General features: G+C 64.1%; 56 protein-coding genes (1 of these 56 running past the window's edge). 17 read left to right on the top strand and 39 right to left on the bottom strand.

The features are described from left to right. From CK215_RS15535 to hutI, 6 genes are all read right to left on the bottom strand, one after another. A protein-coding gene (locus CK215_RS15535) for a glucoamylase family protein (RefSeq protein WP_095831429.1) crosses the window boundary here: on the bottom strand, positions 1–1395 show its start. The gene continues 7185 nt to the left of window position 1, outside the view; the window shows 1395 of its 8580 coding nt (coding positions 1–1395); it begins with the start codon at positions 1393–1395; its stop codon lies off the left edge, out of view. A gap of 266 nt (positions 1396–1661) precedes the next feature. Beyond that, positions 1662–2249: a HutD family protein gene (locus CK215_RS15530; protein WP_095831428.1), complete on the bottom strand. Its 588-nt coding sequence runs from the start codon at positions 2247–2249 to the stop codon at positions 1662–1664. 4 nt (positions 2250–2253) lie between these two features. Further along, entirely contained in the window at positions 2254–3924 is a 1671-nt protein-coding gene (gene hutU / locus CK215_RS15525) for a urocanate hydratase (protein WP_095783202.1), read from the bottom strand. A 37-nt stretch (positions 3925–3961) separates the two neighbouring features. Beyond that, on the bottom strand, positions 3962–4777 hold the full coding sequence (gene hutG, locus CK215_RS15520; protein WP_095783201.1) for an N-formylglutamate deformylase: 816 nt from the start codon (positions 4775–4777) through the stop codon (positions 3962–3964). A gap of 220 nt (positions 4778–4997) precedes the next feature. Next, on the bottom strand, positions 4998–6533 hold the full coding sequence (gene hutH / locus CK215_RS15510) for a histidine ammonia-lyase (protein ID WP_095831427.1): 1536 nt from the start codon (positions 6531–6533) through the stop codon (positions 4998–5000). Beyond that, complete coding sequence (gene hutI, locus CK215_RS15505) at positions 6530–7759, bottom strand: imidazolonepropionase (protein WP_170950313.1); 1230 nt, start codon at positions 7757–7759, stop codon at positions 6530–6532. The genes hutH and hutI overlap by 4 nt, the downstream gene beginning before the upstream one ends. 98 nt (positions 7760–7857) lie before the next feature. Here hutI and CK215_RS15500 point away from each other — a divergent pair, with 98 nt between their 5' ends. After that, positions 7858–9213 carry a formimidoylglutamate deiminase gene (locus tag CK215_RS15500; protein WP_095831512.1) on the top strand — a complete coding sequence of 452 codons (1356 nt, stop codon included), beginning with the start codon at positions 7858–7860 and terminating at the stop codon, positions 9211–9213. 5 nt (positions 9214–9218) lie between these two features. Next, positions 9219–9962 (top strand): histidine utilization repressor, encoded by a 744-nt coding sequence (gene hutC, locus CK215_RS15495; protein WP_095831426.1) that lies wholly within the window; start codon positions 9219–9221, stop codon positions 9960–9962. Positions 9963–10013: 51 nt separating this feature from the next. Here the strand turns inward: hutC and CK215_RS15490 are convergent, their stop codons facing one another. Further along, positions 10014–10358: a RidA family protein gene (locus CK215_RS15490; RefSeq protein ID WP_095778583.1), complete on the bottom strand. Its 345-nt coding sequence runs from the start codon at positions 10356–10358 to the stop codon at positions 10014–10016. 230 nt (positions 10359–10588) lie between these two features. Between CK215_RS15490 and aztA the strand changes: the two genes are divergently transcribed. From aztA to CK215_RS15470, 4 genes are all read left to right on the top strand, one after another. Continuing rightward, complete coding sequence (aztA, locus tag CK215_RS15485; protein ID WP_095831425.1) at positions 10589–11407, top strand: zinc ABC transporter ATP-binding protein AztA; 819 nt, start codon at positions 10589–10591, stop codon at positions 11405–11407. Next, positions 11407–12282, top strand: a complete 876-nt coding sequence (aztB, locus tag CK215_RS15480) for a zinc ABC transporter permease AztB (protein ID WP_067000522.1) — start codon at positions 11407–11409, stop codon at positions 12280–12282. Before aztA ends, aztB begins: the two co-directional genes overlap by 1 nt. A 25-nt stretch (positions 12283–12307) precedes the next feature. Beyond that, positions 12308–13249: a zinc ABC transporter substrate-binding protein AztC gene (gene aztC / locus CK215_RS15475; protein ID WP_067000519.1), complete on the top strand. Its 942-nt coding sequence runs from the start codon at positions 12308–12310 to the stop codon at positions 13247–13249. A gap of 144 nt (positions 13250–13393) precedes the next feature. Beyond that, positions 13394–13732, top strand: a complete 339-nt coding sequence (locus tag CK215_RS15470) for a TIGR01244 family sulfur transferase (protein ID WP_067000965.1) — start codon at positions 13394–13396, stop codon at positions 13730–13732. Positions 13733–13809: 77 nt separating this feature from the next. Here the strand turns inward: CK215_RS15470 and CK215_RS15465 are convergent, their stop codons facing one another. Continuing rightward, complete coding sequence (locus tag CK215_RS15465) at positions 13810–14277, bottom strand: Lrp/AsnC family transcriptional regulator (protein WP_059187534.1); 468 nt, start codon at positions 14275–14277, stop codon at positions 13810–13812. A 138-nt stretch (positions 14278–14415) separates the two neighbouring features. On the opposite strand from CK215_RS15465, the gene hppD reads away from it, so the two are divergent. Next, positions 14416–15531, top strand: a complete 1116-nt coding sequence (hppD, locus tag CK215_RS15460; protein WP_067000517.1) for a 4-hydroxyphenylpyruvate dioxygenase — start codon at positions 14416–14418, stop codon at positions 15529–15531. Between the two features lie 29 nt (positions 15532–15560). On the opposite strand, the gene CK215_RS15455 is transcribed toward hppD, so the two are convergent. The 5 genes from CK215_RS15455 to hmgA all read right to left on the bottom strand — a co-directional run bounded on the left by CK215_RS15455 (position 15561) and on the right by hmgA (position 19187). Further along, positions 15561–15878: a BrnA antitoxin family protein gene (locus CK215_RS15455; protein WP_067000515.1), complete on the bottom strand. Its 318-nt coding sequence runs from the start codon at positions 15876–15878 to the stop codon at positions 15561–15563. Next, positions 15865–16125 (bottom strand): BrnT family toxin, encoded by a 261-nt coding sequence (locus CK215_RS15450; RefSeq protein WP_095783194.1) that lies wholly within the window; start codon positions 16123–16125, stop codon positions 15865–15867. The genes CK215_RS15455 and CK215_RS15450 overlap by 14 nt, the downstream gene beginning before the upstream one ends. A gap of 75 nt (positions 16126–16200) precedes the next feature. Further along, a complete protein-coding gene (locus CK215_RS15445; protein WP_067000509.1) occupies positions 16201–16737 on the bottom strand; it encodes a DinB family protein in 537 nt (178 codons plus the stop codon). A 4-nt stretch (positions 16738–16741) separates the two neighbouring features. Further along, positions 16742–17767: a fumarylacetoacetate hydrolase family protein gene (locus tag CK215_RS15440; protein ID WP_095831424.1), complete on the bottom strand. Its 1026-nt coding sequence runs from the start codon at positions 17765–17767 to the stop codon at positions 16742–16744. A 106-nt stretch (positions 17768–17873) separates the two neighbouring features. Beyond that, positions 17874–19187: a homogentisate 1,2-dioxygenase gene (gene hmgA / locus CK215_RS15435; RefSeq protein ID WP_095831511.1), complete on the bottom strand. Its 1314-nt coding sequence runs from the start codon at positions 19185–19187 to the stop codon at positions 17874–17876. 134 nt (positions 19188–19321) lie between these two features. Here hmgA and CK215_RS15430 point away from each other — a divergent pair, with 134 nt between their 5' ends. Beyond that, positions 19322–19765 carry a MarR family transcriptional regulator gene (locus CK215_RS15430; RefSeq protein ID WP_067330172.1) on the top strand — a complete coding sequence of 148 codons (444 nt, stop codon included), beginning with the start codon at positions 19322–19324 and terminating at the stop codon, positions 19763–19765. A gap of 82 nt (positions 19766–19847) precedes the next feature. On the opposite strand, the gene tdh is transcribed toward CK215_RS15430, so the two are convergent. The 3 genes from tdh to CK215_RS15415 are packed head-to-tail and all read right to left on the bottom strand — an operon-like array spanning position 19848 to position 22581. Then, a complete protein-coding gene (tdh, locus tag CK215_RS15425; protein ID WP_095831423.1) occupies positions 19848–20882 on the bottom strand; it encodes an L-threonine 3-dehydrogenase in 1035 nt (344 codons plus the stop codon). 40 nt (positions 20883–20922) lie between these two features. After that, entirely contained in the window at positions 20923–21366 is a 444-nt protein-coding gene (locus CK215_RS15420) for an SRPBCC family protein (RefSeq protein WP_095831422.1), read from the bottom strand. 27 nt (positions 21367–21393) lie between these two features. Beyond that, positions 21394–22581, bottom strand: a complete 1188-nt coding sequence (locus tag CK215_RS15415) for a glycine C-acetyltransferase (protein WP_095831421.1) — start codon at positions 22579–22581, stop codon at positions 21394–21396. A 299-nt stretch (positions 22582–22880) separates the two neighbouring features. Here CK215_RS15415 and CK215_RS15410 point away from each other — a divergent pair, with 299 nt between their 5' ends. Then, positions 22881–24950 (top strand): EAL domain-containing protein, encoded by a 2070-nt coding sequence (locus CK215_RS15410; RefSeq protein ID WP_095831420.1) that lies wholly within the window; start codon positions 22881–22883, stop codon positions 24948–24950. Here CK215_RS15410 and CK215_RS15405 read toward each other — a convergent pair. Continuing rightward, on the bottom strand, positions 24947–25375 hold the full coding sequence (locus CK215_RS15405) for a MarR family winged helix-turn-helix transcriptional regulator (protein WP_095783187.1): 429 nt from the start codon (positions 25373–25375) through the stop codon (positions 24947–24949). The genes CK215_RS15410 and CK215_RS15405 overlap by 4 nt on opposite strands. Before the next feature lie 169 nt (positions 25376–25544). On the opposite strand from CK215_RS15405, the gene CK215_RS15400 reads away from it, so the two are divergent. Continuing rightward, positions 25545–25952 (top strand): hypothetical protein, encoded by a 408-nt coding sequence (locus CK215_RS15400; RefSeq protein WP_095778570.1) that lies wholly within the window; start codon positions 25545–25547, stop codon positions 25950–25952. A gap of 124 nt (positions 25953–26076) precedes the next feature. On the opposite strand, the gene CK215_RS15395 is transcribed toward CK215_RS15400, so the two are convergent. Then, positions 26077–26361 carry a hypothetical protein gene (locus CK215_RS15395; RefSeq protein ID WP_095831419.1) on the bottom strand — a complete coding sequence of 95 codons (285 nt, stop codon included), beginning with the start codon at positions 26359–26361 and terminating at the stop codon, positions 26077–26079. Further along, on the bottom strand, positions 26330–28375 hold the full coding sequence (locus CK215_RS15390; protein ID WP_067000479.1) for an NADH:flavin oxidoreductase: 2046 nt from the start codon (positions 28373–28375) through the stop codon (positions 26330–26332). Before CK215_RS15390 ends, CK215_RS15395 begins: the two co-directional genes overlap by 32 nt. A gap of 199 nt (positions 28376–28574) precedes the next feature. Here CK215_RS15390 and queF point away from each other — a divergent pair, with 199 nt between their 5' ends. Beyond that, entirely contained in the window at positions 28575–29036 is a 462-nt protein-coding gene (gene queF / locus CK215_RS15385; protein WP_067330169.1) for a preQ(1) synthase, read from the top strand. Positions 29037–29052: 16 nt separating this feature from the next. On the opposite strand, the gene CK215_RS15380 is transcribed toward queF, so the two are convergent. The 5 genes from CK215_RS15380 to CK215_RS15360 form a co-directional block, all read right to left on the bottom strand. Further along, the gene (locus CK215_RS15380; RefSeq protein ID WP_170950312.1) at positions 29053–29817 is read right to left on the bottom strand and encodes an alpha/beta fold hydrolase; all 765 of its coding nucleotides are present in this window, start codon (positions 29815–29817) and stop codon (positions 29053–29055) included. Between the two features lie 124 nt (positions 29818–29941). Beyond that, positions 29942–30529: a hypothetical protein gene (locus CK215_RS15375; protein WP_095831417.1), complete on the bottom strand. Its 588-nt coding sequence runs from the start codon at positions 30527–30529 to the stop codon at positions 29942–29944. Positions 30530–30533: 4 nt separating this feature from the next. Further along, a complete protein-coding gene (locus CK215_RS15370) occupies positions 30534–31004 on the bottom strand; it encodes a DUF3828 domain-containing protein (protein WP_095831416.1) in 471 nt (156 codons plus the stop codon). Positions 31005–31103: 99 nt separating this feature from the next. Further along, on the bottom strand, positions 31104–32753 hold the full coding sequence (locus CK215_RS15365; RefSeq protein ID WP_095831415.1) for an ABC transporter substrate-binding protein: 1650 nt from the start codon (positions 32751–32753) through the stop codon (positions 31104–31106). Positions 32754–32971: 218 nt separating this feature from the next. Further along, positions 32972–34012 carry a proline racemase family protein gene (locus tag CK215_RS15360; protein ID WP_095831414.1) on the bottom strand — a complete coding sequence of 347 codons (1041 nt, stop codon included), beginning with the start codon at positions 34010–34012 and terminating at the stop codon, positions 32972–32974. A gap of 247 nt (positions 34013–34259) precedes the next feature. On the opposite strand from CK215_RS15360, the gene CK215_RS15355 reads away from it, so the two are divergent. Continuing rightward, entirely contained in the window at positions 34260–34943 is a 684-nt protein-coding gene (locus CK215_RS15355) for a GntR family transcriptional regulator (protein ID WP_095831510.1), read from the top strand. A 52-nt stretch (positions 34944–34995) separates the two neighbouring features. Here CK215_RS15355 and CK215_RS15350 read toward each other — a convergent pair whose 3' ends face one another. Beyond that, on the bottom strand, positions 34996–36546 hold the full coding sequence (locus CK215_RS15350) for a trimethylamine methyltransferase family protein (protein ID WP_095831509.1): 1551 nt from the start codon (positions 36544–36546) through the stop codon (positions 34996–34998). A gap of 90 nt (positions 36547–36636) precedes the next feature. Between CK215_RS15350 and CK215_RS15345 the strand changes: the two genes are divergently transcribed. Next, entirely contained in the window at positions 36637–37539 is a 903-nt protein-coding gene (locus CK215_RS15345) for a LysR substrate-binding domain-containing protein (protein WP_095778563.1), read from the top strand. A gap of 45 nt (positions 37540–37584) precedes the next feature. Next, on the top strand, positions 37585–39462 hold the full coding sequence (gene mutL, locus CK215_RS15340) for a DNA mismatch repair endonuclease MutL (RefSeq protein WP_095831413.1): 1878 nt from the start codon (positions 37585–37587) through the stop codon (positions 39460–39462). Positions 39463–39647: 185 nt separating this feature from the next. On the opposite strand, the gene CK215_RS15335 is transcribed toward mutL, so the two are convergent. Continuing rightward, a complete protein-coding gene (locus CK215_RS15335) occupies positions 39648–40541 on the bottom strand; it encodes a DMT family transporter (protein ID WP_095831412.1) in 894 nt (297 codons plus the stop codon). A 90-nt stretch (positions 40542–40631) separates the two neighbouring features. Between CK215_RS15335 and CK215_RS15330 the strand changes: the two genes are divergently transcribed. Next, complete coding sequence (locus tag CK215_RS15330; protein WP_095831411.1) at positions 40632–41558, top strand: LysR family transcriptional regulator; 927 nt, start codon at positions 40632–40634, stop codon at positions 41556–41558. Between the two features lie 10 nt (positions 41559–41568). Here the strand turns inward: CK215_RS15330 and CK215_RS15325 are convergent, their stop codons facing one another. Beyond that, positions 41569–42153 carry a hypothetical protein gene (locus CK215_RS15325; RefSeq protein WP_095831410.1) on the bottom strand — a complete coding sequence of 195 codons (585 nt, stop codon included), beginning with the start codon at positions 42151–42153 and terminating at the stop codon, positions 41569–41571. A 113-nt stretch (positions 42154–42266) separates the two neighbouring features. Between CK215_RS15325 and CK215_RS15320 the strand changes: the two genes are divergently transcribed. After that, positions 42267–42500, top strand: a complete 234-nt coding sequence (locus tag CK215_RS15320; protein ID WP_067000947.1) for a DUF2093 domain-containing protein — start codon at positions 42267–42269, stop codon at positions 42498–42500. A gap of 187 nt (positions 42501–42687) precedes the next feature. On the opposite strand, the gene lpxK is transcribed toward CK215_RS15320, so the two are convergent. The 7 genes from lpxK to epmA form a co-directional block, all read right to left on the bottom strand. Further along, on the bottom strand, positions 42688–43725 hold the full coding sequence (gene lpxK / locus CK215_RS15315; protein ID WP_095831409.1) for a tetraacyldisaccharide 4'-kinase: 1038 nt from the start codon (positions 43723–43725) through the stop codon (positions 42688–42690). Positions 43726–43787: 62 nt separating this feature from the next. Then, entirely contained in the window at positions 43788–45104 is a 1317-nt protein-coding gene (waaA, locus tag CK215_RS15310; RefSeq protein ID WP_095824794.1) for a lipid IV(A) 3-deoxy-D-manno-octulosonic acid transferase, read from the bottom strand. Then, complete coding sequence (locus tag CK215_RS15305; protein ID WP_095831408.1) at positions 45101–45877, bottom strand: lysophospholipid acyltransferase family protein; 777 nt, start codon at positions 45875–45877, stop codon at positions 45101–45103. Before CK215_RS15305 ends, waaA begins: the two co-directional genes overlap by 4 nt. A gap of 5 nt (positions 45878–45882) precedes the next feature. After that, positions 45883–46128, bottom strand: a complete 246-nt coding sequence (locus tag CK215_RS15300; RefSeq protein WP_040973997.1) for a DUF4170 domain-containing protein — start codon at positions 46126–46128, stop codon at positions 45883–45885. Between the two features lie 75 nt (positions 46129–46203). Beyond that, positions 46204–46998 carry a 3'(2'),5'-bisphosphate nucleotidase CysQ gene (locus CK215_RS15295; RefSeq protein ID WP_095831407.1) on the bottom strand — a complete coding sequence of 265 codons (795 nt, stop codon included), beginning with the start codon at positions 46996–46998 and terminating at the stop codon, positions 46204–46206. Between the two features lies 1 nt (position 46999). After that, complete coding sequence (locus CK215_RS15290; protein WP_095831406.1) at positions 47000–48343, bottom strand: TldD/PmbA family protein; 1344 nt, start codon at positions 48341–48343, stop codon at positions 47000–47002. A 220-nt stretch (positions 48344–48563) separates the two neighbouring features. Further along, a complete protein-coding gene (epmA, locus tag CK215_RS15285) occupies positions 48564–49607 on the bottom strand; it encodes an EF-P lysine aminoacylase EpmA (RefSeq protein WP_095831405.1) in 1044 nt (347 codons plus the stop codon). 129 nt (positions 49608–49736) lie between these two features. Between epmA and efp the strand changes: the two genes are divergently transcribed. Continuing rightward, complete coding sequence (efp, locus tag CK215_RS15280; protein ID WP_067000944.1) at positions 49737–50306, top strand: elongation factor P; 570 nt, start codon at positions 49737–49739, stop codon at positions 50304–50306. A 196-nt stretch (positions 50307–50502) separates the two neighbouring features. Here efp and CK215_RS15275 read toward each other — a convergent pair whose 3' ends face one another. Genes CK215_RS15275 through CK215_RS15255 form a run of 5 tightly spaced genes read right to left on the bottom strand, consistent with a single transcriptional unit; the run spans position 50503 to position 56235 of the window. After that, on the bottom strand, positions 50503–51747 hold the full coding sequence (locus CK215_RS15275) for a response regulator (protein ID WP_245418691.1): 1245 nt from the start codon (positions 51745–51747) through the stop codon (positions 50503–50505). Further along, complete coding sequence (locus tag CK215_RS15270) at positions 51665–52030, bottom strand: response regulator (protein ID WP_067000427.1); 366 nt, start codon at positions 52028–52030, stop codon at positions 51665–51667. The genes CK215_RS15275 and CK215_RS15270 overlap by 83 nt, the downstream gene beginning before the upstream one ends. Next, positions 52027–54681, bottom strand: a complete 2655-nt coding sequence (locus CK215_RS15265; protein ID WP_170950311.1) for a GAF domain-containing protein — start codon at positions 54679–54681, stop codon at positions 52027–52029. The genes CK215_RS15270 and CK215_RS15265 overlap by 4 nt, the downstream gene beginning before the upstream one ends. Next, positions 54647–55207, bottom strand: a complete 561-nt coding sequence (locus CK215_RS15260) for an SCO family protein (protein WP_141245482.1) — start codon at positions 55205–55207, stop codon at positions 54647–54649. Before CK215_RS15260 ends, CK215_RS15265 begins: the two co-directional genes overlap by 35 nt. A gap of 20 nt (positions 55208–55227) precedes the next feature. Continuing rightward, on the bottom strand, positions 55228–56235 hold the full coding sequence (locus tag CK215_RS15255; RefSeq protein WP_095831402.1) for an ABC transporter substrate-binding protein: 1008 nt from the start codon (positions 56233–56235) through the stop codon (positions 55228–55230). Positions 56236–56243 lie beyond the last annotated feature (8 nt).

Raw genomic sequence — 56243 nt, 5'->3', positions numbered from 1 at the left:
CAACGCGCCTTCGCTCGCCGGCACCGCGAACAAAGCCAGCATCAGCGTGATCGCCCCCGCCGAGAGGCCGAGATTGGCAAGCGCGTTGCCGGACAGCACAAGCAGGAGCACCGTCAGCAGGAAGACCGGCACGACGATGCCGAGCCAGCCGGTGGCGGCAAAGGCGCGCTTGGAAGTCACATAGAAGGGAGCCCGGTAGCCGATCGCCTGTTCCAGCTCCGGCCGACGCGGTCCGACCAGGAAGAAGCCGACATCGGTATGCACGGAGGGGTCGGCAGTTTCCGGCACGCCGGACGCATCGGTGACCCCAGGCATGTGGCCTGCAAGCTCGATCGCCGTTTCGGCGACGCGGAATTCGGAAAGGTCGGAGCGGCGCGCAAGCTGCTCGATCGCGGTGCGATACTGATCGCGCGAGAAGAAATCGAGCGCGGCGAAATCGGTCTTCTCGCGCAGGAGCGTGTCGATGCGGCTGACGCCCTCGAACCAGACCGTCCAGTCGACGTCGTTGATGAGGCGCAGGCCGCGGATGATGTTGCCGGTGGTGACGTTGCCGCTGGACAGCGTCTGATGCTCGGAGATGATGATCTCCTCGGCGTCGGAGCCGGTCTTCTCGAGCTCGCCCTCCAGCCATTCCAGCGCGCGGCCGGCGTTCTGCGAACCGTCACGGAGGCGATAAAGGAGCTGGGTGGCGAAAGTGGTATCCTGCGCATGCGCGGCGTAGCTCGACAGGATCCTGGTCCGGTCGGCATTGTCGTCGGTCGCCAGCACCCGGTCGGCGACCTCGTTGGCGATCTGGCGCATCTCTCTGGTGCGGTTGACGCGCACTGCGATGCGTCGGAGGTTTTCGATCAGCACGAACCGCAGCAGCGACGGCAGCGCCCAGAGCTCGCCGATCTTCAGCGGTTCGACCGATTGAAAGCCCTCGACGATGGCCTTGAACATGGTCGCCGAGACCGCGCTGTCGGAATGCTCGACATAGCTCCAGGCGACGACGAAGGCGCGCGGCAACGCCGTGCCGCCCGCAAGCTTGAGTGTCGGCAACTGGCGGTAGAAACGGCGCGGCAGATCGCGCTTGACCTGAAATATGGTCTCTTCGACCAGGTAGTTGTTGTCGAGCAGCCATTGCGCCGCGGGCGTGATCGTCTCGCCCTTGGCCTGGGCGGCGTTGGTCGAACGGTAGACTTCGAGAATCTTCTTGGCGCTATCACGGATGCGGGCCTGGAATTCGAACGGCGAAAGCCCGAACAGGTCCCTGACATCGCCCTTGGCGAGTGCCGCGCCCAGCGCGCGCAGCCGGTCTTCCGGCAGGAAATTGGAGCGTATCGGCGCTTCCGTGACGGTCGGGAAGCCGGCACTAGTTTGTTCAATCTTGGCGGGATTCGTCTGGATGTTCATTGATTATTCCGTAAGGCGGGGCGCGATGCGGCGTCACCGCCACGGCAATGGCCCTAAAACCGGTTCAAATGCAATCTGTTGCATGGCAGGTTCGGCCGAAAGTTTGTTTGCGCTCCATGACAGGGGCGTCCCCTTTCGACAACTCAAGGGCGAACGCCCCTCGCTTCCCGGGGTCCGATCAGGGAAAGGATTCAGGCTTTTTCGTGATACATGCAAGGGGCCAGGCGATATTTCGCCCGCGCCGCGATCATGTTTGGCAACAGCCGTTAACCATTGGCGGCGGTGACGCGCAGGCGGATCACAAAAATCAGCTCATGCCCTTCAGGCTGGAGGCGCAGTTTCTGGCTCTGCTGATCGAGGACGAGCGCATCAAGCGGTCCGAGGCTGGCAGCGGTGTCCGTGAGGACTGTGACGCCACCGCCAACCGGCAAGATAATCGTCGTGCCGTCGGTCGACCTTATCTCGACTTCACCCGAAACAGGCAAGCGCTCGACCGTATGGCTGATGCAGCCGCGGCGGCTCATGACGTTGAGATCGGTGATCGGGCCGCCCATCAACGTGGCGCGGGTCGGCACGTCGCTGGGAAAAGGAAGCGGCGCCGAGGCTGGCGTCAGCCGCGCCGGCGGTCGAGCGGCGATGTCGAGCATAATGCCGTCGCCTTCCAGCACCGACAGCGTGCGGTCGATGCCGGCGAAGCTGGAGAATGGCCCGCTGGTCTCGACGCGCGCCATGGAGATGCGCCAGTCGAAATCCTCGAGCCCGGCGCCATCAGGCGAGACGGCGATCTCGGTGGTCGTGCCGCCGCCGTTCTTCCACGGCATGACGCGATAGCCGGCGGCACGAAGGATGCGCATCGCCTCAACCCAGTATGCCCGGCAGGTTGAGCTGGTGCTCCTTCGCGCACTCGATGGCGATGTCGTAACCGGCATCGGCGTGACGCATGACGCCGGTCGCCGGGTCGTTCCACAGCACGCGCTCCAGGCGCCTGGCCGCGTCAGGCGTTCCGTCGGCGACGATCACCATGCCGGCATGCTGCGAGAAGCCCATGCCGACGCCGCCGCCGTGATGCAGCGAGACCCAGGTGGCACCGGACGCGGTGTTGAGCAGCGCGTTGAGCAGCGGCCAGTCGGAAATGGCGTCGGAGCCATCCTTCATCGCCTCGGTCTCGCGGTTCGGCGAGGCGACCGAGCCGGAATCGAGATGGTCGCGGCCAATGACGACCGGCGCCTTGAGCTCGCCCTTGGCCACCATTTCGTTGAAGGCGAGCCCCAATCGATGGCGGTCGCCAAGCCCGACCCAGCAGATGCGCGCCGGCAGGCCCTGGAAGGAGATGCGCTCGCGCGCCATGTCGAGCCAATTGTGCAGATGCGTGTTGCCGGGGGTGAGTTCGCGCACCTTGGCGTCGGTCTTGTAGATATCTTCCGGATCGCCCGAGAGCGCAGCCCAGCGGAACGGGCCGATGCCGCGGCAGAACAGCGGACGGATGTAAGCCGGCACGAAGCCGGGGAAGGCGAAGGCATTTTCGAAACCCTCGTCCTTGGCGACCTGGCGAATGTTGTTACCGTAGTCGAGCGTCGGCACGCCGGCGTTCCAGAACGCCACCATCGCCTCGACATGCTCGCGCATCGACGCGCGCGCCGCCTTCTCCACCGCCTTCGGATCACTGACGCGCTTCTCGCGCCATTCGGCCATGGTCCAGCCCTTGGGCAGATAGCCGTTGATCGGGTCATGCGCCGAGGTCTGGTCGGTGAGGATATCGGGGCGGATCCCACGCCTGAACATCTCCGGCACGATCTCGGCGGCATTGCCGAGCAGGCCGACGGACTTCGCCTCGCCGGCCTTGGTCCAGCGCTCGATCATTTCCATCGCCTCGTCGAGCGTTTCGGCCTTCTCATCGAGGTAGCGAGTGCGCAAGCGGAAGTCGATCGAGTCCGGATTGCATTCGATGGCGAGGCAGGAGGCGCCGGCCATGACAGCGGCCAGAGGCTGGGCGCCGCCCATGCCGCCGAGGCCGGCGGTCAGGATCCACTTGCCCTTGAGATTGCCGCCATAGTGCTGGCGGCCGGCCTCGACGAAGGTCTCGTAGGTGCCCTGAACGATGCCTTGCGTGCCGATATAGATCCAGGAACCGGCCGTCATCTGGCCGTACATCATCAGGCCCTTCCTATCGAGGTCGTTGAATTTTTCCCAGGTCGCCCAGTGCGGCACGATGTTGGAATTGGCGATCAAGACGCGCGGCGCGTCCTTGTGGGTGCGGAAGACGCCGACCGGCTTGCCCGACTGCACCAAGAGCGTCTCGTCCTCGCCGAGCGTCTTCAGTGACGCGGCGATGCGGTCGAAATCGTTCCAGGTGCGCGCCGCCCGGCCGATGCCGCCATAGACCACGAGCTCGTTCGGGTTCTCGGCGACCTCCGGATCGAGATTGTTCATCAGCATGCGCAGCGGCGCCTCGGTCGTCCAATAGCGGGCGTTGAGCTTATCGCCGCGCGGCGCGCGGACTTCACGGATGTTGTGGCGAGGGTCGGTCATGTCGGCAGTTCCCTTTCGATCAGGTGCGGCGGGAGCGTCAGCGCGCGGCCCAGGCAATCGCGGTTTCGAGAATGGTTTTCAGCGTGGCGCGGATCGGCGCCGCGTAGGTTGGGTCGTAAGGCACCGGCCAGTTGTCCGGCGCGCCCTTTTCCGACGGCTCGCGCATATAGCCGCGGTTCGAGAGCTCCATCTGCAGCGCATGGACGCCGCTCTGCGGCCGGCCGAAACTTCTGGTGATCCAGCCGCCCTTGAAGCGCCCATTGACTACCCAGGACTGGCTGCTCGCCGCGAGGATGGCGGCTACCTTTTCCTGCAGCGATGGTTCGGTGCTCTTGCCGTCATTGGTGCCGAGATTGAACACCGGCAGCGTGCCTTCGAACAGGCGCGGCAGCACCGAGCGGATCGAATGGCAATCATACAGCACGATCTTCTCATGCATGCCGCGCAGCCGGTCGATCTCAGCCTGCAGTGCGGCATGGTAAGGCGCGAAGTAAGTCTCGCGGCGCCGGTCGATCTCGGACGGCGTCGGCTCCTCGCCCATGCGGTAGAGCGGATCGCCATCAAACGTGTCGGTGGGGCAGAGCGTGGTCGTCGCCTGTCCAGGATAAAGCGAGACGCCGGAGGGGTCGCGGTTGACGTCGATGACGGTGCGCGAGATGGCGGTGTGGACGACCGTCGCGCCAAGATCGTTCGCGAAGTCGTACAGCTTGTCGATCCACCAGTCGCAGTCGCGGCGGCCGAGCCACGGCGAGACCAACCGGCTGTCGAGGCCCGCAAGATCTATGCCGGTGTGCGGGATCGAGACCAGCAGCGGCGCCGTACCGCGTGTGATGGTGAGCCAGGGCGTGGTCATTGGAGCTCTCCACGGGTTGGAGCTCTACGGCGCCCCCCTCTGTCCTGCCGGACATCTCCCCCACGAGGGGGGAGATCAGATATCACGCCGGCTTTCGCCAATCGTCCACGTTGCAAGAAGGAGCGGGGCGCCAAAGTTGCCAATCTCCCCCCTTGTGGGGGAGATGTCCGGCAGGACAGAGAGGGGCGTGAAGGATCGCGACCTATCAGAGCATTCAATCTCATGACGCAATCCCCGGCAGCGCCACCGCAGCCGCCGCCTTAACCGCGGCGCCGCTGCGGACCAGGGCGATCGCCTTTTCCATGTCGGGGTGGAAATGCCGGTCGTTGTCGAGATGCGGCACCTCGGCTCGGACCAGCTTGCGCACCGTTTCCAGCACTTCGCTCGAAGCGAGCGGGGCATGGAAATCGCAGCCCTGCGCGGCTGCCAACAGCTCGATGCCGATCACGGCCGTTGCATTCTCGATCATGCCGAGCAGCCGGCGCGCGCCGTGGGCAGCCATCGAGACATGGTCTTCCTGGTTGGCCGAGGTCGGGATGGAATCGACGCTCGCCGGATAGGCTTTCTGCTTGTTTTCTGAAACGAGCGCCGCCGCCGTCACCTGGGGGATCATGAAACCGGAATTGAGGCCAGGCTTCGGCGTCAGGAAAGCCGGCATGCCGGAGAGCGCCGGATCGACCAGCATGGCGATGCGCCGCTCCGACAGCGAGCCGATCTCGCAGACCGCAAGCGCGATCATGTCGGCGGCAAAGGCCACCGGCTCGGCGTGAAAATTGCCGCCCGAGAGCGCGGTGTCGTCTTCGGCGAAGATCAGCGGGTTGTCGGTGACGCCGTTGGCTTCAGTCTCGAGCGTGTCGGCCGCCTTGCGCAGGACGTCGAGCGCGGCGCCCATCACCTGCGGCTGGCAGCGCAGGCAGTATGGATCCTGCACGCGCTCGTCGCCAACGCGGTGCGATTCACGGATGGCGCTGCCGGCCATCAGATTGCGCAACGCTTCCGCGGTCTCGATCTGGCCGCGATGCTTGCGCAACAGATGAATGCGCGGGTCGAAAGGCGCGTCGGAGCCGCGGGCAGCATCGGTCGACAGGGCGCCGGCGACCAGCGCCGACTGGTAGAGCGTCTCGGCTTCGAACAGGCCGGCGAGCGCGAAGGCGGTCGAGAACTGGGTGCCGTTGAGCAGCGCCAGGCCCTCCTTGGCGCCGAGCGTGACCGGTTCCAGCCCATGCGAGACGAAGGCGACCTTGGCCGGGAAACGACCATGCGGGGTAAAACATTCACCGACGCCGATCATGACGGCCGTCATGTGCGCGAGCGGCGCGAGGTCACCCGAGGCGCCGACCGAGCCTTGCGCCGGCACGACCGGAATGACGTCGTTGGCGAGCATCCCCTGGAGCAGGTCGATGGTCTCGGCGCGCACGCCGGAAGCGCCCTGGGCGAGGCTCGCCAGCTTCAACGCCATCATCAGCCGCACCACGGGGGCCGGCATCGGTTCGCCGACGCCCGCGGCGTGGGAAAGCACGATGTTGCGTTGCAGCGTTTCAAGATCGTTTGCCGGAATGCGAACGCTGGCGAGCTTACCGAAGCCGGTGTTGATGCCGTAGACCGGCTCGCCTTTGGCGATGATGCGGGCAACGGCTTCGGCGCTGGCCTTGATCTTCGGCTGGCAGGCATCGTCGAGCTTCGGCACGGCGCCGCGATAGATGGCGCGCCAGTCGGCAAGCGTCGCGCTGCCGGACTTCAAGATCAGTTCGGTCATTGTCCTCTCCAGATGCGGGCATGGAGCGGGTTGAAGCCCATGCGGTAGACAAGTTCGGCCGGACGCTCGATATTCCAGACGGCAAGGTCGACCGATTTGCCGGCTTCCAGCGTGCCGATCCTGTCGAGAAGCCCCAGCGCACGCGCGGCCTCGCGGGTGACGCCGGCGAGGCATTCGTCGACGGTCAGGCCAAAGAGCGTCGCGGCCATGTTCATGGTGAGCAGCAGCGAGGTTAGCGGCGAGGTGCCGGGATTGGAGTCGGTGGCGACCGCCATCGTCACGCCATGCCGGCGGAACAGCTCGACCGGCGGCCTCTTGGTCTCGCGGATGAAATAGTAGGCGCCGGGCAGGATGGTCGCGACGGTGCCGGACCCGGCCATCGCCGCGGCGCCCTCCTCATCGGTGTATTCCAGGTGATCAGCCGACAGCGCGCCGTAGCGCGCGGCAAGCGCGGCGCCATGCAGGTTGGACAACTGGTCGGCGTGAAGCTTCACCGGCAGGCCAAGCGCTTTCGCCTTATCGAAGACGCGCGCGATCTGTTCCGGTGAGAAGGCAATGCCCTCGCAAAAACCGTCGACGGCGTGCGCGAGCTTTTCGGCGGCAACCGCCGGGAGGATCGTGCCGGCGACGAGATCGATGAAAGCGTCCTTGTCGCCCCTGGCTTCAGGCGGCAGCGCATGGGCGGCGAGACAGGTCGTACGGATCGTGACGGAGCGCTCACCGGCCAGACGGCGCGCGGCGCGCAGCGACTTTTTTTCATTGTCGGCATCGAGGCCGTAGCCGGACTTGACCTCGACGGTCGTCACGCCCTCGGCCATCAGCGCGTCGAGGCGGGGCAGCGTCTGGGAGACGAGCTCGTCTTCGCTCGCGGCGCGCAGCGACTTGACCGAGGAGACAATGCCACCCCCTGCCCTCGCCACCTCCTCATATGTGGCGCCGGCCAAGCGCATCTCGAATTCGTTGGCGCGGTTGCCGGCATAGACAAGGTGGGTGTGGCAATCGATCAGGCCGGGGGTGATCCAGCGGCCCTGGCAATCGATCGTTTCGGCGCCCTGCCCGACGGCTGCCGGCAAGTCGGCCTCCGGTCCGGCATAGACGATCAGCCCATCGCGCGCGGCGATCGCACCTTTCTCGACGATGCCGAGACCGGCAGCACCCTCGGCCATGGTCGCCAGGCGCGCATTGCGCCACAGACGAAGGCCGCTCTTTCCGTTTGCTCCACCCATCATCTTTTCCATTTGAAAGGATGACGATTATGTATATACATATTGGAACGCGACGCAAGTGTTAATGTCGCTCGGGCTTTCGGATTGGGAGTTTGGACGTGACGGTGATCTTTGCGGAACAGGCGCTGCTGCCCGGCGGTTGGCGGGGCAATGTGAGGATCGCATTCGAGGGCGGCCGTATCTCTGAAGTCGAAGCGGGCTCTTCGGCACACGTCGGCGACGAACGCCACGCCATCGTCCTGCCCGGCATGCCCAACCTGCATAGCCACGCCTTCCAGCGCGGCATGGCGGGACTTGCCGAGTTGCGCGGTCCCTCGGCCGACAGTTTCTGGAGCTGGCGCGAGGTGATGTACCGCTTCGCGCTGTCGATGACGCCGGACCAGGTCGAGGCGGTCGCGGCGCAGCTTTATGTGGAGATGCTGGAAGCCGGTTTTTCGCGCGTCGGCGAGTTCCACTACCTTCACCATGATCGCGACGGGCAGCCTTACGCAAACATCGCCGAGATGGCGGAGCGGATCGCGGCTGCCGCCGCCGACACCGGCATCGGACTGACGCTGCTGCCGGTCTTCTATGCCCATTCGGCCTTCGGCGGCGCTGCTCCCAACGAAGGCCAGCGGCGATTCATCAATGATGTCGAACGCTTCGGACGTCTGCTTGAGAAAACTCGCGAGGGCGTTCGCTCGCTTGAGCAAGCCGTCGTCGGCCTCGCGCCGCACAGCTTGCGCGCCGCAACGCCGGACGAACTCAACGCCGTTGCCGCAATGGCGCCGAACGGGCCGATCCACATCCATGTCGCCGAGCAGGTGAAGGAAGTCGAGGACTGCATCGCCTGGTCGGGCAAGCGTCCGGTCGAGTTCCTGCTCGGACATGCTGAGGTGGACAGGCGCTGGTGCCTGATCCACGCCACACACATGACCGAAGCCGAGACCATCGCCATGGCCAAGGCCGGCGCCATCGCTGGCCTCTGCCCGATCACCGAGGCCAATCTCGGCGACGGCATTTTCGCCGCCCCCTCGTTCATCGAACATGGCGGCCGCTTCGGTGTCGGCTCCGATTCCAATGTGCTGATCGGCCTGACGGACGAGCTTCGGCAGCTCGAATATTCGCAGCGCCTTGCCCACCGCGCCCGCAACGTGCTGGCGCGCGCCGGCGGCTCTACCGGCCGCGCGCTGTTCGATGCCGCGCTCGATGGCGGCAGCATCGCGCTCGGCGCCGGCCCCTCAACTCTCGCCGTCGGCAGTCCGGCCCATTTCGTCTCGCTCGATGCCAGCCACCCCTTGCTTGCCGGCAAGGCGGGCGATGCCATCCTCGACGCCTGGATCTTTGCCAATGGCAGCAAGGTCGATTGCGTCTGGGTGCATGGCAAGAAGCAGGTGAGCGGCGGCAGGCATGTCAAACGCGAGGCAGTCGCCGGGCGATTCCGCAAAGTGATGATGGCGCTTTCCGAGGGCTGATCCCGATGAGCATGGCCGAATCGGTAGAGATGGAAGACGGCGAGACCCTGTCGCTGCACCAGCGTATCCTGTCCGACATCCGGGAAAAAATACTGTCGGGTGCATGGGCGCCCGGCCACCGCATTCCGTTCGAGCACGAGCTGACGGCTCAATATGATTGTTCGCGCATGACGGTGAACAAGGCGCTGTCGCAGCTCGCCAAGGCGGGGTTGATCGAGCGCCGCCGCCGCTCGGGCAGCTTCGTGCGCCAGCCGCAGTCGCAGGCGGCGGTGCTGGAACTGCACGACATCAGGATCGAGGTCGAGGCGCTCGGCCTGCCCTATCGTTATAAACGGCTGGAGCGCATGAAACGGCGCGGCAATGCCGAGGATCGGTCGCTGCTTGGGCTATCTGCGGGTCCAGTGCTTTGGCTGGAGGGGCTGCATTTTGCCGGCGAACGGCCATTCGCGCTCGAGCAGCGCCTGATCAATCTTTTGGCGGTGGGCGAGGCCAGCGAGGAAGAATTTCTCGACATTGCGCCCGGCCCCTGGCTGATCGGACGCGTGCCGTGGAGCGAGGCCGAGCACCGTATCCGCGCCATGGCGGCTGACGAAACTATCGCCGACACGCTCGACATCGATCCCGGCGCGCCCTGCCTGGTGGTCGAGCGCCGCACCTGGAGCGCCGAGCATCCGGTCACGCATGTGCGCTTCATCTATCCGGCGGAAAGCCACACGCTTGTGGCGCGGTTCACGCCTTCGCAGGGATGAGCAATCTCCCCCTCGTGTGCCCACGAGGGGGAGATTGGCAGTTTTAGCGCCTTACAGCGCCGCCGTGATAATGATCTCGACCAGATATTCCGGGGTGGCAAGCTTGGCTTCGCCGGTGGCGCGGGCGGGCGTGTGGCCCTGCGGCACCCATTTGTCCCACTCCGAATTCATCTCGGCGAAGGTGCCCATGTCGGCCAGCCAGATGATCGCCTGCACGATCTTGGTCTTGTCGGTGCCAGCCTTGGCCAGCAATTCGTCGATGGTCTTCAGGATGTCGCGAGTCTGCGAGGCGACGTTGCCGCCGGGCTCACCGACCTGGCCGGCTAGATAGACGGTGTTGCCGTGAATGACGATCTGGCTCATGCGCGGGCCGACATCGATACGACGAATGCTCATGGGAGGTTCCTTCTTTTCTAGGGTCGCGCCTGTTTAGAGTCCGTGCCGGCTCCGGGCAAGGCCGACCAGCGCGAAACCGATTGAGCCAATTTATCGGCTCCGGACCGCTTCCGTGTACACGGCGAGTTGACCGATCTGGACACAATTCCGCCGAACCGGCGTGTTGACTAATGTAATAACATCACATATCGACGGGTACTCTCGAATTCGCGCCCGATCCGGAACGTCTGATGACAAATGCCTGCCTGACCTTCCGCGACCTGACGCTCGGCTACAACAGCCATCCGGCCATCCATCACCTCAACGGCACGGTCCGAAAAGGCTCGCTGACTGCGGTGGTCGGCGCCAACGGCTCGGGCAAGTCAACGCTGATGAAGGGCATCGTCGGCGTGCTAAAGCCGATGGAGGGCTCGGTTGTCCGCGCGTCCGGCGTGCGCACCGCCTATCTGCCGCAGCAGTCGGAGCTCGACCGCAGCTTTCCGGCGCGGGTGGTCGACCTGGTCTCGCTTGGCCTGTGGCCGAAGCGCGGCATGCTCGGACGCTACACCAAAGAGGATCGCGAGTCGGTCAGCAAGGCGCTGATGGCGGTCGGGCTCGGCGGCTTCGAGAAGCGGCCGATCGACACGCTCTCCGGCGGTCAGCTGCAGCGCACGTTGTTTGCCCGCGTGCTGTTGCAGGATGCCGACCTCATCCTGCTCGACGAGCCGTTCAATGCCGTCGACGCCAAGACCGTCGGCGACCTCGTCCAGCTGATAAAGCGCTGGCATGGCGAGGAGCGCACGATCATGGTGGTCGTCCACGACCTCGATCTCGTGCGACGGAATTTTCCCGAGACGCTGCTGCTCGCCCGCCAGTCTGTCGCCTGGGGCGACACAAAAGAGACGCTCAGGCCTGAAAACCTGCTCAAGGCGCGGCGTTTTCACGAGGCCTGGGAAGAGAACGCGCCCTGGTGCGAGCCCGATGACCATGGCCATGATCACGCACACGACCACCATGATCACGCTCATCGGCATGATCACCACCACGGTTCCGGACCGAGGGCGGCGTGATGGAGTTTCTCTACGGCCTGTTCATCCAGCCCTTCGCCGATTTCGCCTTCATGCAGCGGGCGCTGTTCGGCTCGCTGATGCTCTCGCTCGGCGCCTGCCCGGTCGGCGTCTTCCTGATGCTCAGGCGCATGAGCCTGTCGGGCGATGCGATGGCGCATGCCATCCTGCCGGGCGCCGCCGCGGGCTTCCTGTTCTATGGCCTCGAAATCCTGCCGATGACCGTCGGCGGGCTGATCGCCGGCATCATCGTCGCGCTCGGCGCGGGGGCGGTTTCACGCTTCACCATCCAGCGCGAGGACGCCTCGATGGCGGCCTTCTATCTGATCTCGCTCGCCATCGGCGTGCTGATGGTGTCGATCCGAGGCTCGAGCGTCGACCTGATGCATGTGCTGTTCGGCACCGTGCTGGCGCTCAACAACGAGGCGCTGATCCTGATCTGCGGCATCGTGGTTGTGACGCTCGCCTGCCTCGCCATCTTCTGGCGGGCGCTGGTCGCCGAATGCCTCGATCCGCTGTTCCTGCGCTCGGTGAGCCGCATGGGCAGCCCGGTCCATTTCATCTTTCTTGGGCTGGTCGTGCTCAACCTCGTCGGCGGCTTCCAGGCGCTGGGCACGCTGCTCTCGGTCGGGCTGATGATGCTGCCGGCCGCCGCCGCCCGCTTCTGGACCGTTCGCGTCGAGCCGATGTGCGCGCTGGCGGTGCTGATCGGCTTTGCCTCCTGCATAGCCGGACTGCTTTTGTCCTATCACGCCTCGCTGCCGTCCGGCCCGGCTATCATCCTTTCGGCCGGCGTCGTTTATTTCTGCTCGATCCTGTTCGGCACGCGCGGCGCGCTGCGCGCCCGTATCGTGCATCACCGCCACCGCACAGCTTAATCCCCAAGCAAGGAGACTCTTCCCAATGTTGAAATCCTTTCGCGCCGCCCTGGCGCTGAGCGTTATAACATTAAGCGCTTTCGCCGCATCGTCCGCTTTTGCGGCGCCGCTCAAGGTGGTGGCGAGCTTCACGGTCATTGCCGACTTTGCCAAGAATGTCGGCGGCGACCGCGTCAACATCACCACCATCGTCGGCCCGGACGGCGACGCGCATGTCTACGAGCCGACCCCGGCCGATGCGGTGGCGATGGCCGGCGCCGATGTCGTGCTGGTCAACGGCTTGCATTTCGAAGGTTTTTTGCAGCGCCTGGTCGACACCAGCGCCACCAAGGCGACGATCGTGACGCTGACCAAGGGCGTGACGCCAATCGCCTTCAAGCCGGAATTCGCCGATGCCGACGCGGCCGAAGGCGCCGGCACCGGCGGCGGCAAGACGGTCAACGACCCGCACGCCTTCCAGTCGATCGCCAATGCCAAGATCTATGTGAAGAATATCGCCGATGCATTCTGCGCCGCCGATAGCGCGGGCTGCGACAGCTACAAGGCCAATGCCGCCGCCTACACCCAGAAACTCGGCGCGTTGGAGGGCGAAGTGACCGCGGCGATCCAGGCGATCCCCGAGGCCAAGCGCGTCGTCATCACCTCGCATGACGCCTTCGGCTATTTCGAGCATGCATACGGCCTGACCTTCCTTGCTCCGCAAGGCATCTCGACCGATTCCGAGCCTTCGGCCGCCGACGTGGCCAAGCTGGTCAACCAGGTCAAGCAGGACAAGGCGGCGGCGATCTTCATCGAGAACATCACCAACCCCAGGCTCATCGAGCAGATCGCCAGCGAGACCGGCATCAAGGTCGGCGGCACGCTCTATTCCGATGCGCTGTCGCCGCCCGACGGCCCGGCCTCGACCTATATCGACATGATGCACAACAACATCGAGCAGTTCAAAGGCGCGCTGCTCGGAAGCTAAGCGGCATCATCCAACCGGGCTAAAACCGGCCCGGTTGGATTTTCCGCCCCGCACTCTCTATTTGGCAGAGAAATCCGGTGCTACGGATTGTCGCTAATGCCGCGCGGTGGCATGACTGCGGCCAAGGATTGCGAGGACGACGCTATGGAATACCGCCAGATCAGCGAAGACTATTCGGTCTCGGGGCAGATCCAGCCCGAGGACATCGTTGCCATCAAGGACGCCGGCTTCAAGAGCGTCATCTGCAACCGGCCGGACGACGAACAGCCCGGCCAGCCCTCGGCCGACAGCGTCAAGGCGGCCGCGGAAGCCGCGGGGCTCGCCTTCCGCTACATTCCGGTGATCAGCGGCCAGCTCACTATGGACAATGTCGAGGATCAGGCCGAGGCGCTCGACGAGCTCGAAGGCCCGGTCTTCGCCTATTGCCGCTCCGGCGCGCGCTGCACCAACCTCTATGGGCTGATCCAGCAGCAGAGGGGGTGAAAGCTTGCGCATTGGCGAGAGCCAATTCCGCAGGTTCGCGTTCCGTCGCCGTCGCATCCAACAAAGATCTCCGCAAACTAAATCGGCAGCGCGCCGGTCTCTTTCAGCGTTTCCAGCACGATCGCCGTCTTCACATGCTGCACCGATTCATGCGGCAGCAGCACGCCGTTGACGAACTCGGAAAGCGATTTGAGATCGGGCGTCACCACCTTCAGGATGTAATCCATCTCGCCGGTCAGCGCGTGCGCTTCCTGCACCTCGGGTAGCCGCGCCACCAACTCGCCGAAGCGGCGGGCATTGTCGCGGTTGTGGGTGGCCAAGGTCACCGAAATCACATTGACCAGCGAAAAGCCGAGACGGTCGCGGTCGAGCACGGCGCGATAGCCCCTGATATAGCCATCTTCCTCCAGCCGCTGGCGGCGGCGCGAGCATTGCGAGGCCGACAGGTTCACGCGCTCCGAAAGATCATTGTTGGTGAGCCGCGCATCGCCCTGCAGGAGCGCCAGTATCTTGCGGTCAAATTGATCAAGGCGCGCATCATCCATGGTTTTGTCCCCAATCATGCACAATCTGCGCACATTGTGGGCATTCCAGGCGGTTGAATGCAAGCACCATGCAGCCGTCCAGCGTTATTATGGTGAAAATCGGCCAAGCACGGCCGCAACAGCTTTCGGAGGAATGCCATGGGACCCTTCCCGCATGACGCCCCACCCGCCAAGATCAGCAAGGCGAATCCCGCCGGCACCGACGGCTTCGAATTCGTCGAGTTCGCGCATTCAGACCCGGCAAAACTTGCCGAGCTCTTTGCCCGCATGGGCTATATCGCGGTGGCGAAGCACCGCACCAAGGACATCACCGTCTGGCGCCAGGGCGACATCAACTATGTCGTCAATGCCGAGCCAGGCTCGCATGCGATGAAATTCGTCGAAAAGCACGGCCCCTGCGCCGCCTCGATGGCGTGGCGCGTGGTCGATGCGAAGCATGCCTTCGACCACGCCGTGTCGAAGGGTGCTGTGCCCTACGAGGGCACCGACAAGGCGCTCGACGCGCCGGCGATCGTCGGCATCGGCGGATCGCTCCTCTATTTCATCGAAACCTATGGCGACAAGGGCTCGGCTTACGATGCTGAGTTCGAGTGGCTTGGCGAGCGCAATCCGAAACCCGAAGGCGTCGGCTTCTACTACCTCGACCACCTGACCCACAATGTCTATCGCGGCAACATGGACAAGTGGTGGGACTTCTACCGCGACCTGTTCGGCTTCAAGCAGATCCATTTCTTCGACATCGACGGCAGGATCACCGGATTGGTCAGCCGGGCGATCACCTCGCCCTGCGGCAAGATCCGCATTCCGCTCAACGAGTCCAAGGACGAAACCAGCCAGATCGCCGAGTATTTGAAGAAGTACAATGGCGAGGGCATCCAGCACATTGCCGTCGGTACGGACGCGATCTACGATGCCACCGACAAGCTCGCCGCCAACGGGCTGAAGTTCATGCCCGGCCCGCCCAACACCTATTACGAGATGTCGCATGAGCGCGTGCACGGCCATGACGAGCCGATCGAGCGCATGAAGAAGCACGGCATCCTGATCGACGGCGAAGGCGTCGTCGACGGCGGTATGACCAAGATCCTGCTGCAGATCTTCTCGAAGACGGTGATCGGGCCGATCTTCTTCGAATTCATCCAGAGGAAGGGCGACGAAGGATTTGGCGAAGGCAATTTCCGCGCGCTGTTCGAATCGATCGAGCAGGACCAGATCAAGCGTGGCGTGATCAAGCTGGATGGCAGGGCGGCGTAGTCAGCCGAAAGACCAAGCCGCCGGCTACTCTAAAGGCCGGCGGCCTTCCTCAGAATTTCGTTGATTCGGCTCTGCCAGCCGGGCCCGCTGGCACGGAAACGAGCAACCACATCGCTGTCGAGGCGCAGCGTTACCTGCTTCTTCGGATTGTCGAGTGCCGGCCGACCACGCGAGCGAATGCTTTCGGCAAGGTCCGGAAACACGTCGGCGAAGGGACGAGCATTCCGAAAATCCTCCTCGGTCCATTCGGGATTGTCCGAAACCGCATCCCAATCTTCCTCGGTGAATCCCTTGCCTGACTTGAATCCGTTGTCCAGCTTTGTAGTGTTCAGCTTAGCTTTCGCCATCGAACAATCTCCTTTCCGTCTGGTTGGCCGCCCGCATTGAAATAACCGAGATGCCTTCGGAGCCAAGCCGGGAAAAGACCACTGCAACAACGCCGCCGCCGACTACCCGACCAATCGCCATGAAACGGCCGGATTTGGCCGCCCGGATCGCCGAGGCAAGGAAAAACTCCTCGTCTAGCGCCGCGAAATCCAAGCCGTGTTTGTCAATGTTGGCCAACCGTTTAGGTTCATCCCAGACGATCTGCATCTGAATTTATGTACCTACATGAATTAAGTCAATAATTTTCGTAACTACAATAATTCCCGAAGCGTTCTCGCTTGTTCACAACCCAAGCCGCTCGACCTCGTCCTTCCTGAGCTTAATGTCGTAATCGAGCAAAAACTCATCCAATTGCGGTGGGGAGACCGAGGTGCCCGACAGCATCGCGTGCACCTGGCCGCGATGGTGGATGTCGTGCAGGAAGACATGGGCGAGGATGTCGCCGATCCTTTCGGGGATCATGCCGTCCTCGCGGCGGTCGGTGATGACGCGGCGGTCGAGATCTGCCTCCGACAGGCCGTCGCAGAAGGCGACAAGCCTGCGGTCAAAATCGGTCTGTGCAGCGGCCAGGCGTGACGCATCGTCGAACGGTGTGAAGTCGTCATAGGCCGCAGCACCGAGGCCGCCATCGGTCAGAAAATCGAGATAGAGACGATCGACCGCGAGGATGTGGTTGAGCGTCTCCTTGATCGAGGGAAAGAAACTGGTTCGACCAGCCTCGAACTCGCCGGGCTGAAGCTCCAGGACGGCGCGGTAGAGCCGGTCGTTCGACCACAAATTGTTGCGAGCCATGCGGCGAAGATGCTCGAGCAGGGTCACCTTTTCAGGTTCCTTTCTCCCCCTCGTACTTCTCGACCTTCTGCTCGATGGCGCCGAAGATCGAATGGCCGGCCTTGTCCTTCATCTCGATGCGCACCGTGTCGCCGAAGCGCAGGAACGGGGTCTTCGGCTCGCCGCTCTCGATGGTCTCGATCATGCGCAGCTCGGCGATGCAGGAATAGCCGGCGCCGCCTGCCGCGACCGGCCTGCCTGGCCCATCATTCAGCTTATTGGAGACGGTGCCGGAGCCGATGATGGTGCCGGCGGCAAGCGGCCGCGTTTTCGCGGCATGCACGATCAAGGCCGGGAAATCGAAGGTCATGTCGATGCCGGCATTGGCACGGCCGAACGGTTTGCCGTTGAGATCGGCGAGCAGCGGCAGGCTGACCTTGCCGCCGTCCCAGGCATCACCAAGCTCGTCCGGCGTCACCGCGACCGGCGAGAAAGCAGAAGACGGCTTCGACTGGAAGAAGCCGAAGCCTTTTGCCAGTTCCGGCCCCGTGATGGCGCGAAGCGTCACATCATTGACCAGCATGACGAGGCGGATGGCCTCGCGCGCCTCGCCCAGCCCGGCGCCCATCCGCACATCGCCGACGATGACGGCAACTTCCGCCTCCATGTCGATGCCGAAGGCTTCGTCGGCCATGCGGATCGGATCGCGCGGCGCAAGGAAGGAGTCCGAGCCGCCCTGGTAGATCAGCGGATCGGTCCAGAAACTCGCCGGCATCTCGGCGCCGCGCGCCTTCCGCACCAGCTCGACATGGTTCACATAGGCCGAGCCGTCCGCCCATTGATAGGCGCGCGGCAGCGGCGAATGCGCGTCATGCTCGTGAAAGCGGGCCGAGGGCACCGCGCTGGTCTCGAGCGATTCCGCCATCGCCGCCAGATGCGGCGCCAAGCGCCCCCAATTGTCGAGCGCAGCCTGCAGCGTCGGCACCAGGAAAGAAGCGTCGGTGAACCGCGTCAGATCGCGCGAGACCACGACCAGTTTCCCGTCGCGCGTCCCGTTCTTCAAAGTGGCAAGCTTCATGCGGTTTCCTCTCCTCGCGGGCTTTGTGCCGCTCGTCCCACAACAAGGCCGTCGCGAGTGATCGTCAAGCCACCCGCCGATGTTTTCCTGACTCTGACTTCACCAATCAGGACCAGTCGCCTTCCGGCGTGCCGTTGAAGCGCTTCCTCAGGTCGGCCCAGCAGTCGATGTAGTTCGCCTGCAAGGTGTCGAGTTCGGCGGCGTAGCGCGTCAGCATCTGCGGAAAGCGCGTCTCGAACATGAAGGCCATGGTGTTGTCGAGCTTGACCGGTTTCAAGTCGGCGCGGGAGGCCTTCTCAAAGCCGGAGGCGTCGGGTCCGTGCGCCAGCATCTGGTTATGCAGGCTGATGCCGCCGGGGACAAAACCTTCCTCCTTGGCATCGTACTGGCCGTGGATCAGGCCCATGAACTCGCTCATGATGTTGCGGTGGTACCAGGGCGGCCGGAAAGTGTTTTCGGCCACTAGCCAGCGCGGCGGGAAGATGACGAAGTCGACATTGGCCGTGCCCTCCTCGCCGCTCGGCGCCGTCAGCACGGTGAAGATCGACGGGTCTGGGTGATCGAAGAGGATCGCGCCGACCGGCGAAAACGTCGCCAGATCATATTTATAGGGCGCGTAGTTGCCGTGCCAGGCGACGACGTCGAGCGGCGAATGGCCGAGCTCGGTGACGTGGAAAGTGCCGCACCATTTGACGATCAGCCGGCATGGCGTCTCCTTCTCCTCGAACCAGGCGCAGGGGGTCTTGAAGTCGCGCGGATTGGCCAGGCAATTGGCGCCGATCGGGCCGCGGTCGGGCATGGTGAATTTTGCCCCGTAGTTCTCGCAGACATAGCCGCGCGCCTGACTGTCGGCGAGCTCGACCTTGAAGACGAGGCCGCGCGGCAGCACCGCGATCTCGCCAGGGCGAAGCTCGATGGCGCCCATCTCGGTGACAAAGCGCAGCGTGCCGACCTGCGGCACGATCATGAGCTCGCCGTCGGCATTGAAGAAATGGTCGTCGACCATCGAGCGGTTGGCGACATAGACATGCGCCGCCATGCCGGACTGGCCGACCGCGTCGCCGGCCGTAGTCATGGTGCGTATGCCGGAAATGAAGTCGGTCGGCTCGGTCGGGATCGGCACCGGGTTCCATCGGTACTGGCCGAGTGCCAGCTCGTGATCGCCGACGTTGGGCGCAGTCTTCCACATGGGATAGCTCGCGCCCTTGAAGCGGCCGGTATGTCTCACGCTTGGGCGGATGCGGTAAAGCCAGGAGCGCTCGTTAGTGCCGCGCGGCGCGGTGAAAGGCGAGCCGGAAAGCTGCTCGGCATAGAGCCCGTAGGCCGGCCGCTGCGGCGAGTTGCGGCCCTGCGGCAGCGATCCCGGCAGCGTCTCGGTCTCAAAATCATTGCCGAAGCCCGGCATATAGGAAAAGGCCATCCGATCCTCCCTGATCCCGGGCTGCGCCCTCAGCGTTGAGGAAGACTTTCCGGTGATGTTGACCAAACTGGTTTCATTTGTAACCATCGAAAATGTAACTATCAACGCCGAACCCCGCATCGATGGTGCGCCAAATGAAACCGGAAATTCTCGAGCTAGAAAACTTCCTGCCCTACCGGCTCTACCGGCTGGCTGACACCGTGAGCCGCGAATTCTCGCGCATCTACAAGGAGCGCCACGGTCTGACGCGGCCGGAATGGCGCACGCTCTCAGGCCTCGGCCAGCGCGGGATGATGACGGCGACGGAACTCGGCGAGCAGTCGGCCATGCACAAGACCAAGGTGTCGCGCGCGGTCGCCGAGCTCGAACGCCGGCGCTGGCTGACAAGAGCGCCGGACGAGAACGACCGCCGCGTCGAGCATCTGACGCTGACCAAGGCGGGGCTCGCCGCTTACCGGGAAATGGTGCCGCTGGCGAAGGCGTTTGAAAGGGAGCTGCTGGCGAGGCTGAGCGCGGAAGAGAGAGCGGCGATTGTCAGAGGGGTGGCAGCACTGGAAGAGGCTTTATCTTCTTCGTAGCGATCCTTCACACCCCCTCTGTCCGGCAGGCCAAAGAGGGAGCTGTCCCGCAGCATTGCCAGGATGCTGCTTCAACCAAACCTTACCAGTCCATCACCACTTTGCCGGAACTGCCGCTGCGCATCGCATCGAACCCAACCTGGAAATCGTCGATGCCGATGCGATGCGTGATCAGACCCGAGACATCCAGCGGCCCCTGCACCAGGGCGATCATCTTGTACCAGGTCTCGAACATCTCGCGCCCGTAGATGCCTTTGAGATGCAGCATCTTGAAGATGACCTTGTTCCAGTCGATCTCGAAGCCGGTGGGAGCGATGCCGAGGATGGCGATCTTGCCGCCATTGTTCATGGTGTCAATCATGTCGCGGAAGGCTGGCGCGGCGCCCGACATCTCCAGCCCGACGTCGAAACCTTCGGTCATGCCGAGTGCCGGCATCACCTCGCGCAGCTTCTCCTTCGAGGCGTCGACCACATGCTGGACGCCGAGCTTGCGCGCCAGTTCCAGCCGGACCGGATTGATATCGGTGATGACGACCTTCCTGGCGCCGACACACTGCGCGACCAGCGCGCCCATGATGCCGATCGGTCCGGCGCCGGTGACCAGCACATCCTCGCCGACCAGGTCGAAGGACAGTGCGGTGTGGACGGCATTGCCTAGTGGATCGAAGATGGCCGCGATCTCATCCGGCACGTCGTCGGGGATCGGCACGACATTGTGCTGCGGGATCGCTACATACTCGCCGAAGGCGCCGGGCCGGTTGACACCGACGCCGAGCGTGTTGCGGCAGAGGTGCCCTCGCCCCGCGCGGCAGTTGCGGCAGTGGCCGCAGACGATGTGGCCCTCGCCCGAGACGCGCTGTCCGACCTTGTATTCGGTGACGGCCGCGCCGAAATCCGCGACGGTCCCGACAAATTCATGGCCGGTCACCATCGGCACCGGCACGGTCTTCTGCGCCCACTGGTCCCAATTGTAGATGTGGACGTCGGTGCCGCAGATCGCGGTCTTCCTGACCTTGATCAGCACGTCGTTGGGGCCGATCTCCGGCACCGGCACTTCTTCCATCCAGATGCCCGGCTCGGCCTTGGCCTTCACCAGCGCCTTCATCATGTTGGACATCGAACACTCCCCAGAAAATCTTCCCCGTCCTGACGGATCATCAACCTGCCGCTTCCAGGATGTTCTTCAGCCGCAGCAGATCGCGGTCGGTCGAACGCCGGACAGCCACGGCTATGAGCGGGGTCATGAGACGGGAAAAGCCGGCCGGCGAGCCGCGATTCCGGAGCGTCATATGCGTGCGGCCCTCGCCGGAATCCCGCCATCCATAGCTCGTCTCCATCGGAAACGGTCCTTCGTCGGATCGCATCACCAGCCTCTCGCCCGGCACGAGATCCAGGATCTCGTAGGTATAAGCGAGCCGCCGTCCGAGGAACTGGGCTACGAAGGTAATTCTCGATCCTATCTGGGCCGGTCGGGGAGTCTTCCATTCCACCGATTTGATGTTGACGTACCAGCGCGGAACATTGTCCGGATCGGAAGAAAAGGCGGCGACAACCGCGCGCGGCCTGGCGATCTCGATACTGCTCGTCACATCGATCGCCATGGTCCACTTCCATTGCCGGCGGCACCGTCAAGCGATTACACCCAGTTCCTTCCCGACCTCGCCGAATACCTCGACGGCGCGATCGATATCGGCGCTGGAGTGCGCCGCCGACATCTGGGTGCGGATGCGCGCCTGGCCTTTGGGCACCACCGGGAACGAAAAACCGATGACGTAGATGCCGCGCTTCAGCATGCGAGCCGCCATCTCCTGCGCAAGGGCGGCGTCGCCCAGCATTACCGGGATGATCGGATGATTCGCGCCGGCAAGCGTAAAGCCGAGCTTGCCCATTTGAGACCGGAAGCGTTCCGCATTGGCATATAGGCGGCGGCGCAGCGCATCGCCATTGCGGATCAGCTCGAAGACTTTCAGCGAGGCGCCGGCGATCGCCGGCATCAGCGTGTTGGAGAAGAGATAGGGCCGCGAGCGCTGGCGCAGCCAGTCGACCACCTGTTTCTTCCCCGCGGTATAGCCGCCGGATGCGCCGCCCAGCGCCTTGCCGAGCGTGCCCGTGATGATGTCCACCCTGCCCTCGACGCCGCAGTGCTCGGCCGAGCCGCGGCCGTTCTTGCCGACGAAGCCGACGGCATGGCTGTCGTCGACCATGACCATGGCGTCGCATTTCTCGGCGAGGTCGCAGACTCCTTGCAGGTTGGCGATGATGCCGTCCATCGAGAACACGCCGTCGGTGGCGATCAGCCGGAAGCGGCAGTCCTTCGCCTCCTTCAGCCGCGCCTCGAGGTCGGCCATGTCGTTGTTGGCGTAGCGGAAGCGCTTGGCCTTGGAGAGCCGCACCCCGTCGATGATCGAGGCGTGATTCAGCGCGTCCGAGATGACGGCGTCTTCCTCGCCGAGCAGCGTCTCGAACAGGCCGCCATTGGCATCGAAGCAGGAGCCGTAGAGAATGGTGTCGTCCATGCCGAGGAAGGAAGAGATGGTGGCTTCGAGCTCTTTGTGTTCTTCCTGGGTGCCGCAGATGAAGCGCACCGACGCCATGCCGTAGCCATAGCGGCCGAGCGCCTGCTTCGCCGCATCGCGCAGCTCGGGGCTGTCGGCGAGGCCGAGATAGTTGTTGGCGCAGAAATTCAGCACCTTCTGGCCGGCGACCTCGATCAGGGCCGACTGCGTGGAGGAAATCACCCGCTCGGACTTGTAGAGCCCGGCCGATTTCAGGCCTTCAAGCTCGTTGTCGATGTGGGAGAGAAACGCTGCGCTCATCGTCTGGCCCCGTTTGTTTGATGCGGACTGTCGCGCTGCGGACAAGAAAAATCCATCGCAAAAACGACCGCTTCGGTGGAGTTGCGCAAGCCGCGCCGCAGCCCGTTCAGCGCAACTGGAGAAGGATGTGTTCAAATGCGACGATCTGCGAAAGGACATAATAACCATACTGTCAGCTTTGTCGCGCCGCGAGCTCCGGCGCCGTGCCGGTTTGCCGAGCTGTTAACCCTTTCACGTCAAGGGTTCTGGCGCCGCATATTCATGGCAGGAATCCGTCGATCGGGAGGGGTCACTCAGTTATGTCGCAGCAGCCGGTGCACAGCGTTTCGCGCAAGCTGATTCTGCTGATCAAGAGCGGCTACTGGCTGGCCTTGCTGATCATCGCCGCCATGGTGATGGCTTCCTTCATCCTGCTGCAGCAGTTGATGGCGCAGCAGCAGCATAACGACGCGCTGCTCAACATCGTCTCCACGCAGAAGGCGCTGTCGCAGCGCATCGTCTTCCTGGCCAGCGCGACCGGTGCGGCCCCGCGCGACAAGCAGCCGGCGCTGGTCACCGCGCTCAAGCAGGCAACGGGCGAGTTCGAGACCAATTACGACCGGCTGCTCAAGGAGACCGGCGCCGATCCGCTATCGCCGGCGCGCAACGATCCGCAATCGATCGAATATGTGCTGTTCAGCAAGCCGTTCCATCTCGACTATTTCTCCGTCGGGCTTATCGCCAACGGCGATCGACTGGTTTCATCATTTGCATCCCAGCTCGGCATGCAAAGCGACGGCTATAAGGGCGGCGGCGAGCGCGTCGGCCTCGACGCCTCCGTCGCCAATGCGACTTTGTCCGGCTATGCCGCGCTCGGCCAGCGCATCAGCGCCTTCGCCACCGAGCGGTCGGATGAGATGCTCAGCCTGCACCGCACGCTGTTCTTTGCCACCATCGGCGTCATCGTGCTGGTCGCGCTATTCATCTTCCGGCCGATGTCCAAGGCCATCCTGCGCAAGACGCATGAACTGGTCGACGCCCGCAATTCGATGGCCTTCATCGCCGTGCATGACGGCCTGACCGGCTTGCACAACCGCACCTTCCTCACCGATCATTTCGACACGCTGATCAAGGGCGCGCATCGTCGCCGCGAGCGGCTGGCGGTGATCCAACTCGACCTCGACCGCTTCAAGCAGATCAACGACACGCTGGGGCACGCGGCGGGCGACTATGTGCTTGTCGTCACCGCGCAACGCATGCGCGATTCCTGCCGCGCATCGGATCTTTGCGCCCGTCTGGGCGGCGACGAGTTCGTGATGATCCTCAACGGCGCCGGCAGCACCGAGGACATCCATGCACTGGCCAAGCGCATCATCGCCAACATCAACGAGCCGATCACCTTCCAGGGCACGACCATAATGCCTGGCGCCAGCGCCGGCATCGCCGTCTATCCAGTCGACGCCGACAACGCGCAGGACCTGCTCGTCCATGCCGATCTCGCCCTCTATTCGGCCAAGAAGCTCGGCGGCGGCAGCTTCTCCTTCTTCTCCGAAGAGCTGCGGCGCGAGCTCGACTACCGCAAGCAGCTCGAGCAGGACATCCGCACGGCGATCGCGGAAAAGATCTTCGAGGTCTATTTCCAGCCTCAAGTGTCGCTCACCAGCGGCAAGATCAGCGGTATCGAAGCACTGGTGCGCTGGAAACACGCCACGCGCGGCATGATCTCGCCCGGCGAATTCATCCCGGTGGCGGAGAAGTGCGGCTTCATGCCGGATATCGGCCGCATCGTCATCAGCAAGGCGATCAACGAAGCCGCCGAATGGGATCGCGCCGGCATCGATTTCGGACGCATCGCCGTCAATGTCTCGGGCACCGAGCTGCGCGAGCCGGATTTCGACAATTTCCTGTTCGGAACGCTGGAGCGGGCAGGGCTTGCGCCGCAGAAGCTGTCGCTGGAAATCGTTGAATCCGTCATCCTCGACGACGAGAAGACCGGCATCGCCGCCAAGCTCAGGCATATCCGCGCGGCGGGCGTCCATCTCGAGCTCGACGATTTCGGCACGGGCTATGCTTCACTCAGCCATGTCAACCCGAACGAGATCGATCGGCTGAAGATCGACCGCCGCTTCGTCCAGAATATCAACGAGAACGGCGACAACACCAAGATCGTGCGCGCCATCACCGAGCTTGCCCGCGGGCTCGGCATCTCGATCGTCGCCGAGGGCGCGGAAACGGAGGCCGAGCTCGACTCGCTGATGGCGATCGGCTGCGACCAGGTGCAGGGCTATTCGATCGCCTTCCCGATGCCGCAGGACAAGGCGCGCGAATGGCTTACCGCGCGCAGCCCGAAGAAGGCGAAGCTCAAGGTGCTGCAGGGCAGCCGGGCTTAACCTCCCACATTCGCCCGAAGCGCCGCCAGCACCTCGGCGAATTCCGCAAGCCGGTCGTCCGGCAGCCCAGCTCTCAGCCTTTTGTCGAAGGCGACGGCCTCGAGGCGCAACTTCTCGAACAGCGCTTCGCCGGTTTCGGTCAGCGCCACCTGATGCACCCTGCGGTTCTGCGGATCGCGGCGGCGCGTCAGCAGCCCTTGCGCCTCCATGGCGTTGAGGTGATGCGTCAGCGTCGCGCCCTGGATGCCGATCATGCCGGCAAGCTCGCGCTGGTTGGCCAGTTCCTTCGACTTGACCGAGAGCAAGGTCACCCAGACCGGCAGCGTTCCGCCGACCTCCACCAAGGCAGCGTCAAAGGCCTGCGCCACCAGTTTGGCGGTGCGCGCGAGATTCATGCCGATGGGCGGGCGATCAAATGGCGTCATGGCTGGACACTAGAACAAGCAACGGGTTGGCGAAACTTCGCATGAAGCATTGACATCTAACTGTTAGATATCTAACTTTGTCTTATTAACGTTGTCGGACCCAGCCGAAAGGCAAACCCGACAGGCAAAGCGTCACACCGGTGGCGGGGCGAACGAGAGGAATGCAGTCATGCAATATGTCTACATCGTCGTCATCGGCCTGCATGTTATGGCCGGCGTCTTCTGGGCCGGCACGACCATTGCGGTTGCCCGTGATCCGGAGATCAAGGCGGAGCGCTTTATCCGGCCGCAACTCGGCGCCTCCGGCATGGTCTTCTTGACCGGTCTGCTGCTCTGGTATTTCTTCCACGAAGGCGCTTTCGGCCCGATGGAAATGGTGCTGGCGCTGGGCATTGCGACAGCGCTGATCGCCGCCGGCGTGCAGGGCGCCCTTGTAGCCTCTTCCAGCAGGCAACTGGCAGGTGCCGATGCGGCGACGCAAGCGCAGTTGCGCGCGAAAATGACCAAAGGCGAACGCCTTGCCGGCGGGCTGCTGGTCATCACCGTATTGTGCATGGCCACGGCCAGGATGTTCTGACCGTCAACGGCTCGCGCGGTACCGGTGCGGGCCGGCGGCCGCGCGCGGCGCACCGGACCAACGCGGCAGGTGGCTCTCCTTGTGACGGTCCGGTGCGTTCCCCAGTGCGGCCGTCGCCGGCGCATCAGATCACCTCAACGGAACCGCCGCGCAGATTTTCCCGTCGCAGCTTTGTGTAGGTGCGCATGTTGGGCGCGATGCGAAAACCTTCCAGCCTGACGTCCTCAAGCGCTGCCGCCCAGCCAAGCGCTTCATCACGGCCACCATATGTTTCGATCGTCGCGGCGAGATCCTCGCGGCCCAGTTGCCTGGCCAGGATGGCGCAGGCCGCGACCCGCGTTTCGATGATTCCAGCCTGGCCAATGGAGGACCCAGGTTCAGATCCGGATGCCGAACCTGATGCCGTCATAGATGGCGGCGTGGATGTTGCGCGAGGCGACTGCGTCGCCGATGCGGAACAGAACAAAGCCGCCTTCCGGATTGCGTGGCGGAAAAATGTCGCCGCCGCTTACCAGCCGCTCGTAGTCGACCGCGCCGCCATTCTTCGACAGCGGCTTCAGCGCGAGGTAGAGATCGTCGAGCGGCGCGGTGCCATGCTCGACGACCACCTGGTCGACACGCCGCTCGCCGCGCCAGCCATCGGCGAAGTCCGACGCCAGCTCGGCGATGAGCTGGTTGCCCTCGCGTCGCACGGAGCGCAGACGGGCGTTGATGGTGACGGTGACGCCTTTCTCGTGAAAAGCGCGCATATAGGGCACGTGGTTCAGGCCGCCCATTTCCGGCGCGAAGAAGCGCTCCGGTGAGACCAGCTCCAGCTTCGAGCCGCTGTTGGCTATCAATTCCGCCGCGCCCATGCCCTGATGGCCGCCATTGTCGTCATAGAGCAGCACGCTCTCGGCCGGCTTGACGCTGCCGGCCATGATGTCCCAGCTCGAGGTGACGAGATTGTCGCCCGCTGCCAGCGGCGGGTTCTGCGGCAGGCCGCCGGTGGCGACAATCACCACATCCGGCGAAAGTGCGAGGACATCGTCTTTTTCGGCCCATGTGTCGTAGCGGATCTCGACGCCGAGGCGATCGAGCTCGGCAAGCCGCCAGTCGATGATGCCGATCAGCTCCTTGCGGCGCGGATTTTGCGTCGCGAGCCGCACCTGGCCGCCGGCCTGGCTGGACGCTTCGAGGACCGTCACCTGATGGCCCCGTTCGGCGGCGACACGCGCAGCTTCCAGACCGCCCGCCCCGGCGCCGACGACCACCACCCGCCTCTTCGGCCCTTCGCTTTTCGCGATGACATGCGGGATCGTCGCTTCGCGGCCGGTGGCGGCGTTGTGGACGCAGAGCGCCTCACCGCCTTCATAGATGCGATCGAGGCAGTAGGTGGCGCCGACGCAAGGCCGGATCTCGTGCTCGCGCCCTTCCATCACTTTCCTGATGATATGCGGATCGGCGATATGGGCGCGCGTCATGCCGACCATGTCGAGCTTGCCGGAGGCGATCGCATGACGCGCGGTCGCGACATCGGATATCCGCGCCGCGTGGAAAGTCGGGAATTTCGTCGCCGCCCTCACCTCGCCGGCGAAATCGAGATGCGGCGACGAGCGCATGCCGGCCACCGGGATGACCTTGGTCAGCGCCGCGTCGGTCTCGATCGAGCCGCGGATGATGTTGAGGAAATCGACCTTGCCGGAGCCAGCCAGACGTTTCGCGATCTCGACGCCCTCCTCCTTCGACAGGCCTTTTTCGAAATCCTCGTCGGCGACCATGCGGATGCCGACGACGAATTTCTCGCCGACCGCGGCGCGAACCGCATCCAGCACCATGTTGGTGAAGCGCAGCCGGTTGTCGAGCGAGCCGCCGAAATCATCGTCGCGATGGTTGGTGGCGGGCGACCAGAAGCCGTCCATCAGATGGCCGTAGGATTCGAATTCGATGCCGTCGAGGCCGGCCGCCTGGCAGCGCTGGGCGGCGGAAGCATAATCGGCAACGATGCGCTCGATGTCCCAGTCCTCGATGGTCTTGGGAAAGGCGCGATGCGCCGGCTCGCGCACCGGCGAGGCGGAAAGCACCGGCAGCCAGTCGGCCTTGTTCCAGCCGGTGCGGCGACCGAGATGGGTGATCTGGATCATGACCTTGCAGTCATGCTCATGACAGGCATCCGCAAGTTCGGCGAGCCACGGCACGATGGCGTCGTCATAGACATGCAGGTTGCCGAAGGCGGCCGGGCTGTCGCGTGACACGATGGCAGAGCCCGCTGTCATCGTCAGCGCCATGCCGCCCTTGGCCTTCTCGGCGTGGTAGAGCCGGTAGCGCTCCTTCGGCATGCCGTCCTCGGAATAAGCCGGCTCATGGCTGGTCGACATCACCCGGTTCTTCAGCGTCAGGTGCTTGAGCTGATAAGGTTGGAGAAGCGGGTCGTTGCTGGTCATCGTCTTCCTGCCGTATCAAATTGCGCGGGAGCTGCTCCCGCTTCCATTTCACGCATCGGATTCATCCGAAAACCGCTGCGCGGCTTTCGCTCCAATGCTAATGAGCCGCCAAACCCGCCGGGTCCGTTCGATCGCGGCGCACTTTCAACTGATTGCACCTGCCGCTCTTGCAATCATCGGCGGCAGCAAGGAGCCATCGATGACCGACGCCAAAAACCTGACCCAGCTCGGCAAACACGTCGAGACGCCGCAGAGTCCCGAACAGGCAGTCCTGGAAACCGTGCCGTTCGAGCGAGGCGACGGCCCGCCCGCGATCGTGCGCTTCACCTGCCCGGAATTCACCTCGCTCTGCCCGGTCACCGGCCAGCCCGACTTCGCCCACATCGTCATCGACTACGCGCCCGACAAGACGCTGGTGGAATCGAAGTCGCTGAAGCTGTTCATGACCTCGTTCCGCAACCATGGCGCCTTTCACGAGGAATGCACCGTCATGATCGGCCGCCGCATCGTCGAAGCGACCAAGCCGCTCTGGCTGCGCGTCGGCGGCTACTGGTTCCCGCGGGGCGGCATCCCCATCGACGTCTTCTGGCAGACCGGCGCGCCGCCCGAAGGCGCCTGGCTGCCCGACACCGGGGTCGCGCCATATCGCGGGCGCGGGTGAGTTTATCGAGCGGCCATCAGACATGGCCGGCCGCATTGGTTCGGCACAGGTTGGTCGCAAGAAACGGAACGACCGAAATGCGATAGCGTTGCTGGTCGTGGCGCAACAGATCGACATGACCGGCGCCGTTGAACCAGACCAATTGCGAGGCAGCGGCTTTTTTCAGCGCCATTACCTGCCCGTGGTCTATAAAGGGATCCTCGCCGCCGGCGAGCAAGAGTAACGGCTTGCCGATTTCGCCGAGGCGGTCGACCGGCCTGACATCGTCGGCGCTTATTCCGAGCCGAAGCGGCATCTGCGCCAGAAGGACATCCGCTTGGAGGCTACGCAGCATGCTGAACGGCATTCGACGAGCCGTCGTCTCGCGCAATGTCGCGTAGAGCTGTTCCAGCACGTAGGCATCGGCGATCGCCTTCGGTGCAGCAAAGACAAAGGCTGCCGCTCCCAGCGAGGATCCCACGGCGCCGATCTTTTGCCCGGGGAAGCGCTGTCGTGCATATGTCAGGATGCGGACAGCGTCCTGCCCTTCAATGTAGCCGAAGCCTTGTACGGTTCCGCCGCTCTCGCCGTGCCCCGACAGATCGAACAGGGCAACCGAATAGCCGCTATCGGATAGCAGTTTTGCGCGTTGCAGCATCGCTAGCCTGTTGGCGCCGCGCCCGTGCAACAGGACGATCGCACCGCAACTGTCCTTTCGACCAATCACCCAACCGACAAGTTCGGGCGCACCAGCCTGGTTGAGCACGACGCGCTCGACGGGCACCTCGCTCGGCGCCGTCAAGTTCTGACGGAGCCCGCGGGTGATCAGCGTTGTTCCAGCCGCCCAGTCGGCCGCGCAAAGTCCGATAATCGCCGCCGCAAGGATAGCACGGAGTTTCATCTGTGATGCCCTGACCGCGACTTCATCATTCGCACTGGTACTGGCTGAGCGCCCATTCGCCGGTGACCGACAGGAGGTCGGAGATCTTCCAGTCGCCGCCGACCTTCTTCAGCTTCCATTCGAGACGGTGCTGGTGGCCTTCGACGACGAAGACGACCACCACCTTGGCCTCGTCACCATTGATCGCTTCGATGGTGCGCAGGCTCTTGTCGATGGCGAGCTTGTCGTAATCGGCATTGTCGAGCGCCATGTTGGGATCGAGGCACTCGCCCTGACCCGAGGCGCGCAGCGCGTCGGCTTTGTCGAGCACGCTCTTCGCCGGATCGCTGAAGTTCTTGCGCTGGCTGGGGTCCAATTCCAGCCCGAGATGCTCGTAGAAGGGCTTCACCACCGCCGTCGGCGATCCGGGCAGGACGGGCGCAGCTGGCGCCGGTTCGGCCGGCTTGCTTTCAGGCGTTGTGGCCGGCGCCGACTTGTCGATCGCCGGCGCATTGTCGCCAGAGGACGCGTTCGGCGGCGGCGAGCCGAACAGTCCTTGCCCGTAGGCGCCGCCGTTCAGCCCCGCGGTCAGCATCGACAAGCTCGACAGCGCGAGGACCAGACGCCGAAGCACGGCGTCACTCCGTCGAGGAGCCGCATTCCAGCGTGCTGAGCGTCCAGTCGCTGGTTTTGGAGGTGATGTCGGCGATCTTCCACTTGCCGTCCACTTTCTTCAGCGACCACACCATTTCGCGTTTGGAGTCATCGCCTTCCGAGAAAAGATTGAAGCTTGCCGTCACCTCGGCGGTGTCGCCATTGACGGCCTCGGCAAGCTTCAGCGTCTTCGACACGGTCTTCTGGTCGAAATCCTGGGCGTCGAGGCCTGGGTCGAAGTCGATGCAGGATACCTCGTCGGGCTTCTCGTTGCGGGCCTTGTCGTTGGCTTCGAAGAGCTTGGTGACCGGCTCGGTGAAGCGGTCGCGGTATTTCGCGTCCGCCTCGAACTTCACTTCAGGCACATAGAAGAACTTCACGGCGTTGGAAGCCGGCCCGGCGAGTGCCGCGGCAGGCAAGGCGATCGAGATGGCAACTGCGATCATCGGTCTCATGCAGGATCTCCGGATGGTCGGCGGCGTGGTGGCACGATCACCACCACGCATCCTGCATATCGGCTTTTTCACGACGCATGAAGTCCTGCGCTGCGCGGCTTAAGCTTCCAGCCAGACGTTCTGGAAATCCATTTGATAGGTTTGGTGCATGGCGTAGTTCTTCACCTTCTTGTTCATGTGGCAGTAGAGCTTCTGCCAGAACGGCTGGATGATGACGCCGGAGTCCTGCAGGATCTGCTCGACGTCCTTCATAACCTCCTTGCGCTTGGCGACGTCGATCTGCGACAGCGCCTCCTTGAGCTTGGCGTCGAAATCCGGGTTCGAGAACGCGGTCTCATTCCAGGCCTCGCCGGTGCGATAGCCCAGCGCCAGCACCTGCACGCCGAGCGGGCGCATGTACCAGATGGTCATGGAATAAGGATATTTCGTCCAGTCGTTCCAGAAGGTCGAACCGGGCAGCACCGTGCGCTTCACCTTGATGCCGGCATCGCGCAACTGGCCGGCGATCGCGTCGCCGGTGTTCTTCTGCCATTCGTCCTCGACCGTGATCAGCTCGTGCTCGAAGTCGGCCTGCCCGGCGTCGGCCATCAGCTTCTTGGCGCCCGCCGCGTCCCGTTCCTTCTTCGGCAGCGGGTAATATTCCGGATGGATCGGGCTGACATGGTGGTTCTCGCCGACCGTGCCGCGACCGGCGTAGCCGAGCTGCATGACCTGGTTGTTGTCGACCGCCATCTGCAGCGCATTGCGCACCCGTTTGTCATCGTAAGGTTTGTGCGTGATGTTGGTGCGCGCAACGAGCGTGGTCGCCGTCGCGACTTCCGATTTCACCAGCTCCATCTTGTCGAGGGGGTCGATGAAGTCGGCCGGGGTCTCGAAATCGAGGTCGATCTCGCCGGAATCGAAGGCATTCAGCGTGGCGTTGAAGTCGGTGCCGTAGTCGATGAACTCGACCCCGTCGAGCGGCGCTTCGCCGCCCCACCACTTGCCGTTCTCGCGGCGCTTGACCACGGCTTTCTGGCCGACATCGTAAGACACCAGCTCGAAAGCCCCGGTGCCGATCGGCTTCTTGATCGGATCGGCGCCATCCTTGTCGAAGTTGCGATGCACGACCAGCGCCGGATAGTCGGTGAAGCCCGGGATGATCGCGATATCGGCTTCGGACAGCTTCAGCTTGACCGTATGGTCATCGACCTTGGTGATCGCGCCATCCCTTGCCTTGCCGGTCTTGGCGTCGACCAGCGCGCCGACGCGGGCGGCCATGGAATTGCCGGAAGCCCCCTTCTCGCACCAGCGATTGAGGTTGAAGACGACGTCATCGGCGTTGAAGGCATCGCCGTTGTTCCAGGTGACGCCTTTGCGCAGATGCAGCGTGTATTCGGTGGCGTCGTCGTTGACGTCCCAGCTTTCGAGCAGCACCGGCTCGAAGGTGAACTGGTGCGTGTAGCGCACGAGCGGCTCCAGCCAGGTGCGGGTGACGTTCGCCATCTCCGTCCAGTCATAGGTGCGCGGGTCCTTCTGCGCCTTGACCGACATCGCGACATGCAGCGTTCCGCCTTTCTTCGGCTCTTGCGCCAGGGCTTTTGTCGGCGCGGCAAGGCCAATCATGCCATAGGCGAACGCCGTCGACGCGCCGAAGGCGCTTGCCAGCGCCAGGAATTCGCGCCGGTCCACGCGGCCCGCGCGCGCTTCTTTAACCATCGCCTCGATGGCGGCAGGAACGCGATCACCGTTGCTTTTGAAGATTGTCATTTTTTCCTCCCATGTTGCGAAACATTGGCCATCCTGGTGCACTTTTTTTCAGCTGTAGATGGCGCCTGCAGCGTGAGCGTGCGTCCAGACGCTGCCTTGCCTGAGATAGTGAGAACTCGCTCCATCCTGCGGCATTTCGAATATCGTATACGAGCCTTGTTGAGCGTCAAGCTTCTTGGGGCATGAGCTGGAGAAAGATGCCGGGCGAAGAACCACCTTCACACCTTCGCACGCTTCATCGGCCAGGTGTCCGCCACGCGATAGCCCGCCGGCCAAGGATCTTCAGGATCCAGCATGTGCTGATGGATGCCGGTGATCCAACCGCGACCGCTGATCTGGGGGCGTATTGCGGGCATATCGACAACCTGCGTGGTGCCGAGAATCTTGCCGTGAAATTCTGACCCGATGATGGACACACCGGTGAACCAATCCTCGGCTGTCATTTGACCCTTCGCGTGCAAGAGCGCCATGCGGGCCGACACCGCCGTTCCGGTCGGCGATCGGTCGAGCTTGCCAGGTTTTATCGAAACGACCGATTTTGCGCGGAGGCGGTTGCCATCCTGGGTGATGGCGCCGGCAAAAAGACAGAACGAATGGTGGCGCCAATCGGGACGCTCAGGGTGGGAGAACGCCATTTGTCGATTGGCCGCATCGGTGATGCGCACCCCAAGTTCGGCGAGATCACGAGCCTCGTCGGTTTCAAGCGCTAACCCAAGGGCAGGTGCGTCGACGACGACGAAACTGTCGCCTCCATAGGCCGTGTCGACCGTGATGGTACCGAGGCCATCGACCTCAAGCGGCACACCGACCCTGCTGGCGAATGATGGTACGTTTTCGACGGTGATGCGCTGGGCTTTTCCTCCGGCACACTCGGCCCGCACGCGTACCAGACCGCCCGGCGCCTCGAGCACCATTTCGGTTACCGGCTCCTGCATGGGGATGATCCCGGTGTCCAGAATTACCGTCGAGACGCAAATCGAATTGGAGCCGGACATCGGGGGCGTATCCTCCGGCTCCATTATGATCCAAGCCATCTGCGCGTCGGGATGCTTGGGAGGGACCAGAAGGTTGACGTGCCGGAAGACGCCGCCGCGCGGTTCGTTAAGAACGAAGTTACGAAGTCCGTTGTCTTCTGCAATCCATTTGCGCTGGTCCCAGACGGTGTCTCCCGGCGGAGGAGACACCCCGCCAACGATGACATCCCCGACTTCGCCCTCCGCGTGGCAGGAAACAACATGGATGACTTTCGTGCTTCGCATTCGGGAGTCCCCAGAGCCGCGGCTTCCGATTGGATATCGTATACGATCTTCGGCTCTCGTCAAGGCTCGATTGAAGGGAAATGCGCCAGTCGCTGCTGATCGGCCGGGCTCAAAAGAGCCCACGCCGGACGGCATCTCAGGCCACGCAGACACTCGGATTGAGCAGAATCGCGAGCGTATTTGATCGCGAACATCGTCTACGATATCTATGTTTGCAGATCTGACGCTCCGTGCGGAGACTCTACACGTGCCATTTGCATTTGCCGACATTCCCGATTTGGGTGCCGCCCCCACCGCTTCCGACGTGGTTTTGAAGTTCATCCGCGGAGCAATCATATCCGGGTCGCTTGATGAGGGCGAACCGATCAGGCAAGACGACGTCGCCCGCATGTTCAACATCAGCAAGATTCCGGTGCGCGAAGCTTTGAAGCGGCTCGAGGCAGAGGGATTCGTGGTATTTCAGCGAAACAAGGGCGCAATTGTCGCCAGCATGTCGGAACCGGAGATCGTGCAGATTTTCGAGGTCCGAGCCATGCTGGAATCGAACGCAATTCGGCTTTCCCTCCCCCACATGAACGAGAAGACCTTCGATAAAGCGCAAGCAAGTTGCGACTCCTTTGCGAAGGAAACCGACGTCGGCCGCTGGGCGGAACTAAATTGGGAGTTCCATTCCAGTCTTTATCTAGACGCCGGGCGACCATATCTGCTCCGCATGATCCGGTCGGTTAACGATCGCATCGAACGCTATCTGCGAGTTCAGCTGACGATTTCCGGCGGTCATGAGCTTGCGGATCGAGAACATCGCGAAATCCTGGCCGCCTGCCGCGCTGGCGAGACCGAACAGGCCGCAAAGTTGGTCTACGATCATATTATGAACGCCTGTCAATCGCTTCAGAAACACCTGGCCAACGGCAAGGTGCGCGCTGGCTGAGCCATTGGCTTGCTGTCAGTCGCGATTGCCGACGGCCTTTGCCCATTTTTTGTCAACTAACGCTATCAGGCAGCTTTTCCTCGCGCCGCGCGATCAAATCCTTGAGACCTTCGGCGATGCCCTCGTCGAGCTTCGGCTCCTGGTAGTCGGCGAGCATGTTGCGCGCCCTTTCGAGGCCGCGCGTGTCGTGATCCTTCGCGCCCTCGGCTGTCCATTGTTCGAAGGAATTGAAGTCCATGATGCTCGGCATGAAGAAGGCGCGCTCGAAATGCTCGAGCGTGTGCTGCGTGCCGAGAAAATGCCCTTGCGGACCGACCTCGCGGATCGCCGCCATGGCCTCCTTGAAATCGTCGAAGGGAACGCCGCCGGCATATTTGTACCAACCGACGAGCTGTTCACAGTCGGTGGCGAATTTCGAATAGCCGCAGGTAAGGCCGGCCTCGAGCCAGCCGGCGGAGTGCCAGATGTAATTGGCGCCGGCGAGGATCGCGGCATGCATAAGCATGTTCGCCTCGTAGCCTGCCTGGGCGTCGTTGAGCTTGGAGCCGACATGGAAGCCCGAGGTGCGCCATGGCAGTTTGTATTTCCGCGCCAGCGCGCCCATCAGATACATCATCTGCGCAGCCTCCGGCGTGCCGCCCATCGGGGCGCCGGTCTTCATGTCGACGGTCACCATGAACTGGCCATAGATCTGCGGCGAGCCGGGACGGATCAGCTGGGTGAAGGCCACCCCGGCGAGCGCCTCGGCATTGACCTGCGCGACCGCGCCGACGGCGGAGGCCGAGGTCGAGGCGCCGCAGAGCGCGAAGGGTGCCAGGATCAGCGGCTGGTTGTGGCGGGCATAGACCCGCATGGCGTCGAGCATGGTGGCGTCCCACACCAGCGGCGAATTGCAATTGGTGATCGCCACCAGCACCGGATTGTCGCGCACGAACTCCTCGCCGAACACGATCGCAGCCATAGCCATCGTGTCTTCGGCCCGCTCCTTCGACGTCACGATACCCATGAACGGCTTGTCGGAGTGCTTGAGCGCCGAATGGATGATGTGGAGGTGCCGCTTCGGCACCGGGATCTCCATCGGCTCGCAGATGATCGAGCTCGACGAATGCAGCGCCGGCGCCATGTAGGCGAGCTTGTGGAAATTGTTGAGGTCGTTGAGCGTGCCGTAACGCCGCTTGTTGTCGAGGTCGCGCACATAAGGCGCGCCATACATCGGCACGAAGATCGAGTTCTTGCCGCCGACGCGAACCGTTCGCTCGGGGTTGCGCGCATTGAGCGTGAATTCCGGCGGGACCTTCGAGACAAGCTCCATCAGCAACGCGCGATCGATGCGGACCCGTGTGTCCTTGACGTCGGCACCCGCCGCCTTCCAAAGCGCGATCGCTTCGTCGTCGCGGAACTCGCAGCCAACCTCCTCGAGGATTTTGAGCGACTCCTCGTGGATCAGTTCCACCGCCTCGTCGGGCACGATCTCATAGGCCGGAATCTGGCGAACGAGCGTCGGGAAAGACGCGACCGGCGCGCTTCTCAGCGCCTTGCGCCCAAGGCGGCCGCCGCCGCGACGGTGGGTCGGCACAGTCAATTCAGCGGCCGGTGCGTTCATGTTGTCTCCTTCATCCTGCCCGACCAAGTTAGCGACACGAAATATGGATGTGACGCTGGAAAATCCTGATCTCTTGTATAAGTTGCGCTTATGCGAAGCCTGCGCCACCTCCTGCCCTCGGCCGGCAGCCTCGTCGTCTTCGAGGCGGCAGGCCGGCTGTCGAGCTTCACCGCCGCCGGGCGCGAGCTCGGCATGACCCAGGCGGCCGTCTCCTATGCGGTGCGCGGACTGGAGGAACAGCTCGGCGCCAAGCTGTTTCAGCGCCGCCACCGCCAGGTGCTCCTGACCGAGGCCGGCGAGCGCTTCCACGCGGACGTCTCGCTGGGGTTGTCGCATATCCGCAAATCTGCCGAGGACCTTCGCCTGCAGGCGACCGGCGGCCATGTGACCCTTGCCGCCTCGACGGCCTTCGGCTCGTTCTGGATGATGCCGCGTCTGCAGCAGTTCCGCGACCAACTGCCGGGCATCGACCTGCGCATCCAGACCGCCGACCGCGACCTCGACATCATTGCCGAGGGTATTCCGCTCGGGGTGCGCGGCGGCGTGCCGCGCGACTGGCCGGACTATCACTCGCTGTCGCTGTCCGATGAAGAGATCTTCCCCGTCGCCGGCCCCAGCTACCTCGCCAAATTCGGCATGCCGAAGACGGTCGAGGAACTGGCCACGCACCGGCTGATCCATCTCGAGGAGCCCTATCGCGAGGCGCCGAACTGGGACGAATGGTTCGCGTCGGCCGGAACCAGCCTGCGCAATGCCGAGCGCGGCCTGCGCATCAACGACTATGCCCTGGTGATCCAGGCGGTGATGGAAGGGCAAGGCATCTCGCTTGGCTGGCGGCATCTGGTCGAGCGGCTGGTGGCATCAGGGCTGCTGGTGCCGGTGACCGAGCATGTGATGAGGACCGGCATCGGCTTCCACGTCATCTGGCCGAAGAACCGCGAGCTCAGCGACAACGCGCGCAAGGTCAGGGACTGGCTGGTGGCGCAGGCATGAAGTAGCCCCTCCCCCACACCGTTCGAATCCGCCTATAATCCTCGGATGCCCATTCGCCAGCTTTCCGAAACGATGATCAACCAGATCGCCGCCGGCGAGGTCATCGAGCGTCCCGCAAGCGTGGTGAAGGAGTTGGTCGAGAATGCGCTCGATGCCGGCGCGTCGCGCGTCGAGATCGTCACCGCCGGCGGCGGGCTCTCGCTCATCCGCGTCACCGATGACGGCTCGGGCATTCCCGAGCGCGAACTGGCGCTGGCAGTTGCCCGACACTGCACGTCGAAGCTGTCGGACGACATCCACGACATCCGCTCGCTCGGATTCCGCGGCGAGGCGTTGCCGTCGATCGGCTCGGTGGCCAGGCTTTCGATCCGCTCGCGCACGGCCGCCGGCGACAGCGCGGCCGAGATCAGCATCGAGGGCGGCCGGGTGTCGGCCGTCAAGCCGGCGGCGGCCAACCGCGGCACCACCGTCGAAGTGCGCGACCTGTTCTTCGCCACGCCGGCACGGCTCAAATTCATGAAGGGCGAGCGCGCCGAAAGCTCGGCCACCGGCGACGTGGTGAAGCGCATCGCCATCGCCTTCCCCGCCGTGCGCTTCACGCTTGCCGGGTCCGACCGCTCGACGCTGGAGCTGCCGGCGACCGGCGACACGCCGGAGGGCCGGCTCGCCCGCATCGCGCAAGTGATGGGCGCCGACTTTCCCGACAATGCCATTGCGATCGATGCCATGCGCGACGGCGTGCATCTTGCCGGCCACGTCTCGATCCCTTCCTACACCCGCGCCAACGCGCTGCAGCAATATGCCTATGTCAACGGCCGGCCGGTGCGCGACAAGCTGATCGCCGGCGCGATCCGCGGCGCCTTCGCCGACGTGCTGCCGCGCGACCGGCATGCGGTGACCGTGCTGTTCCTTTCGCTCGATCCGGCAACCGTCGACGTCAACGTCCACCCGGCCAAGGCCGATGTGCGCTTCCGCGATCCGGGCCTGGTGCGCGGGTTGATTGTCGGCGCCATCCGCGAGGCGATGGCCGACGCCGGCATCCGCGCCGCGACCACCGGCGCGGCCGGCATGATGGCGGCTTTCCGGCCCGGCGCGGCGTCCTATTCGCATCCCGGGCCGGCCAATGGCCACCGCAGCTATGAGGCCGCTTTTCGCGCCTCCGGCTCCAGCTTTGATCATGGTTCGACTTTGGCGCGCTCGCCGCAGCGGCCGCTCGACATGGGCGAAGCGCGGCCGGCGCGAGGCGGCTTCGCCGAGAACGATCAGGCTGCCTTCGACACCGGGCCGCTGGCAAGCGCCGACGCGCGGGCGGGCATCGCCGAGCCGGCCGAGGCGCTGCTCGGCACTGTGCTGGGCGCGGCGCGCGCTCAGGTGCATGAGAACTATATCGTCGCCCAGACCCGGGATTCGCTCATCATCGTCGACCAGCATGCCGCACATGAGCGCCTGGTCTACGAGGCCTTGAAGAACGCGCTGCACTCGCGCGCCGTGCCTTCGCAGATGCTGCTTTTGCCCGAGATCGTCGACCTTGCGGAAGAGGATGCCGAGCGGCTGGCGATGCATTCCGAGACGCTGGCCAAATTCGGCCTCGGCCTGGAGCGCTTCGGCCCGGGCGCGGTGGCGGTGCGCGAGACGCCGTCGATGCTCGGCGAAACCAATGTGCAGCAACTGGTGCGTGACCTCGCCGACGAGATCGCCGACAACGACACGGTCGAGACGCTGAAGGAACGGCTGGACAGAATAGCCGCGACCATGGCCTGTCACGGCTCGGTGCGCTCGGGCCGCCTGCTCAAGGCCGAGGAGATGAACGCGCTGCTGCGCCAAATGGAGGCGACTCCCGGCTCCGGCACCTGCAACCATGGCAGGCCGACCTATATCGAGCTGAAACTCGCCGATATTGAAAGGTTGTTCGGGCGAAGGTGAGCGCGCCAAGGCCCTCACCCAGTCTTCGCTTCACTTCCGCTGACTTCTCCCTATGGGGAGAGGAGACCTTCAGCGCCGGCGCCAACCCGTTCGAGTGGCCGCGTAGCGGCCGGATGAGGGGACAAGAAAAGGGCTGCTCGAGGCGGCGCTTTTCTTGAGTCAGGAACCGGCCTCAACCCTTTGACTTACCGCTTCAAATTCACCACGATCACACCGCCGAGCGCCAGTGCGCCGCCGAGGATGCCGAGGAGTGTCGGCACCTCGCCGAGCCAGAAGAAACCGATCAGAGCGGAGGTCGGCGAGACCAGATAGAGGAAGTTCGAGGCGCGCGCGGCCGGCAGGCGCGACAGCGCGGTGGCCCAGGCTGCGTAGGCGATCAGGCTGGGCACGAGGCCCAGATAGATGACGGCGCCGAGGCCGGCCATGTCGGCGACCGCGGCCTGCACAAACGCTTCCGCCAGGAAGGGTGACAGGCAGAGCGCGCCGAGCACCATGTTGGAAGCGGCGATCGTCAGCGGATGATGGCGGGCAAAGAGCGGCTTCTGGACGATGGTGTTGACGGCCGAGCAAAGGGCGGAGCCCAGCACCAGCAGCGCGCCGGTGTTGAAATGCAGGCCATGGCCGTCCGCCACCGCGATGATGCCGATGCCGGCAAACGAGATCACCGTGCCGAGCCAGGCCACGCCGGAAAAGCGCTCGCCGAGCAACGCCATGGCCATGATGGCCGTGAAGATCGGGCTGACATTGATGATGAAGCCGGCAGCACCCGCCGAGACGGTGAGCTCACCGAAATTGAGCATGGCGGTATAGAGCGCGACGAAGATGGCACCGCCGAAGCCGAAACGCCACAGCTCATCGATCCTGGGCAGCGCAGGACGCTTGACCGCAAGGAAGATCGCCGCCGGCACGGCCGCGATGGCGAAGCGCAGCGCCCCGAGCTCCAGTGGCTGGAAAGCGGCAAGGCCGGCGCGGATCGCCGGAAAGGCAGACGCCCAGCCGACCACCGTCAGCGCCACCGCGATCGCGGCCGTGGTGTCCATGCGCTGTGTCTCATTCAGCGTGCCGGTGTACGCGCTCATTGCCGAATCCTCGTCTCTCAGTGCCATAGAGAGAGGAAACGTCATTGCCCGCCGATTGACAAACGAGCAATTCGGGGGTCAGCTGTGAGCATGCTTCACAGCTCTGACCAGCTATTGCCGCTCGAGACTTTGCGCGCCTTCGACGCGGCGGCGCGGACAGGAAGCTTTTCCGCGGCGGCCGAAAGGCTCAACCTCACCCATGGCGCGATCAGCCGTCAGATCGCCAAGCTGGAGGACTGGCTCGGGCTCAAGGTGTTCGAGCGCAACGCGCGCGGTGTCACGCTGACCAATGAGGGCAACCGGCTGCACCTGCGCACCACCGAGGCCTTCGCGTTGATCTCGGTCAATTCCGATCGCTGGGTCGAGCCGCGCGGCACCGCGGTGGTGCGGCTGGCTTCGATCCCTTCGGTCAGCGGCCTTTGGCTGATGCCGCGCATGGCGGCGCTCGAAAACCACCCGACGCGGCTGCGCATCGTGCTCGACGTCGACAACCGCCAGGCCGACCTTGCCGACGAAGGCATCGACCTTTCGGTGCGCTGCGGGCGCGGCCGCATTCCGGGCCGCGTCTCGGTGCAGCTTTTCGAGGAGCACATTTTCCCGATCGCCTCGCCGGAACTGGCGAAGGAGATCGGGCACGGCGACCCGGCTCGGCTGCTCAAATTCCCGCTGATCAACGATTCCGACGCGTCCGCTTGGCGCGCTTGGTTCGCGGCACAGGAAGTCGACTATCGCCCGCGCCCGCAGGACCGGCGCTTCGAGGACTACAATCTGGTGCTCGACGCGGCGGCGCACGGCCTCGGCATCGCGCTGGCGCGGCCGCCGCTGACGGCAGACCAGTTGAAGTCGGGCCGGATTGTTCCCGTTGACGAGCGGGTCGCGCTCAATCCGGTGTCCTATTGGCTCGACCGTCCGATCGGACGGCCGCGCGCGGCCACCGCCGATCTCGCCCGACGCATCGCCGAACAGGCGGGGCTGGCGCCGGAGAAGCTCGAAGCCTTCCTGCAGGACGAGGACTAGATCGCCCGGATCAGCGAAGCAGCATCAGCACGATCGTGGTGGTCGCAGCCGAGACGACGGCCGTCACGATCGATATCATCCACAGCGGCGTCTGGCCGGGTTCGGATCGCGGGGCATGGCCGGGGCGGCGAACGCCGCCGCGCGGCGGCGCGTTGGCGTTGGCCGCAACCAGCACTCCGGACACAAGCGCCGGCGAGAACGAAGAGGGCGGCGCTGCCACGACCCTTGCGGTGTCATCGCCGGCCGGCGGTGGAACCTGGGGCAGCGCCCGCGAAGGCTGATCGGCGTCAGCCGCCGACCTGCCAACCGGAGACTTCGTCGAGGCGCCATCAGCGCCGGCATCGGATTCCAGGACGGCTCTGTAGGCGTTCTCGATCTCGGCCGAGGACAGACGCTGAGTTGGTCGAGCGGCCGGCAACGTGCCGTTCAGCGCCTGCGCGGCCGCCTGTGCGGAGGACACGACGGACGGCGCCGGCGGCTGGACGAGCGCCTTGACCAGCGCCGCGGTCGCAGGTTCGGCCTTGGGCGACGGCACCGGCTGCGGCGCCAGCGCCTCTTTCAGCAGCGACGTCACGCTGGCGTTGGTGATGTCCATGGCGCTTCCCGACAACCATTGTGCCAACCGGCATACTACATGAGCATTGCGCCAAGCTTGACCTTGCCTTCGATTTGTGGCGATTGAACCCCTATGAACCTATGCGCCATTCCATGATGAACCGTTTTGAAGGCCCCGGCGGCAAGGAAGCGCGCATCCGCTATCTCGACGGCGACTTCCAGGTGACGAGCCCCGGCGCGTTCGTGCGCTGCGCGGTGACCGGCGAGAGCATCCCGCTGGACGAGCTCAAATACTGGAGCGTCGCCAGGCAGGAGCCATATGTGAACGCGGCAGCGTCGCTGCGGCGTGAGATCGAGGCGCATCCGGAACTGCGCAAGCGGGGGTAGAACCCCCACTTCGTCATCCCAGGTCGGAGCAGGAGCGAAGCGGCGTCGCGGAGATCATGGGCCGTGAGCGCGCAGCAGTGCTCCGACGGCTGAGAATAGCTTACCGCGATCGCGTACCTCTTGGCTTTGCTGCACTTCGCCGACGTGCGGCTTGGATCCTATGGCCTGCGCTCCGCTTCGCGTCGCCCTAGGATAAGGACATTCTCATCTTGCGCTGTCGCCATGCATCCAGCGTCTCATTGATGATGCGCTCCGGCACGTGGTCGATCTCGAACACGGCGTCGATCTCCAGCACGTCGAGCTGCTCCAGGAAGCCGGCGGGCGCGGGGCCGTGGCGAAGCCGCGCGGCATCCTTTGCCGTGGTGACAAGCCGAAGCCCCTCGCGCTTGGCAAGCGCCGCCAGATCGGCAAGCTCGTCCGCGGCGTAGAAATGATGGTCGGGGAAAGCGCGCGACAGCGCCACCTCGCCGCCGGCGCCGCGCAGCGTATCGAAGAATTTTTCCGGATGGCCGATGCCGGCAAAGGCAAGGAAGCGCCCGCCGGCAAAGCGCGCCGGGTTCGCCGGCTCGACATGGGCCAAAAAGATCGGCCGGCCGGCGCGCGCCGCCTGGCGTACCACCGTATCGGCGGCGCTCCCCTCGCCCATCTTCAGCAAGCCGCCGGTGAAGACCAGCTGATCAACGATCTTGGCCCGGAGCGGGCCGCCCGGAATGACTCGGCCATTGCCGATGCCGAAACGTGCGTCGACCACGACCAGCGCGTAGTCGATATGTATGCGCGCCGACTGGAAACCGTCATCCATGATCAGGAAGTCGCAGCCATGGTCTGCCATCAGCAGTTTGGCGCCGGCGGCGCGGTTGGCCGTCACCGCGACTGGGGCATGTTCGGCAAGCAGCAGCGGCTCGTCGCCGACATGCTTGGCCGCGTCGTGATGCGCATCGACGACATGCGGCTTGGCGAAGGAACCGCCATGGCCGCGCGACAGGAAGCCGGGCGTGAGCTGCATGCGCTTTGCCTGTTTAGCCAGCGCGATGGCGACCGGCGTCTTGCCGCTGCCGCCGACGGTGAAGTTGCCGACGCACAGCACAGGTGCCGCGACCTTCTCGCGCGGCGCGCGCCGCATGCGGCGCCCAGCCACCATTCCATACATCGCGGACACCGGCGAAAGCGCCAGCACGCGCCAGTCCGGCTTTTCCCACCAGAAGGGCGGCGCTTCGCTGGTCATGGCGCGACTTCCATGGCGCATGACCCTTTCCAAAGATCGGATCCGAGTTTTTGGGCCATGCGCTAGCGCCCGTTGGCGCCTTTCAGGCGCGCCTTGACGACCAGCGGCTGGATGTAAGGCTCGAGCGACTTCAGCGTGCGCTGAAGCGCGCCGCGCATCTCATCGACGGTCGCCGCGCCCGCCGCCATCATCTCGTGGCGCACCGCCTCGTTGGTCAAAAGGAAATTGACGGCGCCGGCCAGCATGTCGCGGTCGCGCACCAGCTTGGCGCCGCCGCGATCGAGCAGGCGCTGATAGGCTTCGCGGAAATTCTGCACGTTGCGGCCGGCCAGCACCGCCGTGTCGAGCATCGCCGGCTCCAGCGGGTTCTGGCCGCCCTCGGAGGTCAGCGAGCGGCCGACGAAGGCGATCTCGGTCAGCCTGAGATAGAGTCCCATCTCGCCGATCGTGTCGCCGAGCAGGATATCGGTGTCGGACGTGATGCGGTCGCCCTTGCTGCGGCGCGCGACTTTCAGCCCCATGCCGGATATCTGCGCGGCCAGCGCGTCCGCGCGGTCGGGATGGCGGGGCACGACGATGGTCAACAGGCCAGGGTGGCGCTTGTGCAAGGTCGCATGGACTTCCGCCGCGGCGACCTCCTCCCCGTCATGGGTCGAGATCGCCGCCCAGGTCGGGCGTAAGCCGATCTGGCGCTGCAGGATCGCCAGCGCCCGCTCGTCGACCGGCGGCGGGTTGGTGTCCACCTTGAGATTGCCGGAAACGGTCACCGGCCTGGCGCCGAGGACGCGGAAACGCTCGCCGTCGACATCCGACTGGGCAACCACATGGGCAAGGTTCTCGAACAGCGCCTCGGCGACGCCGGCGCGCTTCTTCCACGACCGGAAGGAACGGTCCGACAGCCGCCCGTTGACCAGGACCTGCGGCACGTTGCGCGCGCCGAGTTCCAGGATGGTCATCGGCCAGATCTCCGATTCGGCTATGATGGCCAGCTCCGGCAGCCAGTGATCGAGGAAGCGGCTTACCGCTGGCTTGAGGTCGAGCGGCACATATTGGTGGATGATGCGACTGCCAAGCCGCTCGTCGGCGACCTTGGCCGAGGTCACGGTGCCGGTCGTCAGCACGATGTTAACGCCGTAATCGAGAATGCTTTCGACCAGCGGCACGACGGCGATCGTCTCGCCGACGCTCGCGGCGTGGATCCAGATCACCGGTCCTTCCGGACGCGGACGGCCGGCGACACCGTAGCGCTCGCGGCGGCGAACGCGGTCTTCCTTGCCGCGCGATGCGCGCCAGGCGACATAGGGTCCGATCAGCGGATAGGCGACGGCCCCGGCGTAACGATAGGCGGTCAGGGCGGCGCGCGCCCAGCGCTCGCTCATTTGTCGCCGTCCACGAGGCGGTAGGCCTCGGCGGTCGCGGCGTTGAGCGAGGCGGTGACCTCCTGGCGCTTGCGCTCCATCTCGGCGTCGTCGGCGTTGGACGGCACGAAGACCGGCTGCCCGACGATTACGGCGGAGCGGCCGAACGGCAGGTTGATGGTGGTCTTGTCCCAGCTCTTTTCCAGCACCTTGCGGCGGCTGGTGGCGATCGCCGAGGGCAGGATCGGTCGCCCGGAAAGCCTGGCCAAAAGCACGATGCCCAGCCCCGCGTCGCGCGGCGTGCCGTGTGGAATGTCGGCGATCATCGCGACATTCTTGCCCGCCACCAGCGCTTTCTTGAGCGCGATCAAGGCTTTGGCGCCGCCTTTGTCGAGATGCCTCGAACTGTCGCGGCCACCCGAGCCGCGCACCGCCTCGATGCCGAATCTGTTCAGCATCAGCGCGTTGAGCTCGGCGTCGGCACTGCGCGAGACCATGGCGACCAGCGGCCGGCCCTTGGGATAATAAGCCGGCGTCAAGAGATGCTGACCATGCCACAGCGCGATGATGCCCGGTTCGAGATGCGCATAGGCGCCGCCGGCGACCTGCGTCGACCCTTTCACCAGCGGGCTGGTGATGCGAATCAGCCGCACGAACCAGGCGAACAGGCTGGCGATGAAATTCTTGACGAATCGCGACTGGGCGAGCGGCTCGCGGATGCGGCGCCACAGCGTGCGAGTCCCGCCCCGCCCGGCGGCACGCCCCGTCGCTCCTTTCACCGCTTCATGTTCCATCGATGTCAACCGGCTGCCTTTGTTTCCGGGTCGAGCAACCGGTGCAGGTGAACGACGAAATAGCGCATATGGGCATTGTCGACGCTGGCCTGCGCCTTCGCCTTCCACGCGGCGTGCGCCGATTGATAGTCGGGGTAGATGCCGACGATGTCGAGCGCATCCAGATCACGGAACTCGGTTCCACCCAGCTTTTTCAGCTCGCCGCCGAACACCAGGTGCAAAAGCTGTTTCTTTCCGTCTTCCACGGCCATGCCGATCCTTCGCAGATTCATGAATTTTGTGAAACGTTTAGACCAAAGCCGCCGATTTTGAAACCGTGGGCCGACTCACCCTTGGTCAGCTCCGGCAATGACGCCGGCCAGGACGCCCAGCAGTTCGCCGCTGCCGGCGGCGAGCGCGCCATGGTTGATCACCTCGCCGGCATAGCGCGGCGGCTTGCCGGTACGGTCGAGCAAGGCGCCGCCCGCTTCGCGGAGGATAAGGTCGGCGGCGGCGATGTCCCAGTCATGCGCGTTGGGCTTGACGAAGGTCGCGTCGAGCTTGCCGTTGGCGATCATCGCCAGCCGGTAGGCGAGCGAGGGTATGTAAGCGACGCGGCGCATCCGGGCTTGCCAGGAAGCGGGCATGCGCTCGACCAGCGGCTTCGGCCCGCCGATCTCGACGGCATCGCCGAGTCGGCGGACCTGGATGCGCTTGCCGTTGAGGAACGCGCCCTCGCCCGGCAGCGCCCAATAGGTCTCGCGCTTGGCCGGACATTCGAGCACGCCGGCCAGCGAGCGGCCATCCTCGACCACGGCGACGCTGACGCACCAGGAATGCAGGCCATCGAGAAAGCCGCGCGTGCCATCGATAGGGTCGACGACGAAAGTGCGGCGGGCCGACAGCCTGGCATGATCGTCGGCGGTTTCTTCGGACAGCCAGCCATAATTCGGCCGCGCCTTGAGCAGGGTCTCGCGCAGATAGGCGTCGGCCGCATGGTCGGCCTCGCTGACCGGCGAGGTCCCGCCCTTCATCCACACCTGGGGGTTTTGGCCGAAATAGCGCATGGCGATGGTGCCCGCCTCGCGGGCGGCGTCGCGCAGTAGAGCGAGGTCTTCGTGAGTCTCGGCTGAGATGACCATGTCAGGCGCCGGCAAGGGTCATTCCCTCGATGAGCAGTGTCGGCGCGGCAGTGCCGAAATTGCGGTCGAGATCGCTCGCCGGCACCATGTTGAGGAACATGGTCTTCAAATTGGAGGCGATCGTCACCTCGGCCACCGGATAGGCAAGCGCGCCGTTCTCGATCCAGAAGCCGGAGGCGCCGCGGCTGTATTCGCCGGTTATCATGTCGACGCCCTGGCCGAAGACCTCGGTGACGTAGAAGCCGCGCTGCAGCGAGGCGATCAGCTCCTCGGGGGCGCGATCGCCGGGCTCGATGGCCAGATTGGTCGAGGACGGCGAAACCGAAGAGCCGCTGCGCGAGCCACGGCCGTTGGTGACGAGACCAAGCTCGCGCGCGGCCGAGGTCGACAGGAACCAGTGGTTGAGCACGCCTTTGTCGACCATCAACAGCTTGTCGCCCTCGACGCCTTCGCCGTCGAAGGGCCGCGACGCCTGGCCGCGACGCCGCAGCGGCTCGTCGGTGACGGTGATCGCGCTTGAGGCTACCTGCTTTCCCATCATGTCGCGCAGGAAGCTGGTCTTGCGCGCCACCGCGGCGCCGTTGATGGCGCCGGCGAGATGGCCGGCAATGCCGCGCGCAACACGCGGGTCGAACACGACGTCGACCGGGCCGGTCGCCGCCTTGCGGGCGCCGAGGCGGCGCACGGCGCGTTCGCCGGCCTTGCGGCCGATCTCCTCCGGCGCGTCGAGATCGGCGAAATGCTGGCGCGAGGAGAATTCATAGTCGCGTTCCATCGCCGTGCCTTGGCCTGCAATGACGCTGGTCGAACGTGAAAAGCGCGACGCGACATATTGGCCGACAAAGCCATGCGAGGTCGCAAGTACCAGGCCGCCAAGGCCGGCGCTGGCGCTGCTGCCGGAGGAATTGGTGACGCCATTGACGGCAAGGGCCGCCGCTTCCGCTGCCAGCGCCGCCTCCTTGAGCTGATCGGCCGACACCTCAGTCGGATCGAAGAGGTCGAGATCACGCAAATTGCGGGCGAGCAGCGCTGGGTCGGCAAGGCCCTGGAACGGATCCTCGGGGGAGACTCTCGCCATGGCGACGGCGCGCTCGGCAAGCGCCTTCGGGTCGGAGGCGGCGGTGGCCGAGACGCTCGCCACGCGCTGGCCGACGAAGACGCGCAGCGACACGTCCTCGCTTTCCGACGATTCGGTGCCTTCGACCTTGCCCAGCCGCACCGACACGCCGGCCGAACGGCCGCGCACGGCGACCGCGTCGGCGGCGTCCGCCCCGGCGCGCTTGGCCGCCTCGACGAGCGCCGCGACGCGGTCGGTCAGTTTCCCTGCGTCGAGCGTGTCGGTCATGCGGTTGGTCCTGTTTGTTCAAGCTGTGCGGGAGGGCAGATGCTACCGCACATCCATGGATGCCGGGCCGCCATCTCTGGAAGCCCGCACAATCGTCTTGGATGCTGCTGCACCATCTATTGTTCCACCACCGCTTGTGCAATGGCGGATGCGGCAATCTCAAGGCAATCGCGGCCCTTCGCAGCGCACTGCCCCGCCGCAACCGCATGAACAGTGCGAATTAGCCGGCCACCGGCGCCCAGATCACATCTTCGATCCTGGCGGCGCCGGTTGCCAGCATCACCAGCCGGTCGAAGCCGAGGGCCGAGCCGCTCGCCTGCGGCATGATGGCAAGCGCGGCGAGGAAATCCTCGTCCAGCGGATAGCGCTCGTCATAGATGCGCTCCTTCTCGTCCATCTCGGCGACGAAGCGGCGGCGCTGCTCGGCCGGATCGGTGAGCTCGCCAAACGCATTGGCGAGCTCGACGCCGCAGCAGTAGAGCTCGAAGCGTTCGGCGACGCGCGGATCCTCCGCGCTCGGCCGGGCAAGGGCCGCCTCGGAGACTGGATAGCCATAGAGGATTGTCGCCCGTCCCTGCCCCAGCGCCGGCTCGACCTTTTCCACCATCACGCGGCTGAACAGGTCGGCCCAATTGTCGTCGGGCGCGGTGCGCAGGCCGGCGCGGACCAGGCCCTGGTGGAGCGCTTCGCGGTCGGTGCTGCCGTCGGCGCCGACGGTCGCCAGCAGGTCGATGCCGGCATGGCGCATGAATGCTTCCGCAACGCTCAGCCGCTCCGGCTCGGCGAAGGGATCGGCCTCGCGGCTACGGAAACGAAAGCTTTTGGCCCCGGCCTTTTCCGCGGCAAGCGCCAGAAATTCGGCGCAGTCGGCCATCAGGCGCCCATAGGCCTCGCCGACGCGGTACCATTCAAGCATGGTGAATTCAGGATGATGCAGCGGCCCGCGCTCGCGGTTTCGGTAAACCGAGCCCAGGCTGAAGATGCGCTTCTCGCCGGCGGCAAGCAGCTTCTTGCAGGCGAATTCCGGCGAGGTGTGAAGGTAGAGCGGCTGGCGCGACGCGTCTGGCGCGATCGCCTCGGTGGCGAAGGCTGCAAGATGCGCCTCGTTGCCGGGCGAAACCTGCAGCGCGGCCGTCGTCACCTCAACGAAATCGCGCTCCGCGAACCAACCGCGCAGGGCGGCGGCAATGGCGTTGCGCGCCATCAGCCTTGGCCGGCGATCGGCATGAACATGCGGCGTCCACCAGGGCGAAGCGGCGGTCATGGGCGGGAAAATCGCCGAGGAGACTGGCGGTTCAGCGCAAGATGCGCTACGGCGCACGCGATGGCCGCCGTCGCCGCTTCGTGGGCAAAGACGCTTGCAGGCCGAAAAACTCGATTGGGATTGAATATCGTGGTCAAGGTCATCGCCAGTTCGTTACGCAAAGGCAACGTCGTCGATAAGGACGGCAAGCTCTATGTCATCCTCTTTGCCGAAAACATCCATCCTGGCAAGGGCACGCCGGTGACCCAGCTCGACATGCGCCGCATCGGCGACGGGGTGAAGATCTCGGAGCGCTACCGCACGACCGAGATGGTCGAGCGGGCCTATGTCGAGGAGCGCGAGCACACCTTCCTCTATTCCGACGGCGAAGGCTTCCATTTCATGAACCCGGAAAGCTACGACCAGGTCGTGGCCTCCGAAAGCGTGGTCGGCGACATGGCGCCTTACCTGCAGGAAGGCATGGCGGTGCAGCTGGCGCAGTTCAACGGCGCGCCGATCTCGCTGACGCTGCCGCAGCGCGCCGTCTTCGAGGTGGTCGATACCGAGCCGGTCACCAAGGGCCAGACGGCGTCCTCCTCCTACAAGCCTGCGGTGCTTTCCAATGGCGTGCGCACGGCCGTGCCGCCGCACATCACGACCGGCACGCGCGTGGTGGTGATGACCGCCGACGGCTCCTATGTCGAGCGCGCCAAGGACTGAGGGTACAGCAGTCAACTATCACAGCTCGCCTGCGGCCAGGCGGGCCTATCGTCAGCACGGTTTGTCCGCCGTCTGGGCGTGAGGCTCTGACCCGAAGCGGATTTGCGGTTGCCGCGACGTGAACGGCAGATCCGCGCCGCGGCGCCGGTGGTTCGACGCACCACATCCCTCGAACGAAGCCGGAGTGCGCTCAACGCTAGATTGGCCGACCGATCCACCGCACGATTTCATAGGCAGGCATCGGGCGGCGAAAGCCCTTCAGCGTCAGTTCGCCAACAGGAACGGATTCGACCAGCGACTCGACAGCTCCGAGGACCCGTTGGCTAACAAGAATCTGGCGCGATTTGGCCTCCTCGCATAAACGGGCGGCATGGTTCGACACAGTGCCGATGACGGCATAGTCCGAGCGCTGATCAAAACCGATGCGCCCGATGGTTGCGTGGCCCCTGGCAATGCCGATCCCAAAGCCAAGCAAATAGTCCCGCTTGCGCCATCGCTCGGAATGCTCGTCAATCGCTTCGCGCATTGCGGCAGCCATCGAGACAGCTCTCTCGCTGTGGTCGGCACATGGCATTGGATCGTTGAAAACCACGACGATTCCGTCGCCCACGAACCGCTCGAGCGTCCCCTCGTGACGGACGATTTGTTCGCCGAGACAGGAATGATACTCGGCCAGAACTGTCATGACTTCTTCGGGTTCGGCGGTCTCTGCGAACGCCGTGAAGCCGCGCAAATCGCAAAAGACAACCGTCACCTCGCGGCGGTGGCTCTGCAAGAGCGCATCTCCATTGCCCGCCGCAACGATGAGGTCGGCGACCTGTTCGGGCAGGAACCGCCTGAGCCGCGCCATTCGCTCGAGCTCCGTCACCTGGCCGGCGACGGTTTCCTCGAGCGAGCGGTTCCAGTCGGAAAGTTGCGCGGCTTGGTCCTCAAGGCGCTTGGCTTGGCTCGCGACAGTGTCGTGAAGCGCCTTCTGGCGCAACATCGAGCGCACCCGCGCCAGCAGCGCCCTGTGCTCGAAGGGCTTTGTCAGATAGTCGTCGCCACCGGCGTCCAGCCCCTCGACCACGTCGCGCGTGTCGGCTTTCGCGGTGACCAGAATGACGGGGATCGATCGCAGCGAGTGATCCTGCTTGAGCATGCGGACCACACTGATGCCGTCGAGCTTCGGCATCATGATGTCGAGCAGGATCAGATCCGGCGTGAGTTCGCGGGCTTTCGCAAGCCCCTCTTCACCATCGGCGGCGGTTACAACTTCATAGCCATTCGCTTCGAGACGCATGCGCAGGATCTCGAGGTTTTCCGGAGTATCGTCGACCGCGAGAATGCGAGGCGGATCGTGCAAGGTGTTGCCTCCCTCAAGAAAGGAAACCGCGAATCTCGGAAAGCAGCTGGCGTGGGCTGAATGGCTTGGCAATGTAACCATCGCACCCAGCAGCAAGGGCTTTCGCCTTGTCGCCCGACAACGCGTAGGAGGTGACGGCGATAATCGGAATGTGCCGGAGCGCCGGGTCGGCCTTGATGCGGCGGGCCGCTTCATACCCGTCGATCACCGGGAGCTGAATGTCCATAAGGATCAGGTCTGGCCTGTGTGCTCCGGCTGCAGCGATGCCGGCGGCGCCGTCCGCCGCCTCGATCAGTTCGTATTCGGTGGTGGCAATGAGATCGCGGATGATTTGGCGGTTGTCCTCGGTGTCTTCGACCATCAGGATTCGTTTGCTCATGCGGCCCTCACGTCCTCATTCATCCGGATCGGGACCTTCAGACGGAATGTCGACCCTGACCCGATCACGGACTCGACGTCTAAGGTTCCGCCATGCATTTCGGCGATGCGCTTCGAGATCGCCAGGCCAAGACCTGTGCCACCCTTCTGCCTGGTGCTGCTGTTGTCGACTTGCTGGAATTCTTCGAAGATAAGAGCCTGGTCTTTGGACGCAATTCCGGGACCGGTGTCTCGGACGGCGATCTCGAAGCGCCCATCGACTGCATCGGCAAGGATGTCGACTGCACCTGTTTCGGTGAACTTGACGGCATTGCCTGCGAGATTGAGCAGAATCTGCGTCAAACGGCGTTCGTCCCCACGGCCGATTGGAAGGTTCTCGGCAACAGTCGCTGAAAGCTCAAGACCCTTCGCCCGTGCGAGCGGCTCGACCGCCGTAACGGTCGATCGGACAATCTGCGCGACGGAGTAGTCCTCGATCGCCAGCGTGAGCTGGCCGGCTTCGATCTTGGACAGGTCGAGCACGTCGTTGATGAGCCCGAGGAGGTGACGGCCGTTTGCCTGCACTCGCGCGACGGTCGCCTTTGCCTTGTCCGGGAGTTCGCCATAGATGCCGTCGACCAGCAGTTCTGTGAAGCCCAGAACCGAATTGAGCGGCGTCCTGAGTTCGTGGCTCATATTCGCCAGGAACTGGGACTTGTGGCGGCTGGCTGCTTCCAGCTCCTCCCCTTTCTCCTCGATCTCGCGGAACAGCTTGGCATTCTGGATCGCGACCACCGATTGGGCTGCGAAGGTCTCCAACAGGTGAACAACTTGCTCATCGAAGGCGCCTGGCTTGTGGCGCCTGACGACCAGTGCACCGACGATCTTGTTGGGCCTCAGCAGCGGAACGATCAGGATACCGCGATATCCGGCGTCGAGGATCGTCTTTCTCACAAGGAAGGATGAGGTTTCCTTGCTGAGGTCGGGAAACTGCACCGGCATGCACCGTCCGGGCGCGTCGCCAATACCCATATCGGCCAGCCCGATCGTCTGCTGCGAGACTGCCGCGATAAGCTCATCGCTCATCCCAAAGTTTGCTCGCGGACGGAATTGCTGCCGCGTGCTGCTGAACACGTAGATGGTGCCAGCATCCGTCGCCGACAACTGGACCGCCTTGGCAACGATCGTCTTCAGCACCGTGTCGAGATCCAGCGTCGAATTGACCGCCTTGCTCACTTCGCCAAGCGCCTCGAGCTCACCGACCGACGCCGCAAGCTCGCGCGTCCGTGCCTGCACCGCCTCGAAGAGCCGCGCATTTTCGATGGCGATCACGGCCTGGTCGGCGAATGTCTCGACGAGCGCGATCTCCTTGGGACTGAAAGGTTGCGGTTCAGCCCTCGTCATGACGAATACGCCAACGAGATCACCTTCCCGCAACAGGGGGGCAGCGAGGACGGTGCGGAATCCGCCTGCCTCAGCGATCAAGGCGACGCGGTAGTCCGGATCAGCGGTCACGTCTTCGATTTGCACGATCCGCCGTTCCTCGATTACGCGCCCTACGGCGGAGCCTCGGCCAGCGGCAAGCGCTGGAAGTGGATTGGCGTCGACATAGGCACGGAAACTGGGCGGGTAGCCAAGCGTCGACACATAGCGGAATACGCCATCAAGCAACTGCACGATGCCACCCTTGTCGGCGCGACAGAGCCTGACAGCCGATTCCACCAACGTATCGAGCACCACCTGTAGATCGAAGGTAGAGCGGCTGATGACCTTCAGAACGTCTGCAGTGGCTGTCTGCTGCTGAAGGGCTTCGTCGAGCTGCTGCGTGCGTGTCTCAATCTCCTGATACAGGCGGCCCAGCTGGTCGGAGGTCTGGTTGACGTTAGCAGCGAGCACTCCAAGTTCGTCGCGATTGGCGACGGCAACCCGTTGGGCGAAGTCGCCGGCCGCTATCTGGCTGAGACGCGTCTCGATCTTCTTGACCGGTTCGATCAACGACCAGGAGATGATGTAACCGAGCCCCAACGCCAGCAGGATACTGCCCACGGCAAACGAAACCACGATCAGTCTGGACGTGCCGTACGCACCCTCGGTCGTTTCGATGGCCGCCACCATGTCGGCTTCGGCCATGTTGACCAGCTGGTTCGTCAGCCGCTCGAGGCGATCAGCCGACGGTATGATTTCATCAAGCTGAACCTTGCGCGCCTCCTCGGTACGGCCCGCGCGGACAAGCTCTGCCACGTGCGTCACCCCGGCCGTCAGTCGTTCGTACTCTTGCCTGACCTGGCCAAGCACTTCCACCTCGGCTTTGGCGACGAACTCCATGCGCTCGAGGTCGTAGCCGAACTGATTGAGCTGGCGCAGCGCCGTATCCAGCATCCGGTTATCCTGTAGCAACAGGGCGGTGGAGATACCGTAGAGCTGGGTGGTAGTATCGTGCTGTACTTGGCGGTAGGCCGCGATCCTGCGCTGCAGCTTGATCAGCTCGTTGGTCTGATCGTTGACCCCACTCAGCACCTGCAACCCGACGGCACCGAGCACGATGAGCAGGCCGACGATCGACAGGAACGCGATCAAGAGCTTGGTCTGGACGCGCGCCGGCAGCCGGGCAACCCAGCCAACGAGCCAGTTCGTTATGCTATTTGGTTTCGTCCAAGAGGCCGAGAAGGTCACCCCGGAACTCCTCCAAGTCGAACCGGACGCCAAGATATTGTACTCGCAAGATGCCATTCGGGTCTACGAGCGAGGTCAACAAGGTATGGTCGACATCACCGTTCGCCGCCTGCTTCGCGAAGACCCCATATTTCCGTCCAACCTCATGGACAATCGCCGGATCGCCGGTAAGAAACGACCAGCCCTTCAGATCGGCGCCAAAATTCTGCGCATATTGCTTCAAAACATCGGACGTATCGCGCTTCGGGTCGACGGTGATCGAAATGAAGGCGATCTTGGGTCCGAACGCACTACCCAACTTTTCCTGCACGCTGGCCATCTGGGCGGTCAGCATGGGACAGACGTCGGTACAGTGCGTATAGATGAATGCAATGGCGATCACCTTGCCGCGAAAGTCGTGCAGCGAGACGCTCGCCCGGTCCTGCGATGTCAGCGTAAAGTCCGGAGCCGGTCCGATTGCCGGCAATCGCTCATCGTGCTGCGCATCATGCGCCTGCGCTGGCCCGGCCATCAGCGCCAGCAGCAAGATACGGGCTGCCAACCCGCTCACGTCTTGAGCTCACGCTTCAGCTGCTCCAGGAATCGCCAGTCTGTTCCCTCGGCGATGATCTGCTGTGGGCTCGACTTGATCATGCCCGTCTCCTGCATGCGCAACGCGTAGAAGCGCATCGAGGCTTCGGCATCGTACTCCCGCCATACGTCGTACCGCGTGTCGCTCAGCGTTTGCAGGGCGATTTCGTAGCTGGGGACGAAACCTCGATCGACCATTTGCGCTGCACTCCATGCGGGGTCCGAAATGCATAGGTCGGCGCCCTTGAGGATGGCCCTGAGCACGCGCTTGGTCGCCACCGGGTATCTGTTCACGTAGTCCGCAGCGGCCGAGGTCATGCAGCAGAAGTGCTGCGACCAAGGGCGATCAAGGGTCGTGTTGAGGATCGTGTGGCCGATTTTCTTGGCGCGCAGTTGCTGCGTCTCAGGCGGCGTGAAGAGATATGCATCGAACTTTCCGTCGGCGAAGGCTTCCACCGGCTTGCTTTCCTCGACCCATTCGATGTCGTTGACGGGATCCAGTCCAATATAGGCGGCCATCAGGGTGACCAGCACGCGCGACGGCGCATGGATGTCATGCATGCCCACCCGCTTGCCCTTGAGATCCGGGATGCCTTGGATGCTGTCGTTGGCGATCAGCTCGAGGCACCCGGAATGCAGACCGCCAAGCACCCTGATTGGCACGCCCGCGTCGATCGACGCGACGTGGACCGGCGCGTAGTTCATGCTGAAATCCGTGTCGCCGCGCGCAATCCACACCGCCTGATCGACTTTTTCGTCGCCCTGCACGTAGCGGACGTCGGTGAAGCCCTCCGCTTTGAGGAACTCTCCGGCCAGGTACATCCCTGCCCAGCAATAGGCGCCATCGATCCACCGCGGCAAGCGAACAGAGGTCGTTTCAGGGGGTGCCTCGGCCCAAGCGTCAGTCGTTGTGCCGATGAGAGCTGCAGCGCCTGCTGCCGCAGCTCCGGCCATGAAGTGGCGACGGTTCTGGATGATTTGCATGGGGTTCT

Origin of the sequence: Mesorhizobium sp. WSM3864, assembly GCF_002294955.1 — a bacterium.
GTDB lineage: Bacteria > Pseudomonadota > Alphaproteobacteria > Rhizobiales > Rhizobiaceae > Mesorhizobium.
This window is presented reverse-complemented; position numbering and strand designations above follow the sequence as displayed.

Excerpts from the sequence above, each read along its gene's own strand:
- hutG (WP_095783201.1), bottom strand. The coding sequence starts at position 4,777 with ATGACCACGCCCTGGCTCACCATCACACGCGGTACGGCGCCGCTGCTG.
- CK215_RS15290 (WP_095831406.1), bottom strand. The coding sequence starts at position 48,343 with ATGACCGACACGCTCGACGCAGGGAAACTGACCGACCGCGTCGCGGCG.
- CK215_RS15490 (WP_095778583.1), bottom strand. The coding sequence starts at position 10,358 with ATGAGCATTCGTCGTATCGATGTCGGCCCGCGCATGAGCCAGATCGTC.
- CK215_RS15440 (WP_095831424.1), bottom strand. The coding sequence starts at position 17,767 with ATGAAGCTTGCCACTTTGAAGAACGGGACGCGCGACGGGAAACTGGTC.
- CK215_RS15410 (WP_095831420.1), top strand. The coding sequence starts at position 22,881 with ATGTCGCAGCAGCCGGTGCACAGCGTTTCGCGCAAGCTGATTCTGCTG.
- CK215_RS15455 (WP_067000515.1), bottom strand. The coding sequence starts at position 15,878 with ATGGCGAAAGCTAAGCTGAACACTACAAAGCTGGACAACGGATTCAAG.
- CK215_RS15350 (WP_095831509.1), bottom strand. The coding sequence starts at position 36,546 with ATGAACGCACCGGCCGCTGAATTGACTGTGCCGACCCACCGTCGCGGC.
- mutL (WP_095831413.1), top strand. The coding sequence starts at position 37,585 with ATGCCCATTCGCCAGCTTTCCGAAACGATGATCAACCAGATCGCCGCC.
- hutU (WP_095783202.1), bottom strand. The coding sequence starts at position 3,924 with ATGACCGACCCTCGCCACAACATCCGTGAAGTCCGCGCGCCGCGCGGC.
- epmA (WP_095831405.1), bottom strand. The coding sequence starts at position 49,607 with ATGACCGCCGCTTCGCCCTGGTGGACGCCGCATGTTCATGCCGATCGC.
- aztB (WP_067000522.1), top strand. The coding sequence starts at position 11,407 with ATGGAGTTTCTCTACGGCCTGTTCATCCAGCCCTTCGCCGATTTCGCC.
- CK215_RS15530 (WP_095831428.1), bottom strand. The coding sequence starts at position 2,249 with ATGCGCATCCTTCGTGCCGCCGGCTATCGCGTCATGCCGTGGAAGAAC.
- CK215_RS15450 (WP_095783194.1), bottom strand. The coding sequence starts at position 16,125 with ATGCAGATCGTCTGGGATGAACCTAAACGGTTGGCCAACATTGACAAA.
- queF (WP_067330169.1), top strand. The coding sequence starts at position 28,575 with ATGACCGACGCCAAAAACCTGACCCAGCTCGGCAAACACGTCGAGACG.
- CK215_RS15335 (WP_095831412.1), bottom strand. The coding sequence starts at position 40,541 with ATGAGCGCGTACACCGGCACGCTGAATGAGACACAGCGCATGGACACC.
- hppD (WP_067000517.1), top strand. The coding sequence starts at position 14,416 with ATGGGACCCTTCCCGCATGACGCCCCACCCGCCAAGATCAGCAAGGCG.
- CK215_RS15305 (WP_095831408.1), bottom strand. The coding sequence starts at position 45,877 with ATGGAACATGAAGCGGTGAAAGGAGCGACGGGGCGTGCCGCCGGGCGG.
- hutI (WP_170950313.1), bottom strand. The coding sequence starts at position 7,759 with ATGGGTGGAGCAAACGGAAAGAGCGGCCTTCGTCTGTGGCGCAATGCG.
- aztA (WP_095831425.1), top strand. The coding sequence starts at position 10,589 with ATGACAAATGCCTGCCTGACCTTCCGCGACCTGACGCTCGGCTACAAC.
- CK215_RS15330 (WP_095831411.1), top strand. The coding sequence starts at position 40,632 with ATGCTTCACAGCTCTGACCAGCTATTGCCGCTCGAGACTTTGCGCGCC.
- CK215_RS15300 (WP_040973997.1), bottom strand. The coding sequence starts at position 46,128 with ATGGCCGTGGAAGACGGAAAGAAACAGCTTTTGCACCTGGTGTTCGGC.
- CK215_RS15395 (WP_095831419.1), bottom strand. The coding sequence starts at position 26,361 with ATGACGGCATCAGGTTCGGCATCCGGATCTGAACCTGGGTCCTCCATT.
- CK215_RS15295 (WP_095831407.1), bottom strand. The coding sequence starts at position 46,998 with ATGGTCATCTCAGCCGAGACTCACGAAGACCTCGCTCTACTGCGCGAC.
- CK215_RS15470 (WP_067000965.1), top strand. The coding sequence starts at position 13,394 with ATGGAATACCGCCAGATCAGCGAAGACTATTCGGTCTCGGGGCAGATC.
- CK215_RS15420 (WP_095831422.1), bottom strand. The coding sequence starts at position 21,366 with ATGGCGATCGATGTGACGAGCAGTATCGAGATCGCCAGGCCGCGCGCG.
- CK215_RS15390 (WP_067000479.1), bottom strand. The coding sequence starts at position 28,375 with ATGACCAGCAACGACCCGCTTCTCCAACCTTATCAGCTCAAGCACCTG.
- CK215_RS15345 (WP_095778563.1), top strand. The coding sequence starts at position 36,637 with ATGCGAAGCCTGCGCCACCTCCTGCCCTCGGCCGGCAGCCTCGTCGTC.
- CK215_RS15360 (WP_095831414.1), bottom strand. The coding sequence starts at position 34,012 with ATGCGAAGCACGAAAGTCATCCATGTTGTTTCCTGCCACGCGGAGGGC.
- CK215_RS15405 (WP_095783187.1), bottom strand. The coding sequence starts at position 25,375 with ATGACGCCATTTGATCGCCCGCCCATCGGCATGAATCTCGCGCGCACC.
- CK215_RS15415 (WP_095831421.1), bottom strand. The coding sequence starts at position 22,581 with ATGAGCGCAGCGTTTCTCTCCCACATCGACAACGAGCTTGAAGGCCTG.
- hutH (WP_095831427.1), bottom strand. The coding sequence starts at position 6,533 with ATGACCGAACTGATCTTGAAGTCCGGCAGCGCGACGCTTGCCGACTGG.
- lpxK (WP_095831409.1), bottom strand. The coding sequence starts at position 43,725 with ATGACCAGCGAAGCGCCGCCCTTCTGGTGGGAAAAGCCGGACTGGCGC.
- CK215_RS15325 (WP_095831410.1), bottom strand. The coding sequence starts at position 42,153 with ATGGACATCACCAACGCCAGCGTGACGTCGCTGCTGAAAGAGGCGCTG.
- CK215_RS15465 (WP_059187534.1), bottom strand. The coding sequence starts at position 14,277 with ATGGATGATGCGCGCCTTGATCAATTTGACCGCAAGATACTGGCGCTC.
- hmgA (WP_095831511.1), bottom strand. The coding sequence starts at position 19,187 with ATGGCCTTTTCCTATATGCCGGGCTTCGGCAATGATTTTGAGACCGAG.
- aztC (WP_067000519.1), top strand. The coding sequence starts at position 12,308 with ATGTTGAAATCCTTTCGCGCCGCCCTGGCGCTGAGCGTTATAACATTA.
- hutC (WP_095831426.1), top strand. The coding sequence starts at position 9,219 with ATGAGCATGGCCGAATCGGTAGAGATGGAAGACGGCGAGACCCTGTCG.
- CK215_RS15320 (WP_067000947.1), top strand. The coding sequence starts at position 42,267 with ATGATGAACCGTTTTGAAGGCCCCGGCGGCAAGGAAGCGCGCATCCGC.
- CK215_RS15400 (WP_095778570.1), top strand. The coding sequence starts at position 25,545 with ATGCAATATGTCTACATCGTCGTCATCGGCCTGCATGTTATGGCCGGC.
- CK215_RS15365 (WP_095831415.1), bottom strand. The coding sequence starts at position 32,753 with ATGACAATCTTCAAAAGCAACGGTGATCGCGTTCCTGCCGCCATCGAG.
- CK215_RS15270 (WP_067000427.1), bottom strand. The coding sequence starts at position 52,030 with ATGAGCAAACGAATCCTGATGGTCGAAGACACCGAGGACAACCGCCAA.
- CK215_RS15255 (WP_095831402.1), bottom strand. The coding sequence starts at position 56,235 with ATGCAAATCATCCAGAACCGTCGCCACTTCATGGCCGGAGCTGCGGCA.
- CK215_RS15430 (WP_067330172.1), top strand. The coding sequence starts at position 19,322 with ATGAAACCGGAAATTCTCGAGCTAGAAAACTTCCTGCCCTACCGGCTC.
- CK215_RS15370 (WP_095831416.1), bottom strand. The coding sequence starts at position 31,004 with ATGAGACCGATGATCGCAGTTGCCATCTCGATCGCCTTGCCTGCCGCG.
- tdh (WP_095831423.1), bottom strand. The coding sequence starts at position 20,882 with ATGTCCAACATGATGAAGGCGCTGGTGAAGGCCAAGGCCGAGCCGGGC.
- waaA (WP_095824794.1), bottom strand. The coding sequence starts at position 45,104 with ATGAGCGAGCGCTGGGCGCGCGCCGCCCTGACCGCCTATCGTTACGCC.